This is a genomic window from Actinomyces johnsonii, assembly GCF_006546835.1.
GTDB lineage: Bacteria > Actinomycetota > Actinomycetes > Actinomycetales > Actinomycetaceae > Actinomyces > Actinomyces johnsonii.
The window spans coordinates 57,672-115,342 of record NZ_VICB01000014.1; the positions used below are offsets into that span (position 1 = coordinate 57,672).

Consider the following 57,671-nt stretch of genomic DNA (forward strand, 5'->3'; position numbering starts at 1 on the left):
CTCGTGAGGTTGCCCTACGGGGCGCCCCCGGAAATGAAGGCGAGGAAGCCTAATGGCTCAGAAACGGCGCGGACTTGGACGGGGTCTGGAGGCGCTGATTCCAGACGCGCAGAAGGAGAAGGCATCTGCTTCCCGCCCTTCGGACGTGTTCTTCCCCGAGTCGCGGGAAGCTGAGACCCACAACGGGGGCGAGAAAGTACACGTCGACTCTGCTCCCGAGACTGATGCTGCACAGGAGGGCCGAAATACTCACGATCTGACTGCCGCACTTCTGGCTCCGTCTCAGCGGAAACGTGCCTCCAAGACCCGCTCGACATCATCCAAGACAACGGGGAAGAGCAAGCGGACGACGTCCGTTTCACGTGAAACCGTCGCGGATTCCGCCGGTAGGACGCGTGCTTCCAAGACGAAGGATGAAAAGGCGACATCGGCTGGGACGTCAACGAAGCATGGCCGGTCTACCAGTGCCGTGACGCAGAAGCGTTCGTCGAAGAAGGTATTGGAGGAGACCCAGAGAAGTTCTGAGGCTGCCGAGGAGGCGAAGGCCGACGAGCTGCGACCACAATCAGAGACCGTTGAAGCAGCGCCCGTGGCGACCGAGACGTCAGCGAGCGATGACGTGGATGCGGTTGATAACGCTGGTGGTGAGCCTGCCTCGCAGAGCATGGATACCTCCGAGGATCTTCCTGTTTCACGTGAAACCGCGGAGAAGCAGTCCTCGAGCGAGGAGTCTGAGCCCTCTCCTTCCGAGGCTGTTCGAACCGGCACGGAGCCAGCTGGACCAGAAGCTCGTGTCGACGAGCATGCCACTACTCACGATGATCTCGATGCCGCTGAAAGCGATGGTCCTGATCTCGTTCCGGTACCCGGCGCGCATTTTGCAGAAATTCCGGTCGGTCTGATCCATCCGAACCCTCGCCAGCCTCGACAGGTATTCGATGAGGAGGACATCTCCGAACTTGCCGCCTCCATCGCGGAAGTGGGGCTCCTCCAGCCGATCGTGGTGAGGGAGGTCCACACCGCTGAGGGAGAGGATCCGCGCTACGAGCTCATCATGGGTGAGCGTCGCCTGCGCGCCTCTAAGGAAGCCGGCTTGGACAAGATCCCGGCAGTGGTCCGGGATACCGACGACGTCGATATGCTGCGGGACGCACTGCTGGAGAATCTGCACCGCGTTCAGCTCAATCCTCTTGAAGAGGCTGCGGCCTATCAGCAGCTGCTGGAGGACTTCCAGTGCACCCACGCAGAACTGTCGGAGCGGATTGCACGGTCTCGTTCTCAGATTTCCAACACGCTGCGGCTCATGAAGCTGCCGCCGCTGGTTCAGCGCAGGCTTGCTGCGAATGTCATCTCAGCCGGACACGCCCGCGCTCTCCTTGGCCTTCCGAATGCCGCGGAGATGGAGCGCCTCGCTCAGCGAGTCGTGGCCGAGGGCCTTTCGGTTCGTGCCACGGAGGAGCTCGTTGCTCTTCATGAGGAATCGGATCCGGGCTCGGATCAGCCGAGAGTTCTACGTGCCCGCAGTACTCCTCTCCCCGCGCTTTCGACGCGGCTTTCCGATGCATTTGATACTCGCGTCAAGGTCACCCGTGGGGCGAAGAAAGGGCGCATCACCATCGAGTTCGCTGGTGATGAGGATCTTGCGCGCATCGTCGGTGCCCTGGCGCCGGGAACGTCTCTCGACGAAGAGTAGACCGTACCAGGCTTACGAACACTCGTGGGGTCGAGGCAGTACTGCCTCGACCCCACGTGCTATCGATCAGAGACCAGCCCCGTTGATGCTCCGCTTCATGTCCGTAAGGGGGATGCGCCCGATGTTTCACGTGAAACCGACGAGTGCGCCGGCTCGAGATCTCTGCCCTATAGGAGAGTTCTGAGTTAGACGCAGGGGTCGGCAAGGTCGGTGGGTGAGGGCGGCTGAATCGGTTTGGCCGAGATGGTATGTCGCTGAGACGGAAGCGCGGGTCCCGTAGGGACGATGACATGGGAGCACGCCACCGACCTGACCGTCGCCGTCCTGCAATCCCTGGGGTGGAGGCGAGGCTGGCCCTGCCCTCAGAGTCCACCATCCGCAGGGTCCTGCAGGACCTGGATCCCGCAGACGTAAATGCCGCCTGAGGTCCTGGTTCTGTACGTGTACCGGCACCATCGAAGAAGGAACAGTGGTCGTGGTGGACGGCAAGACCATGGGCGGGGCCCGCCAGGGGCAGGCATCGGCGCCTCATCTCCTGTCCTCCCTGGACCAGGCCACCGGCGCCGTGCTGTCCCAGGAGCGGGTGGAGAATAAGTTCAACCAGAAATCCCCTCCCTACCGGTCCTGCTCGAACCGTTAGACCTCGACAGGGTAGTGGTCACCGCCGATGCAATGCATACCCAGGTGAACACAGCCGAGTAGATCGTCGGTCGGCGTGGTCACTACCTTCTCACGCCTCTGGGCAACCAGAAGACCCTGCACCGCACTTTCACGGCCCTGCCGTGGAAGAACGTCCCGTCCACCTCCTGGGTCGACACCGGACACGGGCGGCGAGTGCGGCGCACCGTTAAGGCCGTCGAGATCCCCGCCTGGGTGGACTTCCCGGGGCTGCTCAGGTGGTTCAGTTCCGACACACGCCAGGACCATCAAGGGCAGGAGGCACGTTGAAGTGGTCTACCGGGTCTGCTCCCTACTCATGTACCACGCCCAACCCGAAGCCATCGTCGCCTGGACTGAGGCGCCAGAGCCGCTATCGCCTCAACCACCGGATCCCTGTCAAGACGCCCCAAACGAGCTATCAGACTACTAACCCGACCAACCACCTCAACCAACTCTGCCAACTCCTAGAGTCAGATGCATCGTGTGCCTGACGACAAGCAGCTGAGGAAGCTTCCCACGTTCTTCGGCTAATCGAGAGAGAGGACCAGGACGCGATTGTTCTGCAGTCGAGTGGGCGACGATGTGTGTTTCACGTGAAACACAGGCGTGTATGGCCATGATCCGACAGCTTCTGAATCAGGTGACTGAACAGAGGAGAATCGGGAATGTGTGGAACGTGGGGCTGACCTGGTGGGACGGATACCAAGTGGCGCTTCATCCCTGAGCTGAGTGTCCGCTGGCTGTCCATCGGCAATGAGATGCTCGCCGCGCGTCGTCGGGAGAAGGACTGGGCAACAGAATCGGTTCCCGAGTGTCTGGGGAACAAAGCCTGTTGATGACGCCGACGGTGCCCACGAGCCTGTCATGTCGTTCGTCATCATGTCACTGTCGAGATGCTGGCACCCTCCCCCGGGGGAGGGAGGAGAATAGATGATCCTTGAGGGTAGAGAAGGTGAGAGCTGGACTGAAGCGATCCTGCTGCAAGGAGGCCGTCCGAATCCGTGACTGAGAACTGCTCGTCGATTGCAGCAGATGTCTGAATCGCTTGTCTTGGGTCTCGTACAATCGCACCTCGCATACCGTTGGTGTGTTCCGTGAGTGTCTGACACAGGACGAGTGCAGTGCTGGTTTCACGTGAAACCGAAGGTACGAAGCGAGAGGTTCTGGATGACGATGGGCATGAGACGTTCCGCAGTTCCGTCTTTCTAACGACGCAGGAGGGCCCCTTGCTATCGGCTTCATCGATGCGGTCAGATCGGCGTCAGAGGCACTGCGCCGCCCCGCAGCTGCACCCGATGAGGGGCCGTCTATCTGTAGACGCTGTTGCGAAGCGGGAACAGTGGCCGGGGGGTACCTGATATCGAAGGAGGACGGGTGATATCCGGAACCAGCTGTTTCACGTGAAACCGAGGGCGCGCATAGAGTGTGGATAGCGCCTGAAATGAAAGGGTGTCCTAGGAGCTTGATACGGCGGCCAACAGTTGCCTGATTCCACGTGGGTAGTGCTTTGATCGATGACTACTCATCTCGAGACTTGACGGCAGGAGGGGGTGAGCCAACGGCACGGTAACTTACCGTTCTGTCTCTCACCCAGGATGATCTGACCGGCAGGGCGAAGCACGAGGTGGAACGTGACACTTCTCCTCCGGCTTCTCTTGAAGTCGATGCGGCAACCGGCGGACGCTCGGTCGAGTGATGCTGTCGAAGGGTGTCATGCGTCTATCGAGGTCTGAAAGGACGCAGATCGGATTCGGTTTCACGTGAAACATGATCGGGTCTGAACTGATCGAGCACGCGTTGTGGGTCGCGTCGTGAATCTCATGAGGGACTAATTCATCGGCGTCGGGTTGGTTTGCATTCACCCTTGCCCTGTCTGGAGACTCACCACCCTTGATTACTGAGGCGATGAGGCAAGATACTGGGAATGCTCGTTCAGCGTCCTAGCGGTGTCTGCGACCGTCGAGCGAGAGCGAACTGCGGGGTAGAGCTTGCGAGCAGTATCTGACGCGGCTCGCGCACGTAGATTTGCTTGTAGCGAGCTCCGGTTTCACGTGAAACACGACTGCTCCTAAACAGGTCGAATAGGACAACTGTGCCGCCGGGTTTGGCGGTACCCAGGATGTGATGGTCGAACGAAGAACTCCGGCAGTGGGCGGTCATCATTGCTGACGATGTGACTCTTCTTCAGGACGATGACGGGTGTCTCTATAACGATGCGTGGGCGCAGGACTGTGTAGGGATGGGGCATGAGAAGAGCACCTTCCCAATCTCCCCATCACCGCACCGCAAAGAGAAGCTGAAGAATCTCGTTACTTCGTTGGTGACGTCTTCAGTGAACGCTGTGGATGCTCCTTGACCAGATGAGAGATCGTGGGAGAGGGGTGGTTTCACGTGAAACAGGATCTGGGAGGCCAGGTGCTTGGTGATCTGAGCTGGCGATACTGATCTGCACATCATCCAAGATGTGGTTGAGACCATCGACCGGGACCCCGCCCCTACTCTGTTGCTGCCTCGCCGAGGAGAGTGGGGAACGAGTCGACCTGTAGATGTGATTGCAGATGATACTGAACGCAATGACGAGGTGACGTCGGCGGAGTAGTCGGCAGTGAAACCCCAGTTCATTGATCTCTGACGAGACGTGCATCCTGAGAAGCCTCGGTGGGGAGCTCGGCCTTGATCAAGGAGAGTGGACCGCTGATCGCCAGTGCTGTCACCCTGATTCGTGTTTCACGTGAAACCTGATGATCTCGTGCAAGCAAGAGGCACAGTTAACTGGTTGGTCTGGAACGAGTCCGTTTCTGCACGGGAAACAAGTAGCTTCCATACGGCTCCTCTTCATATGTTCCCTTCGTACTGGCACACCGGCATATGCAGCGGACGGTCCCGGCTCGAGTCGAAACGAGTACGCACAGGAGACACCATGCCCGGCACAAGAACGCCGCTGCCAAAGTTGGCATCAGGATGGCCCAGCGGGAGAGGCCCGCGTGTTCGCGGGAGCTCGGGTGACGTCGTCTGCTATGCGGTATCTCTGATCCATATGATCTAATCATTGCGGACGGGAAGACTATGTTTCACGTGAAACGGTGATTGTGGTGGCTGCAGCGGCGGGAACAAGATCGACTGTTTCTCGGAATCGGGTGAGTGGCAATCATGCGGCGTTCATCGGCAGCCCCCTCCCCTGAGGAGGAGGACCGGAGAGAACCTGACGAGAACAAGTACGGTCAGAAAGATGCCACAGACATGAAGATGAAGGTACGCCACGTGGATGCAACCTGGCCTTGTACCGTTGTGCTGAACGGCTGGAGCCGGCTAGCAGAGCGAGCTGGCGCTCACGGTGTGCTAGCCGCCCCTTCGGTTCGTCAGGCATTCGTGGGCGATGTATCTGATCCCGATGATCATGACACTGGTGCGACGGTGGAGCAGTGCGTCATTGCGATGTCGATCCGTGGTTTCACGTGGAACATGAGTTGATCGGTGGTTTCACGTGAAACATCACGGGAATCGTTACGAGGCTCCTGGATGTAGCATTCCGCACTCTCGAAGTCTTGCCGGGCGGTCAGTGGTTGGAGCCTTCATCGGCGCGGGCTTCGGGCTATATACATCGCCGGTATGACGGCGGTAGAGGTACGGGACGGTAGCTGCACCGTCGTTCCCTACCGCCCTCTCCTCTCCATACAACAAGCGGCTCCGCTCATTCAGAGCGGAGCCGCTTGTTTCACGTGAAACAAGGCCTAGGGACGGACGAACGGGTTCCTCACGAGCGTGTCATACAGGTCCTCCAAATCGCCCTCCGCTTTCGCAGCGATCGGTAGCAGGGATGTTTCGGTCATTCCTGGAATGACATTGACGTCGATGAACCAGGGCGAGCCCGCTTCGTCGAGAATCAGATCGGTTCGAGAGAGGTTTCCGAGCCCAAGCGTCTTGTGGACGGTGATAGCAGTGTCTTTGACCATGCCGATGGCAGAGTCATCCAGACGTGCGGGAACGAAGTATTCAGAGCGTCCCGGGTTGTATCGGGCATCAAAGTCATACTGGCCATCGGTCACGACCTCAACGGGGGGAAGCGCACGTGGCCCCTCTCCCGTGTCCACGACCGACACAGCAAGCTCCGTGCCGGGGACGTAGCGTTCAATGAGTGCTCGCTCGTCATAGGCGAAGCACGCGACCATGGCCGACCTCAGCTCGTCCGCCGTCGACGCGTAGGACACGCCGAGTCCCGAGCCCCCTTGATGAGGTTTCACCACAACAGGAAGACCCAGGTGACCCGCGACGACGGTCAGCACTTCCTGCGCTCCCAGCTGACTGAAGTAGGAATGTGGAAGAGTCAATGAGTCAGGAGTAATCACTCCTCCGGTGCGAACACTTGCTTTGGCTGTTGGTTTGAAGGACGCTCGCTGACAGCCGTCGGAGTGAGTGCCCACGTACGGCAATCCCAGGGCGATGAGCACGTTCTGCAGTCCACCGTCCTCCCCGGGGCCACCGTGCACCAAGGGCCAGACGACGTCGGGGCCGAAGGTCTTGAGCGACCCGATGGCGCGCGCGTCGATATCCAGGACGAGGACGGTGTGGCCCAGGTGTTTGAGAACCTGGGCGACACGATGGCCCGACCGCAGTGAGATATCGCGCTCGTGGCTCAATCCACCGGCAAGAACAGCGATACGGAGTGGGGACTGATTCATCGTCAACCTCAGATCTGGTCGGGAGCAGGCGCATGAACGCCCTCGGACGGACGGTGGCTGCTGGTCGGACCGAACAGGTCCAACAGCTCAAGATCGCGGGTCACGACGCCGGACAGTCGCCGCACACCCTCGCGGATCTCAACGGGCTCGGGATAGCAGAAGGAAAGCCTCAAATGGTCCTGCCCCGCCCTACCGCCGGCGTAGAAGGCCGTCCCCGAGACGTAGGCGACCAGGCTGGTCACTGCACGTGGCAGCATGTCCTTGGCGTCGAGACCGTTGGGAAGCCCCACCCACACGTAGAAACCACCATCGGGGACGTTCCACCGGCACATCGGCAGGAACTCCTCCAACGCCGCCACCATGGCGTCGCGGCGCCCCCGATACATCGTCCGGAACTCTCGGATCTGCTGCTTCCAATCGAATTGGTCCAGATACATCGAGATCGAGTACTGACCCACCGAGGACGGGCACAGGATCGCGGCCTCCGAGGCCAGCTTCATCTTCTCCCGTACCGCCGGTGGAGCCACCGCCCAGCCCACACGGTAACCGGGAGCGAAGATCTTGGAGAAGGAGCCGAGGTAGACGACGTCGTTGGGCGCGAGGGTCTTGAGGGCCGTGTAGGTCTGACCCTCGAAACCAAGCAGGCCGTAAGGATTGTCTTCCACGATGAGGATATGGTGGCTCCGACAGATTTCGATGACCTGCGAACGGCGCTCTTCCGTGAGCGTCACTCCGGCAGGATTGTGGAAGTTGGGCAGGCAGTAGAAGAACTTGATGCGACGTCCCTCGCGCTCAAGCCGGACGATCGTCTCCTCCAGGGCCTCGGGAATGACTCCGTCTGCGTCAATGGACACCTGCTGCACATCGGCCTGGTAGGTCGAGAAAATCGACAGCGAACCGACGTAAGTGGGGGCTTCGGCCAGGACGACGTCGCCGGGATCAACGAAGAGCTCGGTGATAATATCGACCGCCTGCTGGGACCCGGTGGTGACGATGACATCCTCCGGATAGGCCTCGATCCCTTCCAAAGCCATGACCTCGGTGATCTGCTCCCGCAGCCGCGGCAGTCCCTGGCCGTTGCCGTACTGCAGCGCCCTGCCGCCATCCTTGCGGATCATCTCAGCTGTGGCCTCGGCCAATCGCTCCAGCGGGAGGTCCTTGAGATTCGGCATCCCCCCGGCCAACGACACCACCTCCGGACGCGAGGCGACGGCGAACAGCGAGCGCGTCTCCGACGCGCGCAGACCATGAGCTCGCGCGGCATAGCTGTCCAGCCACGGATCGAGCCGGTTCCCCTTCACCTGGTTGTTGTCCTCACTCACCTGCGGTCCTTCCTTGGTCGCCATGACTGCGTCCGTAAGCCCAAGTCTGCCACGCTGAGCCATCGGGCAGGACACGGTCAGGCCGGGAGTAATCCGCAGTGTTTCACGTGAAACAAGGAGAGCCCGAACCGGCTTGTCATGAGACGACGGCAGCAGATGAGGACGCGCCGTGCATCACCGAAGCGATGCACGGCGCGGTGCCGTCAGGTGCGGCGCCCCAAGGGGATCGACCCCGGTTCAGGAGGTCAGAGCCCGCTCCTCGATGAGAGCGTGCAAGGGGGCCTCCTCATTGTCGATCGTCTCCACCTTCTGAGGCCGAGTGAGCAGGTCTGCGATGATGTCGGGGGTTTCCGGATCCTTCCCGAGTGCCTCGGCCACGGTCTGCGGGAACTTCGCGGCCTTGGCCGTTTCCATGACGAGGGTTGGAAAACCGGGTTCCATGGTGCGCAATGCCACCGTGATGCCGTCGGCCGTGTGCGGGTCGATGAGACGGTCGGAACGTTCCTTGACGGTGCGGATGGCTTCCAGCCGATCGGCGTGCGACGACCTTCCTGCCACGAAACCGAACTCCTCTCCCAGGCGTGAGAGCTGATCGCGCAGATCGAGAGTGCCGGTGGCCTCCAGCTCCGCCCAGCGCTGTACGAAGGCCTCCGGCCCCAGCAGCGCCCAGATGAAGCGCTCCAGGTTGGAGGCCTTCGAGATGTCCATCGATGGGCTGGAGGTGGCCAGCGTGTCCGTCGCCGAGCGCGGTCGATAGACGCCGGTGGTGAAGAACTCCTCGAGGACGTTGTTCTCATTGGTGGCCAGGATGAGTCGGCGGATCGGTACGCCCATGGACCGGGCCAGGAACCCGGCGTAGATGTTGCCGAAGTTGCCCGAGGGGACGCACACGTCCACGCGGTAGCCGGCGCGCGCCCCCTCCTCCACTGCGTCGGTTACTCGTAGCCAGGACCAGACGTAGTAGACGGCCTGCGCGGCGATCCGGCCGATATTGATGGAATTGACGGCCCCGAGGTGGTGAGCCTCTTTGAAATCCGCGTCATTGCTCAGGGCCTTGACCAGCGCCTGACAGTCGTCGAAAACGCCCCGCACTGCGATGTTATGAATGTTGGCATCCTGGAGGGTGTACATCTGGGCCCGCTGCACCGAGCTCATGCGGCCAGCCGGCGAGAGCATGAAGACGCTGACGCCCTCCTGACCCCGGAAGGCGTGCTCGGCCGCCGAACCCGTGTCTCCGGAGGTGGCCCCCAGGATATTGAGGACCCTGCCCTGCTTGGCCAGCACATAGGGAATCGCCTGCCCCAAAAACTGCATGGCCAGGTCCTTGAAGGCCATCGTCGGCCCCTCGGATAGACCCACGAGGACCAAACCGTCGGCGACGTCGCCGAGCGCGGTCACTGGGACGACGGGCTGCGGGAACCGGGGCTCGCCGTAGGCGGCCCGGGTCAGTGCGGCCAGGTCGTCACGTGGAACATCGGTGGCGAACAGTCCGATGATTTCGGTGGCCAGATCTGCGTATCCCAGCGGTCGCCAACTCTCCAACCGATCCGCGGTGAGAGACTCCAGCCGATCCGGGACCGCCAGGCCGCCGTCGGGCGCCAGGCCCGCCAGAAGAACGTCCATGAACCCGGCCGGTGCCATTTGGCCGCGGGTCGAGATGTACTGGGTGTGCTGCATGTGCTGCCTTCTTGCCGTGTCGCGCGCCGTGAAACCGCCGCGATTCCGGAGCGATTCTACGGGGCAGAGACCGCGGACGACAGACGAGCCCCGCCTATGACGAGACACGTCATCAGATCTCTCGTAGACGACGCCGGCCCCGCCCATCGCTCCGAGAAGGATGATTGGACAGGACCGGCGTCGAATCGGCAGACGGCGGCTGGCGGGAGTCCGGCGTCAGGCCAGGACCTTCTCCACCTCCGACTTGAAGGAGGCCTTGGGGCGCGAGCCGCTGAACTGGTGGAAGACCTCGCCGTCGCGCATCACCGCGAAAGTCGGAATGGAACGCACGCCGTAGGAGCGGGCGGTGGCCGGGTTGGCGTCCACGTCCACCTTGACGAACTTGACCTTGTCACCGAAATCGGCGGCGACCTCGTCCACGATCGGTGCCATCTGGCGGCAGGGGCCGCACCATTCGGCCCAGAAGTCGATGACGACGGGGACGTCGGACTTGAGGACTTCCTCCTCGAAGGTGGCGTCGGTGACGGCGAGAGCCTCGGACATGGTTTTCTCCTCGGACGTTGTGGATGGGTGAGTCGGGATAGGCGGAGAGCAGGAGCTTCGACGGCGCCGGCGCCGGTGCCGTCCGTTGAGCTGAGGTGCGCGGCGTCGGGTCAGGCCTGCAGAGTGGTCAGGTAGTGCTCGGCGTCCAGGGCGGCGCGGCAACCGGACCCCGCCGCCGTGATCGCTTGCTGATAGGTGGGGTCAGCGACGTCGCCGCAGGCGAAGACCCCGGGGATGCGGGTGCGCTGCGAGGGGGCTTCGACCTTGATGTAGCCGGCCTCGTCGAGCTCGAGGACATTGGAGACGAGCTCGCTACGCGGAATCTGGCCGATGGCGACGAACAGGCCGGTGGCCTCGAGCTGGCGGCGCTCGCCGGTGACGGTGTCCTCCAGAGTGAGGCCGGTCAGCGAGTCCTCGCCGTGGAGCTCGACGACGCGCGAGTTCCAGGCGAAGGAGATCTTCGGATCCTCCTGGGCGCGCTTGGCCATGACGGCGGATGCTCGCAGCTCGTCGCGGCGGTGGACCACGGTGACGGAGCGGGCGAAGCGGGTCAGGAAGGTCGCCTCCTCCATCGCCGAGTCCCCACCGCCGACGACCACGATGTCCTGGTCTTTGAAGAAGAACCCGTCGCAGGTGGCGCAGTAGGACACGCCGTGACCGGAGAGGCGCTCCTCCCCATCGATGCCCAGGTGTCGGTACTCCGAACCGGTGGAGATGATGACGCTGCGAGTTTCGTAGACGCCGTCGGAGGTGGTGACGCGCTTGATGCCGCCCTCCAGTTCGAGACCGGTGACGTCCTCGTAGCGGACCTCGGCGCCGAAGCGCTCGGCCTGCTCCTGCATCTGGTTCATAAGCTCGGGGCCCATGATTCCCTCGATGAAGCCGGGGTAGTTCTCCACCTCGGTGGTGTTCATCAGGGCGCCGCCCGCGGTCACCGAACCGGCCAGGATGACTGGACGGAGCTGGGCGCGGGCCGCATAGATGGCTGCCGTGTAGCCGGCGGGGCCGGATCCGACAATGACGACGTCGTGAATCATGACTCTCCTGACAGGCGGGCGATGGCCGCGTTACGCGGACACCCAGTGCAACTAGTAATCAATTAAGCTTGTTCCCATGACTAAGCTTATTTGACTGTAACCTCTGTCACGGTGGCTTTGTAGGGGAACTCATCGGCCACATTGTTCTTGGGAAGCTGGGTCACCCGCACGACGATGGTGTCGACCTCTTGGGGCTTGTCGATCGTGAAGGTGGTGTTTCCCGCGGTGAAGGGGCCCTGGGCGAGTAGCGTGCCGCCACCGGCGTTGTTGATGTCCGTGGCGCGGACCTCGACCTGCCCGCCCTCATTGGTGCCTTGGAGGTCGATCTGCGAGACCTTGGCGGAAGACTTGAGCTTGATCTCGATATCGATCGGCTGTGCCAGCTCCGGGTTGCTGGTGTTGTGGGAGAACCAGGGACGACTGGTGTCTCCGTCATTGAGGTACTTCTGGTTGTTGGCAGCCTGGGAGCTCGGGTTGTTGACAACGCTCACGCTGGCGATCTCGGGTGGGACTGCAGGTGCCTCGGTGGCAGGGGCAGACTGCTGCCCGCCACCGCCGGCGTTCTGGGAACTGGTCGAGGGAACGGTATCCGCGGCCGCGCGGTCCTTGTCCGCGAAGGGGATGCCGATTGTCTGATACACGATGTAGCTGGCCGCCCCCAGCGAGACCAGAACGATGAGGACGAGCGTGACCAGGACGCTGCCGGTGGTGCGCTGTTCCCGGCGGGCCGCCTCGGGGTCGATCTCCTCCTCGTCGTCATCCTCGAAGGCCGGGAAGCTACCGGTGAAGGGCTCGGCCGGAACCGGTGCGGGTCCGGGGACGGTCTCGGAGGCGGTCGACAGGACGTTCGGAATCGGGTTCGCGGGTCCGGTGACCTGGACATAGGTGTCGTCGGCCGGATGCTCCTGTGCCGCCGGAGATCCGGAGTGCTGCGGGTCGAATGCGGGTGCGGGTGGTGCGGTCGCGCCCGCACTGACCGAGGAGGTCTCGATGACTGCGGTGGCGTCCGTAGGCGCATCGGCGCCAGCTGGCAGCGACGGCGCCTGGCCGGGCTGAACGGGTGCAGTCGCTGACGGGTTCGCCGTCGGGGCGACCGTGGCCCCCTTGCCGGCACCGCTGCGCCGCAGCCGATCCAGAACCCCGCGTGCCGCGTTGGCGACCCCGGCTCCTGCGGCTCCGGCATTTACAGCGCCGCCAGGAACACCAGCCGACGGCGATGGACGCTGCGAGGCTGCTGGAATCGGCATCGAGCCCGATTCGTGGTAGCCGACCACGGGGTCCCAGGTTCCCAGTGAACGGGCCACCTCGGCTGCGGAGATCGGTGGTTGGCTGCTCCAGGTGCGTTCACACAGCTCGTCCAGGATCGGGTCGATCCCCGGCACGAGCGTGGAGGGCTTGACCGGGACGCCGCCCAGACGGGGTGCGGAAGGGATACCGGGGCGCTTGCCCGGCCACCGGCCGGTCAGGCCGTAGTAGAGGATCTCCACCAGCGCGCGGGCATCGGCGCGGTCGGCGGCCGACGGGTCATGGCCTGCCACCCGGCTCTCCAGGTTCAGCGCGGCGGCCTCGATCCCCAGGCCGCTGACTTTGATCCTGCCATCGGGAAGAACGCGGATGGACTCGGGAGACAGATTGAGGTGGTGCAGGCCCCTACGAGCACCGGCGTCGAGCGCCTGAGCAGTCTCGCCGATGATCGAACGCGCCTGCGCGGGGGGCATGCCCCGGGAGACCAGAGAGGAGAACGTGCGCCCGGTCAGCGGCTCGGTGACGATGACCGAGGGCTCGGCGCGCTCGACGTCGTAGACCAGCTGGAGGCGCTGATCCTCGACCAGCACCGCTCTACTGGCCGACTCCAGGACGTTGTCGCGGTGAAGCGTCGCATCGGTGAGAACCAGGATCGTGACGTCTCGATCCAGGATCGTGTCAACGCCACGGTGCCTGACAATACGCGGCAGCGTGGTGGACAGCGTTCCCAGGAGCCCGTAGCGACCACTGCCGATCGGCGTCGCCTCCGACATGCGTCTCCTTCCTTGAGATGGTTGTCCATCTGAACCGGTTGATCCCATCGTAACCGTCTGAGGGCTCCGAACCGGGGTGATGTGGCTCGTGTGGGCAGAGGCATGGGAAGGGTGGGCGGCGGACTGTCCTGTGGCCACCCGGGAAGGGGGAATGCTGGCGGGCAGTGAGGGCGGGATACTTCCGGGAGTGTTGCCCGGGAAGCGCCCGGGCGTCTGGGAACGGCGGGAAGCCTCGGCCGCGTAGTCGGCGCTCGTGGGTGGCGGTGGGGCCGCTGCCTGCGAGGGCGCCGGTGGTCGGGGCGCGAGCGGGTAGGCCGGCTGCCCGTCCTGGGTGTAGCCCGCAGGTGCCTGTGACGGCCAACCGCCGGCAGGCTGTCGACCCATTTGACCCGGCTGTCCCCAGGGGTGGGTTTGCGCCTGCGAGGGGGGCGGCGGTGCGGGTGTGGCTGCCTGGGCGGAGCTGGAGGTGTAGCCAACAGCACCATATGCGGCCGGACCCGTCGAAAAATCTGACTGGGTGGCAGTGGACCGTGCCGGCGGCGGAGGCGGCGGCGCAGCCTGGGTTGCGGGCATCTGGGCGGTGGCATACGTCGTCGGCTCCGGCGGCGACAACCAGGCCGCGATCGCCAGGACCACTCTCCCGGGCGCACCGGGCAGACGGTGACCGATCGCGGACAGGATCCGTGAGAAGGGCCGGAAGGCGACGGCGATCTCCCCGATCTTCACCACGCGCCCCATAAGCAGGTAGATGATCGACATGACGGCCGCGACGATGGCGATGTGCCCGAAGGCCGCGAGCATCTTGCCCAAGGAGGAGTCCCCATCGACATCGCCCATGAGCAGATTGAGGACGATCCCGGCGGCGACCGCTGGCGCCACCGCCATGACCAGACGCAAATGGGTGGTGATGATCTTACGACCGTCGAGGCTGGGCAGGTGGGAGCGCATCATGGGGATGACCACCGCGCAGCCCCCGATCTGGCTGATCGTGTTGGCCGCTCCCGCCCAGGTCATCCAGTGGTTGGCCGGGGCCATGAGGTAGGCCATGATGCACAGGACTACCGGGATGACGCCGACGACGACGTCGGCCAGGAGTAGCCGCTTGGTGTCGGAATAGGCCAGCATGACCCGCTGGGTCCCGAACCAGACGCCCTGCGGGACGATGCCCAGCGCCAGGGCGATGAGCATGGGGGCGCTGGCCTGGGCTTCGGGCAGGGTGATCGACGGCGTGAAGAGCTGGAGGGCCGGGACGGCCAGGACGCAGATGCCCGCCGTGGCCAGCACGGTGAAGACACCCGCCGAGCGCAGTCCCAGGGAGAGATCCTCACGCACTCCGGCGGCGTCCCCGGCCGCTGCCTTCTCGCTCATACGGGTGAACAGGGCGGTGATGATGGAGGTGACCACCAGGGACTGCGGCAGCATGTAGATGAGATAGCCGTTGAGCCACATGGTGGTCGAGGGCACGATGACGTCTGCGTACTCGGGCTGCTCGGAGGCTGTGACCGCGTAGGAGCCCAGGTTGGAGGTGATCCAGTTGCTCAGGCTGGCCACGCCCACTCCGGCCAGCGCCCACAGGGCCACCTTGACGGTCTTGCCCAGCCCCAGGCCCCGCACCCCGAAGATAATGCGCGGCCGGAATCCGGAGCGCACCAGAGGGATGTAGAGAATCAAGGCCTGAACAGCGATACCCAGGGTGGTTGTCGCCCCGATAAGCGTGATCCGGGAAACGTCCCAGACCTCAGGTCCTTGGCCTGTGGTGTACCGGCCGTAGATATGGAGGTAGGCCAGGATCGAGGCGATCGAGATGATGTTGTTGAGTACCGGGGACCACATATAGGGCCCGAAGCTCGAGCGTGCGTTGAGAACCTGTCCCCATAGCGCGTACAGACCGTAGAAGAAGACCTGCGGCATGAACCAGAACGCGAAGGCGAAGGATAGCGTGCTCCACTGCCCCTGAGCCAAGGAGTTGGCATTGATGGCGAAGATGAGGGGCGCGGCCGCGGTAGCGATGCAGGTGACCACCAGCATGAGCGTGGCCGCAGCGGTCAGGAGCCGGTTGACGACCTCCTCGCCGTTGCGCCGTCGCAGCGCCTGGACGATCTGCGGCACCAGGATCGCGTTAAGGATCCCGCCGATCATCATGTTGTACAGGTAGGTGGGCAGGTTGTTCGCCGTGTTGAAGGCGTCGGCGGCCCCCGAGCCGGTGGCGCCGAGCGCCATCACGATGAGGGCGTTGCGCACCATGCCCAGGATTCGGGAGACCAGGGTCCCCGAGGCCATGATGGCCGAGGATCGCGCCAGCGACGCCTGGCTGCGCCCCCGGGAGGAGGAGCGCCTGGCCCGTGCGTGCTTGATCATGCTCATGCCGTCTCCTGTGCTGCCGGGGTCACCGCGGTGCGGCGGCCTCGTCGTACTGTCCTCACAGTACCGATCACCACGATGGAGACAAGGATGCCGACGATGATGCCGGTGCCCCGGCTCTCCCAGTCAGCGCGGACTCTCATGTGGACGGTGGTGGGCGTGCCCACGGTGGTGCCGTCTGCGGCGAGCACCTGGACCGTCAGGCCCACGTCGCCCGAGCCGACGGCTTGGATCGGCACCGTGACCTTGGCCTGCTGGTGCGCGGGAACGGTCACGGTCGTGGTGCGTGGGACCTGGAGGCGCTTGTTGTCCGAGACCAGGTAGACCTGGACGGTGACCTTCTGGTCCAGGGACGAGGTGATCCGCACCGGCAGCTGGGCCTCGGAGCTGATGAGGTTGATGGTTGATGACGGAACTGCGGCCAGCGAGGATGTGACGCCTGCTCCGGCCGCCTCGGCGGTTGGAATTTGAGCGTCACGGGTGGCGGAGTCGGCCCGCCAGGACGCCGAGGAGACGACGGTCTCCAGATCCGTGTAGTCGCCTAGCAGCGCAGCCGGGTTGGAGAGCACCGAGGACACCGATTGCAGGGTGCTGGCCGTGCCGGCGGCCGCGGCGAGGGTCGCCGCGGGCAGCTCGTCGTTGTCGGTCACCCTGTCCGGCGGCTCGGAGCGCTCGATCCCCGAGGTCCCCTCATCGACGGCCTCGACCTCCGCCCGGGCGTGCTCCTCGAGGGTGCTCAAGGACTGGGGCTGGGCCCAAGAGGTGGAGTGCAGGGCGTCCACGCGCTCTTGCAGAGCGGTGGGGTCCGCGCTGGAGGCCGCTTGACGGGGCATCGCCACGACGATGTCGCGCTCGAGCGCCGGGGCCTGACGGGTCAGGATCGCGCTGTCGCCGCGCAGCAACTGGCGGGTATCGAGCTCCGCGGCCTGAGGAGACTGGGTGGATGGGGCGGCCTGTTGAGCCTGGTCGGCGGTGCCGACCTCGGGTGTCCTACTGGCGAGTGCCTCGGACAGGGACTGCTCGGGGAGCAGGACCGCGCGGTCCCCGAGCGCACCGAGTCCGGAGGGGGTGTAGGTGAGCTCATCGGCCACCGGCAAAGAGGTCGGTGAGGCGATGATGGTGGATGTCGATTGCGGCAGCACGTCGACCGTGGCGGAGTCCGTGATGCTGGAGGCCGGCCAGGCCAGTGAGGCCGGCGCCCCCGCCTTGACGATGGCCGACTCCCGGGTGCGCTGCGTGGCGGTCTCGATGAGACTCGTCTGCTGCAGATGGGCCAGTGCTGCGGTATCGGAGTCGCCCCACGGAAGGGCCACGAGACTGCCCGTGCCGATGGCCCGCACAAGGGCGGCGGAGAGTTGGGTGACGTCGTCGGGGGTCTTGGTCGGCGGCGATGTCGCGGTCGCGCTCGCCGAGGGCGAGGGCGGCGCCGAGGATTTCGGCGACGGACCGGCAGTCGCCGAGGGCTCCGCCGTGGACGGCGATGATGAGTCGCCACCCTGAGGTGTCTGAGGGGCACCCTCGGACGCCGAAGACCGGGAACCGCCGTTACGGGCGGCCTCCTCTAGGCTGGCCGAGGTCACGCCCAGGGCCTCGACGAGCGCAGGGTCGACGGCCACGACGACGTCGTCGCCGGCCATGCCCAGCAGGCCGAGGACCCGGCTGTGGATACGGGTGAGGGCCTCCTTGCGCTCCTGGTTACGCGGACCGGCCAGAACTGCCGTCTCCTGTGCGGAGGCGGTCACCGGGATGAAGGCGGTCAGGCGCACCGGGGCGACGGAGGCGCCGTTGTCCCACACGAGGATGCTGCGGTCCTGGGCAAGGGAGCTGCCTTGGGACTCCAGTTTGACGGCGATGCCGCGCGGCCCCCACTGGTCGGCGCTGGTCAGCGGCAGCTCGTCGGCCGGAACGGTGATGGAGAACTGGGTGACCTCGCCCGGCTGGAGGTCGCGCCCCAATGGGACCGTCAACGGGTCCGACAGCCCCGACTCGTCGGTCCCGTTCAGCCATTTGGTCAGACCCAGGCTCGTCACCTCCGTGGATCGCTGCACTCGCGTCACTAGATCCACCCCGGTGACGACCTGGCCGGTTCCGTTGGTGATGGTGCCGCTCAGCACCAGGTCCTGGTCGCTGTGCAGCACCTCGGGGGTCAGGGCATCGATACTCAAGGTCACCTGGTCGGCGACCACCTTGGTGCGCGGGGTCTGCGAGTCCTCGGCGCTCTGGTCCGAGGGCCCGGTCTTCAGGGTCTTCTCCGCCGGGGCTGACGGTGAGATCGACGGCTTCGTCGGCGCTCCGGGTGCGATGTCGGCAGAGATCCCGGCGGGTCCAGCGCCCGGGGCGCTGGCCGGAGCAGAGTCCGCCCACGCTGCCGGCAGGGCTATCAACGGCCACGCCACCAGGCCTACCACGCCCAGCAGGACGGCAATGGCCACCACCGCCCTGCTCCGCAGCCCGGAGCCCAGTGTGGCGACCACCTTTGCGCACAGATTGGTGGCGCAGGTCATCCGTCCCCCACCAGGATGTCCCAGGCCGCGGCCACGATACGGCGCTCGTTGGGATAGGCCAGACGGTGGGAGACGTCGTCCAGGGCGACCCACTCGACGTCCTCGGCCTCGTGGTCCGGATCGTTCTCCGTGGTCAGGGTCCCGCTGACCGCCTCCAGCAGAAAGTGATGAACCACCTTGTGGACGCGGTGCTCCTGACCGGCGAACCAGTAGTCGATCGTCGCCAGGTGCAGAAGCACCCGGCCGGTGATCCCGGTCTCCTCCATGATCTCGCGGACCGCGGCCTGCTCGGGCGTCTCGGCGCCCTCCAGGTGCCCTTTGGGCAGGCACCACTCCAACCGGCCGCCCCGGTTGCGCCGGGCGATGACCGCCGTGAAGGCCTGCCCGTTCTGAACGTCGACGACCAGGCCTCCGGCACTGGTCTCGTTGACGATCGGCAAAGCGCGCGCACTCGCCCGATGAGCCGGGTTTCCGGCGCGGGGTGTGCGAGTGCGTGGCGAGGGCATAGGGACACTCTAGGGCGTCGAGGCCGCCGGATGTCTCTGGCCGAGTACGTCGTCGCACACAGCCGCACCGCCCGTGGGCGCGGCATGTGTGAAATACGCGAGACGGTCCTCACGACGGCGCCGACGGTGCTGTCGACGACGGCGCGCTGGGCGGGGTTCATGGCAGGCTTGGGCCGATGACTGCGCACCCCGATCCCTCCGATCCCATGGACTCCGCTGAGAACCGCGGCCTGACCCGGCGGGCCCGAGCGGCCCTCGAGGGGCTGCCCCCCGCCCTGGCCGCCCTGGGGCACGCCTTCGTGCGCGCCGGGCATGAGATCGCGCTTGTCGGCGGGCCCGTGAGGGACGCCTTCCTCGGCGTCGCCCCCCACGACCTGGACCTGACCACCTCGGCCCGCCCCGAGCAGACCGAGAGGATCCTGGCCGCCTGGGGCGAAACCACCTGGGACATGGGCCGGGCCTTCGGCACTATCGGTGCGCGCAAGGGCAGCACCATCGTGGAGGTCACCACCTACCGCACGGAGGCCTACGAGGTCGGCTCGCGCAAACCCCGGGTCACCTACGGCGACACCCTCGCCGGGGACCTCACCCGCCGCGACTTCACCGTCAACGCCATGGCACTGCGCCTGCCCGACCTCGAGCTTGTCGACCCCTGCGGCGGCCTGGCCGACCTGACCGCCGGCGTGCTGCGCACCCCCGTCAGCGCCGAGCAGTCCTTCGACGACGACCCCCTGCGCATCATGCGGGCCGCCCGCTTCGCCGCCCAGCTCGGCTTCGACGTCGAGATGGACGTCATGAAGGCCATGGAGGACATGGCCTCCCGCCTGGAGATCGTCTCCGCCGAGCGCGTGCGCGCCGAGCTCGAGCGCCTGCTGGTCAGCCCCCAGCCCCGACGCGGACTGGAGCTGCTGGTCCACACCGGCGTGGCCGACGTCGTCCTGCCCGAACTGAGCGCCCTGCGCGAGACCGTCGACGAGCACAAGCGCCACAAGGACGTCTACGAGCACACCCTGACCGTTCTGGATCAGGCCATCGACCTGGAGACCGGTCCCGACGGGCCCGTCCCCGGACCCGACCTGGTCCTGCGCCTGGCCGCGATCCTCCACGACATCGGCAAGCCCGCCACCCGCCGCTTCCTGCCCGACGGCACCGTCACCTTCCACGGCCACGACCACGTCGGCGCCCGGATGGCGGCCAAGCGCCTGCGGGCGCTGCGCTTCGACAAGCAGACCATCAAGGACGTCTCGCGCCTGGTCGAGCTCCACCTGCGCTTCCACGGGTATGCGGACTCCGCTTGGTCGGACTCGGCCGTGCGCCGCTACGCCACCGACGCCGGCCAGCTCCTGGAACGCCTCCACCGGCTCACCCGTGCCGACGTCACCACCCGCAACCGCCGCAAGGCCGCCATGCTGGACCGCGCCTACGACGACCTCGAAGAGCGCATCGAGGCCCTGCGCGCCGCCGAGGAGCTGGCCGCCATCCGCCCCGACCTCGACGGCGGCCAGATCATGGCCGAGCTCGACGTGCCCCCCGGGCCGATCGTCGGCGAGGCCTACCGCTTCCTCATGGATCTGCGCATGGAGAAGGGGCCGATCGGCGAGGACCTGGCACGGCAGGCGCTGCGCTCCTGGTGGGCGGCCCGTCAGAAGAGCTGAGGGTGAGAGAGTGCTTGAAGTATCAAGAGAACTGCGAGTCGGCGTCGTCGGCATCGGGGCCCGCTGCTACCTGGCCGCGCTCGCGGACTCCTCGCCGATCGGAGCCCGGCTCGTCGCCGCGGCCGACACCGCGCCCGACGCCGCCGTTCGCGCCGAGCGCCTCCTGCCCGAGGGCGTGGCGGTGGTGGCCGACCACCGCGCCCTGCTGGAGTGCGGGATCGACGCCGTCATCCTGACCACCCCCGATGACACGCACGAGGAACTGGCCGGCTTCTTCCTCGAGGCCGGCGTCCCGGTCTACCTGGAGAAGCCCCTGGCCATCACCATCGAGAGCGCCGACCGCATCCTGGCCACCGCCCGGCGCACCGGTACCCGCCTCTACGTGGGTCACAACATGCGCCACATGGAGGTGGTGCGGCTACTGCGCTCCATCATCGACTCCGGGCAGATCGGCGAGCTTAAGGCGATCTGGTGCCGCCACTTCGTGGGCAACGGAGGCGACTACTACTTCCGCGACTGGCACGCCGAGCGCCGCCACGTCACCGGCCTGCTACTGCAGAAGGCCGCCCACGACATCGACGTCATGAGCTGGCTGGCCGCTTCCGAGCCGGCCCGCGTCGTCGGCATGGGCGGACTCATGGTCTACGGCGACGCCGAGCGCCGGGAGCCGGGCACGAGCGCCGGCACCGTCATGCAGGACTGGTTCACCCTCGACCACTGGCCCGCCGACGAGGTCGGCGACCTCAACCCCGTCATCGACGTCGAAGACCACTCCATGCTCATGATGACCATGCGCAACGGGGTCATGACCTCCTACCAGCAGTGCCACTTCACCCCCGACTACTGGCGCAGCTACACGGTCATCGGCACCCGCGGCCGGGCCGAGAACCTCGGCGACAGCGCCGGCGACGTCGTCAAGGTGTGGACCGAGCGCACGGAGCACTACGCCGAGCGCGCCACCGAGGAGTACGTCATCGCCGAGGAGGGCACCGGGCACGATAGCGCCGACCAGCTCGCCATCGACGAGTTCCTGCGCTTCGTGCGCGACGGCGGGGTCACCGATGCCTCACCGGTCTCCGCACGCGAGGCGGTCGCCGCCGGGGTGCTGGCCACCCGGTCCCTGCGCTCGGGATCCGTCCCCTACGACGTGCCCGAGCTCGACGCGGACCTGGCGGCCTATTTCCATCGCGGCCAGCGGGGTCCGGACTCACCGACTTCTTCTTCATAAACGACGCGGCTCCGCGTCATCTTTGAAGAAAATGTCGGTTTGGACGGTCGGCACCACGTACAGTGCGAGCCGGGCGGTGCTGGTGTCTCGACGGGGACCCGACCCGCAGGCGGGACAGGCAGGAGCTGAGGAGAGCGCATGATTCACCACATCACTCTGACCGGGCGCAGTATCGCCCTGGCCTGCGACGGTACGGTGACCACCCAGCACGGGGCCGGCGGCGCCACTGGTGCGGTCTACGTGGAGGCCTCGCACCTGACCCTCTTGCACGACATGCGCGACGGCGAGTTCTACCGCACCGGCCAGAACTCCTGGTCGCCGTCGGGCTGGCGCCGCCTGAGCGAGGCGCCGATGCGCATCGCGAACCAGCAGCGGCGTCGGACCGCGGACGACGACTCCTGGGACGATCCGGCCCGCCACCACTCGGCTTGGATGGCGGTCCTGGAGGACGCCTCCGGGGCGCTGCTCGTGGGCTGCCTGGATGGGCGCACGCCGCGCCTGCGCGCCGACACCGCGGTTCTGGAGGCCTTCACCGAGTCCGGCGATTCGGCCCGCTGGGTGATCCTGCCCGGCCCGGCCACCGCCGTCATGGCCCGCTACGCGCGCGAGCTCGGCGAGACCCTGGACAGCCGGCCGATCACGCCGCAGAGCGTGTGGTGCTCCTGGTACTCCTACTACGAGGGCATCTCGCAGGAGGCGCTCGAGCTCGAGGTCCCGCAGGTCGCCGAGCTGGGCTTCTCCACGCTTCAGATCGACGACGGCTGGCAGGCCGCGGTCGGCGACTGGGAGGCGGGCGAGAGCTTCGGCGACGGCATGGAGGCCGCCGCGACCCGGATCCGCGAGGCCGGTATGCAGCCGGGCCTGTGGGTGGCGCCCTTCATCGCCCTGCCCGGCTCCCGGGCGGTGCGCGACTACCCGGAGATGTTCGTCCACAACGCCGACGGCGGACTGGCCGTGGCCGGCTCCAACTGGGGCGGCGACTACTACGCGCTGGACACCACCCACCCCACCGCCCAGACCTACGTGCGCAAGCTCATCGCCAAGATCGTCCACCGGTGGGGCTTCGACTACCTCAAGCTCGACTTCATCAACGCCGCCGCCGTCCCCGGTTACCGGCACCGGCAGATCGACCGGGAGGAGGCCTATCGCACCGGACTGCGCCTCGTGCGCGACGCCGCCGGGGAGGAGGCCTTCCTCCTGGGGTCCGGGGCGCTCATCATGCCCTCCATCGGGCTGCTCGATGCGGTGCGGGTGGGGCCGGACGTGGCCCCCATGTGGGAGAACTACGCCTCCGACGACTTATCCGACGCCAAGGCCTACAACGCTCTGCACGCCGGCATCAACCGGCTCTGGCTGGGGCGGGTCATCGGGGTCGACCCCGACGTCGTCTTCTTCCGTCACCGCCGCAACCTTCTGGACGACACCCAGATGCAGTGGCTGCGCGACGTCGCCGAGGCCAGCCGCTACCGGTGTCTGTCGGACCGGATGAGCTGGCTCGACGAGGAGGAGAAGGAGGCCGTGCGCGCCTACTTGGCCGCCGAGGACGAGCCCCTGGAGATCCTGGACCGCTACCGCTTCAAGCTGGGCGAGCGCGAGATCGACCTCACCGAGGCCATCGAGGGGGCATCATCGGCGTACCCGCTGTGAGGCGGGACTGAGGCGTAGGAGGATCTCATGGCCCCAGTAGAGCGGCCGGTACGACGGCGATGCCGTCCTCATCCCGGTACGCCAGGCGGCCTGTGGTCACCAGGACCGCGTCCGCGAGCCTCGGCCCGATCTTCTTGCGCAGCCAGCGCAGGTGCTTGGTGTCGTCCGGTTTGGGAGTGGCCCTCGCCTTGATCTCGAAGGCGACGACCTGGCGGTGGGGTCCCTCGAGGATGATGTCGATCTCCTGGAGGCCGCCCTTGGTCCGGAGGTGGAAGACCCGGGCGCTGAGGAACTCGGCGTAGACCTGAAGACTCTGAATCACCAGGGACTCGAACAGCGAGCCGAGTACCCGAGGACGGCGCGGAGTGCCCCGTGGGCTGGTGAGGATAGGGTGGCCGACGCCGAGCACCTCGGAGGGACCGTATCCGAGAAGGCGGGCGGCCAGGGCAGGGTCGCACAGCTGGTGCTTGTCGGCCAGGTTGTTGCGGGAGAACTCGTTCTCGCTGGGGCTCCAGCCTGGAACCGGGTCCAGCAGCCACATCCCGCTGAGATGGTCTCGGTAGGAGCGCGCCGTCGCCAAGCTCATGTCGGTGTTCAGTGGTCTGTTCGCCAGCTCGGCGATGGAGGTGAAGCTCGCCGTCGTGGCCACCGCGCTGGCGTAGGCTGTCAGCCACTCCCTCATGGATCGTGAACGTCGCCTGCCGCCCGTCGCTTCCAGCAGATCATGCCGAAGCGTTTGCTCGATGTATCCGTCCAGCTGGGCCTGGCGCCCTAAAGGTGGCTGCTCCCTGATGGCGGGGAAGCCGGAGCGGCAGATCTCATCGACGTATTGGTCGATCGCGATGCGCGTGTACCCCTCGATCGGGGTCAACTCGGAAGGGTCCTGTGAGCCGAGTGTGCTGTCCAGCAGCTTCCCCACTGAGACTGTTGGGGCCTCGATCGCGCGCTCGGCCAGGCTGAAGGGACGCATCCGCAGAGTGATGATCCGTCCTGCGCCTGTGTGAGTGGGCGCCTGGGACGGCGTGGAGGACCCGGTGAGCAGAAAACGGCCGGGAGAGGGATCGTCGTCGACGGCGCGACGCACCCGGTCCCACAGCTCGGGCATGCGCTGCCACTCGTCGATGACGAGAGGGCTGGGAAGTGCGGTGAAGCGCGATCCGATGGCGGTGAGCTGGGCGCGTTCGTCAGGATCGTCGACGGCGATGAAGGTAGTGCCGTGGGTTCTGGCGGTGCGGGTCTTCCCGACGGCGCGGGCTCCCTCGACGCTGACCGCCGGGACCGACCGCAGCAGCTCCTGGAGGCGCTGGTCCATGAGACGCGGCCGGTAGGTGGTCATGAATTGATCGTAAGGGCCACTTTGTGCTGCCGTACAGCCGAAAGAGTGGGTCTGTGGATAACTCTGAGGCTTCGGCGTGGTGAGGACAGTCGGTTCGGTCGTGTCTTCATTGACTATTTGGTCAAGGATTAATGATCAGTTTAGTCAAGACTGACATCGATCGTTGTGCCCCTCGGGGTCCCGACGCAGTAGCAGGCAGTGACAGAGGGGACTCGCTGAGTGTAAGATGAGTCTCATTGCCGCCGTGTCTCTCAAGAGATATATCGGCTCCACAGTTGGTGGAGGTAGCGGATTATCGATGGTCCGCACGGAAGTACCGGCGGTGCTGCCCCAGGGGACTGGGGGTTGAACTTATCTATGGTAAGACCAACTTCTCAGGAGCGTTGATGTGAATCGCCTCGACTTCACAGACTTCTTCCGCGAGATCACTGGGCACGAACCCAGGGACTACCAGGTGCGCCTGGCCGAGCGACTCGCCTCGGGAGAGCCACCGTCCCACCTCAGCGTGCCGACCGGGATGGGCAAGACCCTCGCAGTTCTCCTCGGATGGCTGTACGCGCTGGCGCAGGACGCCGAGCAGGCGAGCCGACGTCGTCGGAGGCGAGTGGTCCCCTTGAGACTGCATCTCGTTGTCGACCGGCGCGCCGTCGTCGACGACTCCTTCGAGGCGGCGCTGAAGATCAAGGAGGCACTCGGAGAAGGTGCAGGTGATCGCTCGGTGGCGAGACAAGTGGCCGAGGTGCTGCGATCCGCCTTTGCAATCCCTGCTGAGGCGGAGGTACTCGAGGTGCGCCGTCTGCGCGGCGGGCTCGCTGATGCTGATCGGGACCTGACGGAGCACACGCGCTACCCCTCGCGCCCGGCCATCATCGTGGGAACACTCGATATGACCGTGTCCCGTCTGCTGTTCCGCGGCTACCAGCTCTCGCCCTACCGCCGCAGCATCGATGCGGCGCTGACCGGGATGGATGCGTTCTGGGTCCTGGACGAGGCGCACCTCTCCGGGCAGGCCCTGACCACCTTGTCCGTGCTCCGCAGCGAGGAGAACAGGCTCGAGGATCGTTGTGGTGGCAGCGTCCCGGGCCTGCAGATCATGCCGATGACGGCGACACCCATGACGCTTCCCACCCTCCACCGGGAAGCCGACCAGGAACCAACTCCCGGTCTCAGCCTGGACTGGGAGGAGGAGTGCCGCCTGGACCCGCAACTGGCTGCGCGTCGGGCGCATCGTGACAGTGTCCCGGTGGACGTTCATTGTGTGAATGGCAAGGCGGCAGCCGCTCTCACAGAGCAGGCATGTACCCGCATGAAGGAGCTGAGCCAGGGAGAGTCGCTGGTCGTCTTTTGCAACACCTTGGACACCGTCAAGAAGGTAGTTGCCGGGTTGAAGAAGGAGATCCGGAATCTGGGAGATCAGGCTCCTCGCTTGGACGTCATGGTCGGCGGGATGCCTGCTCGTCGCAGCGAGGACGCCGTGAAGAGACTCTCCCCTTATCGGACGGGGGCCGAGGGTCGTCAGGACGCTCAGGCCACCGTCGTCGTGGCCACATCGACTCTGGAGGTTGGTGCCGACCTCGACTTCACCCACCTCCTGACGGAGGGCTGTCAGGCCGGCTCCCTGGTGCAGCGCCTGGGACGAGTCAACCGGGTCGGCGCCCGCTCCGACGGCAGCGTGGCCATCGTTCATTCCACCACGAGTAAGGACCCGATTCACGGCGGTGCTGCTGACGCCGTCGTCGACCTGATCGACGGCGCCACCACCCTCGGTGAGGTCGTGAAGCGGCTCGATGAGGTTGATGGGCGGGAGGAGCTGGTGAATGCGACCCAGGTTCCGGTCGTCATCCCTCCCAATGTCTTCGCCGCCTATCTGCGCACCATGGGGTCCCGCAACGACGCCCCCGTCCATCCGTGGATCCGGCGACTGGCAGACCCTCGACCGGACGCGTTCATTGTCTTCCGCACGAGTGTGGGAGACCTCGCCGGCGTCAGTCCTGAGGCCCTCCAGGAGGACCTGACGCGGTGGCGGCCCGATCTGCGAGCCGAGGCCTGGAGCGTTCCGCTGAGCGATGCTCGGGATGTGTCGAGCCAGGCGCTGAAGAAGCAGGCCCTTGTCATCATTGACCCGACGACTGAGGACGCGCCTCGCATCTTTGAGGCCGGGGTCTCGCTGCCCGATCTGGTTCCCGGTCAGATCATCGTCATGGCGCCGGGTAAGGACAGCAACCCGTACGGGCTGGAAGGCGCCGGCCGTGACTACTCCGGGCAGCACGTGATGCCTGGTGCCACGGCTGAGGAGGTTTCCAAGGAGTTGGTGTCCCTTGCAACGGGGACGGACCAGGGACCGGGCTGGAGGCAGGCCGCCATCCTCACGGACCTGTCTGGGGGCGACGTCCGAACCGACGACCCGTACGCCGACCTCCTGGAAGAGGCGGCCTTGCTCGCAGTGCCACCGGGCTGGCAGATCGACGACGACGTCGTTGGCGCCGACAGTCGTCACCCGTGGCTGCGCCTGCGGCTCGTGGAGGCCGCCACCGAACGTCCCGCGAGCACCGAGGACGACGCCGATGAGCGCACCCTGTGCGGTCACGGAGACCAGGTGGGTGAGCGTGCAGGACAGTGGGCCCGAGCTATCGGTTTGCCGGAGAACCTGGTGGAGGACCTCGTCACGGCCGGACGCCACCATGACGATGGCAAGGCCGATCCCAGGATGCAGGCCGCCCTCGGGGCTGCGGTGGATGAGTGCGGTTTCCTCCTTCTGGAGGATCCGGGGCAGCGGAAGCGTCGAACGCCGCTGAGCAAGTCCCGGCTGCCTCGCAGGTACTGGAACCGCTTCATGCGCATGGCCGGCGTGCCCTCCGGCTGGAGGCACGAAGCGGCCTCAGCGGATCTCCTCGAGGAGCAGCTGGACAGAGGTGAGCAGACGGCGCACGATCCTGACCTGGTGATGCACCTTGTCCTCAGCCACCACGGCCGCTTCCGAGGCCCAGGACCGGTGTGCCTGCCCGAACATGGAACAACTCCACGGCATCAGAACCCGAATGACCCTTCCTGGGCGGAGGCTATAAGCCGTTTCCACCGTCTCAATGATCGCTATGGCCCCTACACCCTGGCGCTGATCGAGACGATCCTGCGTCTGGCCGACTGGGACGTCTCGCAAGAATTGGAGCAGAACCATGAGTAGTGCTGGATGCCGTGACGCTTCTACTGAGTATCGCCTGACTGCATTACCGGGGTATCGGGCCGCCTACGTCCTGGCGACCTGGGGACTGGTGTCCCTTCTTCCGGGGGCGACGCTCCGCTTTGAGGGGGAAGGAGTCCCCGTCGTCGGCTATGGCGGGGACACGGATGAGCTGGTGAACGTGGCCGCTCGTAGCCTGGCGGAGCGAACCTGGAAGCTCGGGGATCATGGTTTACGCGGCATCGCCACGACGACGCCCACGCGATCTGCGGTCAACGTCCTGTCACATGTCGGCTGGCAGGCCGCTGAAAAGACGAGCGACCTCAGCACATCTGGGCCGGTAGCCGTCTTCGATACGTCCGCGACGTCGGCCGACCAGTCGAAGATGACGAGGACGCAGGATCTCCAGGTCCGGTCCTCAGCATTGACCCTGCTCAGCGGCAGGAGCCATACCGCCAAGTCGGTGCAGGACACCTGGGGACTCATGGGCGAGTCACTGATCACTGCGGATGACGCTGTCGCTGCGGGGGCGGCACACCTTGACCGACTTGTGCGCGGCGACCTTACCGTTGCCCGGGCCAAGCCGGGGCTGCGCTTCTCCGCCAGTCAGGCGACCCCGCGTATTACCAGTGGATCCGAGGAGTGCGATGTGTACCCGCTCGTGGATCTCCTGGCCTTCTGCGGGCACCTGCTCCTCCAGCCGCAGCAGCGAGAAATGACGCGAGAACGTGCGGCCAAGGCCCTCACCTGGGTGCTGCATCCGGTTCCCCTCACCATGGAGGCGATCATCGATCTGCATGAGTCCCCGCCGCCCGAACTCCCGTGGAACCGGTGGACGTCCCGCATTCGTGGCACCGGATCCACGTCCAAGGTGACATCGTTCGCGCCCGCCCACCCCGGGGCATGAGAAAGGAAGAGGTGACAACAGCCCATGCCTGATCAGATTGCAGTCCTTCCACTGGCACAGGCGCTACCGGACCTGGGAACACCTGATGCGGTCCATCGCCTCGCCATGTCGTACTTGCCGGATCTCAGAGGCGCTTCGCGATCGATTCGCGCAGACCTCGGTGTTCTGTACCGCCTGGCTCTACCAACCGAGTACGGCGGGCAAAAGGGTTCCCTGGTTATCAGATTCCGGGCCGATCTCGATCTGCCCGGAACACAGGCCATCGAGGCGCCGTCAGGGTTTGCCGTCGGTCAGCGCTTCACTGTTCGAGCGGTGGCTGAGAAACGCCATGCGGACGAGTCGGGAAAGAACCGTGTCCGGGCCGTCCTCGACGAAGAAGCCCACGGGTGGGCCACCGATCTGCTGGAGCGCCATGGTCTGGGGGTCCGTGAGCTGACGGTCTCGCCCAGGTGGTTCGTGGGCCGACGAGGCGGACGCTCCTTCACGCTCCGGGATCTCACCGGCACCATCAGCAATATCAGTGAGGCCGGAGAATCCGCCTACCGTCAGGGAATCGGGAGAGGGAAGGCCTACGGCTACGGAATGCCCTTGGTGCTGTGACTGCGCAGATGTGAACTGCGCTCGGCCAATATGATGATAGATACGTAGATAAGGAGATTGAACGATGACGACGGCTCAGGAATTTCGCTCCACCATCGGTGCCCTCATGGATGATAATGCGGTGGCTGGAATCAGTGTGACCAGTGAATATGAATCATTGGCGGGAATGACGGTGACGCCGCCGGCGGGCACGATCCGCCAAGAGGGGGAGGTTGTCGGTTTCTTTGAAACCTTCGACGGTAAGAAGGCGGCCACGATTGATAGTTGGGGCTCCCAGGCTTCGCGGTGCGAGGCGCTTCTGGCCAGTCGCTTCAGAGGAGGAACCTCTATTCTCGCCGAGGTTCTGGGGTTCCCCATGGTGGTCCTCCTCGATGAGGAAGGAGAGGTGCTGACCACTTCCGTGGAGCTCTCGCACCGGCAGGCCGACGCCACCTGGAGGCTCATACGAGACGAGCTCACCGGCAAGGGTGTTGATTTCGAGGGAATCCAAAACGCCACCCGCTCCCAGCCGGATGCCCTGCTCGTCGGGTTCCCCACGGCGATCCCCTTCGGCTGGTGGCACTCGCAGACGAAGCGATCCCAGAAGGCTGTTGACGAAGCTAACAAGGGAGGGAAGAAAGGTGGAGGCAAGAATGCTCGTGAGCTGAATGCGACGCGGGATGAATTTCTTGGTTATTATGTCATGGATCCTGCGGAGTCGCGTTCCGCCAGACTGTTCACATCGGAGATTGTGGCGACTGGCGTGTCTGAACGACGCCGTATGGCTGGGAAAACGGATCCACTCTTCGCGGCAACCAGTAATAAAACGACGATTCGGGGAGTAAAACTTTCCGCTCTGGGAATTGGGTCATTGCCTCCCCTTGCTGTTGCTGAGGCTCCATCAGATTTAACGTACGACTCTATTGTGGGGAAGGCCTTCTTCTCCCTCGCGGGGTTGAGGACATTCGCCTTCTCTCGCCCGGAGCCTGCACGGGCGCTCGTGGTCAGCCTGACCCTGCTGCTGTACCGACTGCTTCAGGAACGGCTGGACTTGCGCGCAGGGGCGGAGCTGCGTCTGCGCGAACCGGGCCTCGAGGCCAAGGTCGAGAGGCACGGAGCACCCTCCGAGCCCCTCGCACTGCCGGAGGTCGACGAGCTGGTGGACCTCGTGCGTGACCTCGGCCAGGAGATCGGTTGGAACGGCGCCACCACCGTCACGATCACCCACAATTCCCCGCTGGGAAAGATCATCCTGGACGTCGATGGGCGCAAGACTGATGGACGCAGTGATGAGTGATCTGACCATCACGGCCTCGTTCCCCCTCGGGGAGTTCAATGCGCATGATGGGGACGGTCGCGCCGAATGGCCGCCAGCACCAGCGCGGGTACTGGCTGCGATGCTGTCCGCCGCCCATGGCCTCGGAGAGGGCGTCGCCGAGGTCGAGGCTCTCTTTCGATACCCTCCTCCACGGATCACCGCCCCTCCGGCCGGCGAGCGTCAGATCGGTTACCGGCGGTGGGTTCCCGTCAACAATGAGGTGAAGACAGCCAAGAACGGTTCGCCGACCGGGATCATCGACCGAAACGACCGCCTCCTGGAGAAGCAGGCGAAAGATCCCGAGCGCGGCATGATGATCGGTACTGATCCGAGCGACGTCGTGCGTTGGACCTTCGCCGCTGATGATCGGGTCGATCTGGGTGTCCTGCAAAAGGTGGCGCGGTCCGTGGAGTACCTCGGGCGTCCGACCTCGCCCGTGCTGCTCGACGTCGTCGACGGCGCTGATGAGGCGCCACCTCACCATTCCCGTTGGGAACCGGACCCGCTGGGCTGGATTCAGTTGCGCGTGGGAACGGAAGGACTCCTGGCTGCTTTGGATGCGCGAGAAGAGGAACGGCGCCGCAGCACCGTGACGGGAACGCACCCGTATATGAGCGTGCGACCCACCGCTCCCTACCGGCTCGTAGGTGCGCGGCCAGGAGACGGAGCGGCGCCTGATACTCGGGAGTTACTGCGCTCATGCTCGCTCTACCGAATGCCCCATGGTGGGAGAGAAGGTGCAGTTCTGGTTCACGCCGCCGACGCTGCTCTCGTCATGGAGCAACTGCGAGATTCCCTTGAAGGGGCGGGCTGGATGCTGCCACTCATCGGTGGGCTGGGCCGCCGCCACCTGCCCGTCCTGCGGGGGGTGCTCGTGGCCGGGGGGCCTCGGCCTCCCTGCGTGGGACTCGCGGTGAGAACGGGGGTGGTTGAGGCGAGACTTGCCGAGACCAGGACATTGGCTTCCCTGCCGCGAGTTCTGCGGGCCGCCACGGCTCCTTTGTCGCAATGGACCACCGTTGTGCCGACGGCGGAGGATCCTGAAGGCATCATGCGCATGCTGAAGAAATGCGCCTTGGGGCTCGGCTGCGGACTCGTTGAGGTTGAGCGGCACTCCGAGTCGCGAAGCGACGGAGGCATTGATGTGCAGGAGGACAACGGGCGCTGGCACGTCTCGGTCGCCTTCGACGCGGTGGTGCCCGGGCCGGTTGTCTTCGACGGCACGCTCATGGTTCCCCTGGGGGCCACCACCTTGGCGGTGAACCCACGGCGACCCCGAGCCGACTAACATCGCAGGTCAGCCAGTGTCAGCCCCGCGCACGCGGGGGTAGAGGCGGCGTGATTTTCGGGGACCTGGGATTCGGCAAGTCAGCCCCGCGCAGGCGGGGGTAGAGGGTCCTCCCCGGTAACCCAGGTAGTGCGCACCCCGTCAGCCCCGCGTACGCGGGGGTAGAGGCAGGTTGCGCGACCGCGCGGCCTGGGACTCCATGTCAGCCCCGCGCAGGCGGGGGTAGAGGGTCCGGCAGGCGCAGGGTTCGTCTCGACGACGAGTCAGCCCCGCGCAGGCGGGGGTAGAGGGCCCGCGATACGCTCGGCTCCGAGCTCGACCACGTCAGCCCCGCGCACGCGGGGGTCCAGGCACAGACGTGCGGCTTGCGCTGTGCTGGGCCAGGCCCGCTGGCCCAGGATGCCTATTGCACGAGGGTGGGGTTGTACTGGCCAGGGGCGGCCGGGGTTGATCGAGAACGTACTTCTTCCGCGAGAACTGCGTTATCCCGCAGACGACTGGGGGCAGACCCCAGTGGTCTGCGGGAAAAGTACGTTCCCGAAGGGAATCGCAGTTCCCGATGCGGGAGCGCTGATCCCTGCGCCGTCGGAACGGTCGCCCGCCGCCCCGCCGTGCCGGTCTACTTGGTGGGGGTGCGGCCCAGGGTCAGGTAGCCGGGGAGCGTCTGGTCCTGTCCGGCGCTGGAGAACCGCAGTGGCTGGCCCGATTCCAGTGGGTTGACCACGCGCACCAGGATCGTATTCTCACCCGCCGGGTCCTCCGGGAGCTGGCCGGAGAAGGTCTGGGTCTTGCCGACCTCGATCTTGCGCAGATCGCCACTGAGCGTGGTGCGCCCGACCTCCACACCGGTCTGGCTGTTGACGGCCACAGCCTCCACGCTCCAGTTGTAGTAGAAGGGGGCCACCCCGTTGTTGGCGATCTGCACCTCGACCTTGCCGTGGTGCATGCGCCAGCGCGCCACCGACAGGTCGTAGCCGGTCTCGGCGGACATCTGCACGGCCCGCTCGTGCTCGGTGCCGCTCAGCGTCGTCGTGAAGGCCCAGTTGTCCACCAGCCAGCTCGCGTGCGTGGCCTTGATGGAGGCGCTGATGTCCACTGTGCCCCCGTTGGCTCCTGGGGTCATGCAATTGCCCGGGTTGCGCACCGAGCACTCCTGGATGTTCGGGTAGACCTCGCCGCCGATCGGGTAGTGCTGCCAGGCCTGGTCCGCCTTCGCCTTCTTTAGCTGGGGCAGGAAGTTCCAGTCGGCGGCCCCCGTGGTCTCGTAGCCGAAGGAATCGTCGTGGTAGCCGATCCTGCGCTTGGCCGTCTCCGCGGACGGGTAGCGGGCCATCGTCGGCGTCACCTGGAAGGCTTTGTCCCAGGTGTCGATCAGGGTGTTCTGATTCGCCGGCGTTGGCATCCAGTCCTCCCCGGTGGGGTTTTCCTTGGAGACCTTGCCGTTCATCGGATGAGTGTGCCCCTCTCCCCAGAAGCCCACGAGGCCGTGGGTGATGAAAGCCAGGCGCGGATCGCCGTCGTACTGCTGACCCAGGGCCGAAATGAAGCCGGTGAGCATCGACATCATCTCGGGGGAGTTGTAGTCGGGGGCGAGGGACTGGCCCGGCGCGTTGCCGTTGAACGTGTACTCGCGGGTCAGGACCGCATGGGAGGTGAGCAGGTAGGCCGGTATACCGGTGGGGCGACCGGGGTAGTCGACGTAGAAGCGCAGCACCGCCTGGTGTCCGCGCGAGGCGATGGCGTTGAGGTGCGCCTCCAGCGCGGCCCACGAGTACGTGCCCGGCCCGGTGACGACGTCGCTGGCCGGGAGTGTCAGCCACTCCATCGTGTAGGGCGGGGCCGACTCGGGCAGCCCCGGCGAGTAAGAGGCGTCCGACGGCGCAAAGGGCATCATGCCCTTGAGCGGGTTGGCCTGCGGCGTGGCCCCTGCCGAGACCTCGGTCCAGGCCCGGTTGCAGTTGCAGGCCCGGAATCCGGTGGCCAGGGACACGACGGCGACCAGCGCCACGATGAGGGCGCCGAGCCGCGGCCTGCGGCCCCTGCGGAGCCGGTCGAACATCTGACGGCTCAACGGACGCGGGCGACCTGAAGCAGAACCGCGCGATTCCTGCGCGGCCGACGCATCGGAGTAAGACGCTGCTGCCGAGGTAGTGACGTCGTTCTGTGAATCGATCATGAAAACTTGTAGGTAGGGATTTGGGTATGAGGCTAACCCTACCGGTCAGTTAGCCGAGTCTTTCTGTGCTATCGCTGACAACGTGCATGGTTGACAGAAACGGGCCGCTGTGGCAACTCCATCTCTGGACTACGTGAAAAATCTGTGGCGGCTGCCTGTCGGTTCGCCTTGTCTCCGCCATACTCCGACGTCGGTGGGTGCCGTCGGTCGAGAAAAACGCCCCGAGCCGTTCTGGGTCATCACGCGGCCTTGCGGATGCGCGGCGCCCTCCTCGCCAGGCGGGATGAGATTGCCGCCGCGCGCATAAGCGGCAATGATGACTCCGTGCGCGTCTTCAATTTCTCCGCCGGTCCTGCCCAACTCCCCCTGCCCGTCCTCGAGCAGGCCGCCTCCGAGCTCACCAGCTGGGGCGGGTCGGGAATGTCCGTCCTGGAGGTCTCCCACCGTGGAGCCGACTTCGTGGCCTGCGCGGCCGACGCCGAGGCCACCCTGCGCCGCCTCCTGTCCATTCCCGAGAACTATCGTGTCCTCTTCCTCCAGGGAGGGGCCAGCGCCCAGTTCGCCGGCATCCCCCTCAACCTGACCGCCCCCGGCGACACGGTCGCTTACCTCAATACCGGCCAGTGGTCCGCTAAGGCCATCAAGCAGGCCGGTGCCTACGAGCTCGACGTCGTCGTGCCCGCCGATGAGGCCGCCTCCTCCTACACGACCACGCCCGAGCCCGGCTCCTTCACCGTGCCCGAGGGCGCCCGCTACCTGCACTACACGCCCAACGAGACCATCGGCGGCGTCGAGTTCGACTACGTTCCGGACTCCGGCGACGTGCCACTCGTGGCCGACTTCTCCTCTACGATCCTCTCGCGGCCCATCGACGTCAGCCGCTACGGCCTCATCTACGCAGGCGCCCAGAAGAACATGGGACCCTCGGGACTGGCCGTCATCATCGTGCGCGAGGACCTGCTGGGGCGGGCCCGCCCGGTGACCCCCACCGTCCTGGACTACCAGAAGATGGCCGACGCCGACTCCATGCTCAACACGCCCCCCACCTTCGCCATCTACCTGCTGGGGCTCATCGGCCACTGGATCGAGGACGACGGTGGCCTGGAGGCGATGGCCGAGCGCAACCGCGCCAAGGCCGAGCTCCTCTACGGCTTTATCGACTCCTCCGACTTCTACGCCAATCCGGTCCAGAAGCGCTCGCGGTCCTGGATGAACGTGCCCTTCACCCTGGCCGACCCCGCCCTCGACGCCGACTTCCTGGCCGGCGCCCAGGCCGCGGGCCTGACCAACCTCAAGGGCCACCGCTCCGTGGGCGGTATGCGCGCCTCCATCTACAACGCCATGCCGATCGAGGGCGTGCGCGCCCTCATCGACTACATGACCGACTTCGCCGCCCGGGCCTGAACCTGCGCGCCCCGCCGACCTTTGAACCCGGCTCCCCGCCGCAACCGCTCCCTCCATTCGGACCGTTCTGAAGAAAGTACCTCCGTGACCACCAGCAGCGCCGATCACAAGTTCCGCATCCGCACTCTCAACGCCATCTCCGGGGCGGGCCTGTCCCGCCTGCCCGACGAGCTCTACGAGGTCGGCGGCTCCGTAGAGGAGCCCGACGCCCTCCTGGTGCGCTCGGCCAAGCTCCACGACACCCCCATCGAGGACTCGGTCCTGGCCGTGGCCCGTGCCGGTGCCGGCACCAACAACATCCCGGTGGACAAGCTCACTGAGCGCGGTGTTCCCGTGTTCAACACCCCCGGCGCCAACGCCAATGCCGTCAAGGAGCTGGTCCTGGCGGGCCTGTTCATCGCCTCGCGCAACCTCATCCCGGCGGCCCGCTTCGCCCACACCCTCGAGGGCGACGACGTCGAGATCGCCAAGGCCGTCGAGGCCGGCAAGAAGCAGTTCGTCGGCTTCGAGCTGCCCGGCCGCACGCTCGGTGTCATCGGGCTGGGGGCCATCGGCGTGCAGGTGGCCAACGCAGCCCTGGGACTGGGTCTCAACGTCGTCGGCTTCGACCCGGGCATCTCCGTGGAGCACGCATGGCACCTGAGCGCCGAGGTCGAGCGGGCCGACTCCATGGAAGAGGTCTTCCGCCGCGCCGATATCCTCACCGTCCACGTGCCCCTCATCCCCGCCACCCGCGGGCTGGTGAGCACCCAGCGCCTGGCCCTGATGAAGGAAACCGCGGTGCTGCTCAACTTCGCGCGCGCCGAGATCGTCGACACCGACGCCGTCGTGGCCGCCCTGGACGAGGGCATGCTGCGCGGTTACGTGTGCGATTTCCCCTCCACGCAGGTCCACAAGCATCCCAAGTGCATTTCCCTGCCCCACCTGGGGGCCTCCACCAAGGAGGCCGAGCGCAACTGCGCCATGATGGCCGTCGAATCGCTGCGCGGCTTCCTCGAGAACGGCCAGGTGCACAATTCGGTCAACTTCCCCGAGGCCGTCATGGCGCGACAGGAGGACACGCACCGGCTCGTCATCGTCAACCGCAACGTGCCCAACATGGTCGGTCAGGTCTCCACGATCGTGGCCCAGCACGGGCAGAACATCGCCAACCTGCTCAACAAGTCGCGCGGTGAGCTGGCGGTGACGCTGGTCGACGTCGAGGGTGAGATCGAGCCCAAGATCCTTCAGGAGCTGCGCGCGATCGACGGCGTCCTGTCCGCCCGCGGCATCTGACCAGCCTTCCTTCGCGGGCGAAGACAATCCGCACGTGCGGGAACAGAGATTCCGTTCCCGCACGTGCGATATTTTTCCGCCCAGTGGGGGCGTACCGGCCGCGCGGACTGTCCCCGCACGCGCCGCATGCGCCCATGGGCTCGATGAGCCGTCAGAGGTTGTTGATCCAGGCCCGACGGTGTCCGAACAGCGAGAGCGTGGGCTTGTAGAGGAGCACGTACTGGCCCCCGGCCGACACATCAGTGCTGAAGCAGACGTCTCCACTGACTGATCCTCCTGCGATGAGCTTGGAAGCCGACAGGTGATTGCTCGACCCCATGAAGCCGGCGTTGCTGATCGCCCCGGCCGGATCCTGCAGCGTGAAGTCTAGGGCGTTGACGTCCAGGGTGTTCTTGGAGGCGTTGGTGATCGTGACGGTGGAGCAGGCGGTGGGGCCCAGGGTGGCATCGCCCGCGGCCACGGTCGTGGCAGTTACCTGGATGCCGTCGTCGTCGATCATCTCACCGGCATTGCCGACGACGTCGCTTCTCTGCATCCCGGGGAAGCTCAGGCCGGAGTCGCTCTTGCCGGCATCCGCCTTGCCCGCGTCATTGGCCTGAGCCGTCTGCTCCGGGGCCGGTGCGGCGTCCTGACCGGCGCTGTTCTGGGAGAGCGCGGTGGCGGCGGACTGGGCGGCGGGCGAGGTGGCGGCTGCGGAGTGCCCCGAGCCTCCGCCCCCGTTCAGCGCCGAGGCGACGATGCAGACGCCGACGAACGCACCGATACCGGTGAGGATCTTGTGGCGGGCGAACCAGGCCCGCTTCGGCTCGGGAACAGGTCCGAAGGCGGGAGGCATGGGGTAGCCCGGTGCGGGAGCGCCGGCGGGCGAGGGCGGGACTGGACTGGTCATGATGGGTCCTTCGAGATGTGGGAGGAGAGGTGCCAGCCGGGATGCGGCTGCACCGGTACTGGCTTGAGCTGACGGGATCAGCTGACGGGAACAACGATGGCCCCGGCCGTACCCCGCGCACATCGACCGATGAGACGGAGGCGGCTGTCCGAAAGTGCCCTCATCGCACCTGTCCGAAAGGACGACGGTGCCGCGCCTCAGCCGCCCACATCGTGTCCTATCGGGCGATCCTGCATGTCAGTGCCCGGCTCTACAGTGGGCACATGTCAGTCCCCGGCCACCCGCCCGCCCCTACGCCAGGCACTCCGCCCGCTCCGGGCTGGCGTGGCGGCCCCGGCGTCGGCCGGGCGGCTCCCGCCTCTGGGACGCCGATTCCGCAGAGGCGCGCCTCCTACCCTCCCTATCCCACCTACCCGGTGCATTCCGCGTACTCCACACCCCCTGCGTATCCCGGGTACCCTGCCACCACTGCGGGGGCGGTCCCCTACTACCGGCCACCGATGCCGTCGGTTCCCTATGCTCCCGTCGTCCCTGCGAGAACGGTGTCGTCGTTCACGGCATCTCTGTCCCAGTCGCAACGCCGCGCCCTCGAGGTCATCCTCGAGGTTCTGCGCTCCGCGGGCCTGCTCACTCTGTGCTTCATCGACTCCATGTGTGCACTGGGATATCACCTCGGTCACGAGCAGGCCCTCAAGATAAGCAATTCGTTCCTCGATGCCATGGGGTTCCTGATAGGACTGGTTCTCCTTGTGGCGGTCTTTGTACGCCGGCGCTGGCCGGTGGCGATCACGGTCGCCTCGGCGCTCGCGGGCATCGCGATCTACCTGGACACCACGGTGGGGCTCATCACCTTCACCACCGTGGTTCGCCGGGCCCGATCCCTGCGTGATCCCGTGCCCTGGGCAACGGGCGCTCTGCTCGCTGTCGGCGTGCTGGTGTCGCTCTTGCGCGACGCGAGCTACGGCTCCACCGGGAACTCGATGGTCGGCGTACTCACCTCTGCATCCCCTGACCCCAAAGCCGTGACCCATGTGTCGACGCCGCAGGTGCTGTTCCTTGCGGTGGTGGCGATGGTCCTGCCGATCGCCGTCGGGCTGTGGCTGCGCGCGCGGGACGGTGAGAAGGAGGCACGACGCCGGGCCCAGGAGGCCGCCGACGCCTCGGCTCGTGCCGAGCGCACCGCCCAAGAGCAGGTCCGAACCTCGACCCGCCTGGCGGATACGGTCAGCCTGCAGGCCGAGCGCGAGCGGGTGGCCCGCGAGGTGCACGACGGACTCGGCCACCGCCTGTCGCTGCTCGCCCTCCACGCCGCTGCCCTGGAGCAGGGCGTGCTGGCGACGTCGGACCCGCAGGGCGCCTCGGGCTCCGCGGACGAGGACGATCCCCAAGCCGCCGCCCAGCGCGTGCGGGAGGAGGCCCAGGGCGCCATGCGGGACCTGCGCTCCCTGCTGGCCGTCCTGCGCGAACCGGTGGGCGCAGCCGAGCCCGCCCCACATCTGGAGGACCTCAAGGAGGTCGTGGACGGGGTGCTCGCCGCCCGTCAGCCGCTGAGCTCGTCGATCTACCTCGATCGGGCTGCCGAGGCCGACGAAGTGCTCTCCCGCGCCGTCTACCGGATCGTCCAGGAATCACTGACCAACGCCCGCAAGCACTCACCCGGTATGAGCGTCCAGTTGCGCGTGGAGGGCGGGCCGAACACCGGCATCGACATCACCTGCTCCAACCAGCTCCCCTACCGGATGTCGGCGACCGAGCAGGACGGTCAGGATGCAGAAGCCTCTGAGGCCCCCCACAGCGGCGACGCACGCCCGGAGCCGGGCTCCGCAACCGGCGCCCTGCCCGGTGACACCCAGGGCGGCTCCGGTTTGAAGGGCATGGCCCGGCGGGCGGAGATCTGCGGAGGCACGTTCCAGGCGGGCCCGGACGGCCGCGGCAGATTCGTGGTGAGTGCGCATCTACCCTGGCGCTCCGCGGACTCGCGCCAGACCGGCCACTGACCCGTTCCATCCTCGGGAGATATCGGCGGATGCGCTGGGTGGGCGACCTGAAGAAACATCGAGCGCCTGGGCCGTTGGGACGGTGAACGTGTCGGCGCACGCACCTAGGCTGGCCCCGTGCCCGACCCCTCCGCCGCCCCGGCCTCCTCAGTATCCCAGTCCGTCTCCCCCGCTGCCCCCGCGCCGCCGGCGTCCCCGGTCCGCATCATTCTCGTCGACGACGACCCGCTCACCCGCGCCGCCATTAAGCCGCTCCTGCGGCCGCGGGAGGATTACGCCGTGGTCGCCGAGGCCGGTGACGGCCGCCAAGCGATCGAGGCCGTCGGCCGCGTCGAGGCGGATATCGTCCTCATGGACCTCGGCATGCCCGTCATGGACGGGATCGAGGCCACGCGCCAGATCTGCCAGGTGCCGCGTCACCCCCACGTCGTGGCGCTGACCACCTGGGATGTCGACGACGCCGTCGTGCGGGTCATTGAGGCCGGAGCAGTGGGATACCTGCTCAAGTACTCCGCCTCCGAGGAACTCGATGCCGGACTGCGCCGGGTCATGGCGGGCGAGTCGGTCCTGTCACCGGGGGCGCTGGCCGAGCTGCTGCGCTACGTGCGCTCCCAGCCGGCACTCGCGGCACCGGCGCTGGCGGCCTACGATGCCCACGCCGAGGAGCGTCAGCGCGCTGTGGTCCAGGCTCGTCAGGCCGCGGCCGGGCTCAGCCGGCGAGAGCTGGACGTTATCGCGGCGGCCGCTGAGGGGCTGACCACCGAGGAGATCGCCAGCCGGCTGTACATCTCCGCCTCCACCGTCAAGGCCCATCTGCGCAGCGCCCAGGAACGGGTCGGCGCCCGCAACCGGGTGCACCTAGCGGTCCTCGCCGAGCGCGCCGGTCTGCTGGGGTAGGTGTGAGAGTTCAGCCGTGATCGGTTGAATCGAACGAGTACAGCTGGTGCCTCAGACTTTGAAGATTTGAGGCACCAGCCGCATCGTGAGGACCGAGTTGCTCCGTATTAGGGCAGCTACTTGGCGACGTACAGGGTGATTTCCTTGTCCGGACTGATCGGTTGGCCCTGCTGCGGGTTGGAGCTGATGACCGTTCCTGGTGGCAAGGACTGGTCATTGGCCTGCTGCTTCTCGATCTTGACCTTGAATCCTCGGCCCTCAAGGTCGGACTCCACGGTCTTGGAGTCCTTCCCGTTCACTTCCGGCATGATCGAGGCATTGGGATCACTTGACGCTGAAGCGCTCGGCGTTGGCGTGGGCGTTGCTGCCCCGCTGGAGAAGTGCACGGTGACGGTGTCGCCTGCCGAGACGCTGGAGCCCGCAGCCGGGTCGGAGGAGACGGCCTTGCCCTGCTCGACGTCGGAGGAGGTGACATCGTCCCCCTTCTTGAACTTCAGTCCGGCGTCCTCGATGGTCTTCTTGGCGGTGGCCTCGTCCTGGCCGGATACGTCGGGGACGGAGGTCTTACCGGTGGACACGATGAGATCCACCGTGGTTCCGCGCTCGACGGAGGTACCCGATGAAGGACTGGTGTCGATGACCCGATCCTTGGCGATCGAGGCGGAGTCGTCCTGAGTGACATTGCCGGCTTCGAGTCCGGCGTCCTTGAGCGCCTTGCGGGCGTCCTCCTGGGTCTTGCCCTCCAGGTCCGGCACCTTGACCATGGCCGAGCCGGTGGAGAAGTGGACGGTGACGGTGGAGCCCGCCGCGATCTTCGTTCCCTTCTGCGGGTCGGAGGAGACGGCGAGGCCCTCGCTCACGGTATCGTTGGCGACCTCATTCTTGGCGAACTTCAGTCCGGCATCCTCAATGGTCTTCCTGGCCGAGTCCTCGTCCTGACCACTGACGTCGGGAACCTCCACCGCGGCGACTGTCGCGCTCGGCGTCGGGGTCGGCCGAGGGTCGTTGAAGGCTCCGGAGGCCCACCGGCCGGCGATGACGGCCAGGACCGCGAACAGCAGGAAGACGAGGATCCACACCCAGGCGTAGTTCTTGGGCTTGTTCTCGGGCTCCTCATCCCTCGCCGCGGGTGTCGGAGAGGGCTCGGAGGGCACCTGGGCGAAGGCGGAGGTGGGCTGAACCGGCTCCGTGGCTGGCGACGCCATGGCCGAGGAGGTTGGGGACCAGGAATCGGCCGCCGGGGCCGCCACGGACATGCCCCGGGCTGCGGCCTGAAGGTCGGCTCGCATGTGGGCGGCGTCCTGGTAGCGGTCCTCTCGGCTCTTTGCCAGTGACTTGAGAATGACCCGGTCCAGGGACTCGGGGACATCGGCCGCCAGCGAGGAGGGCCGCTTGGGGATCTCCCGCACGTGCTGGTACGCGATGGCCACCGCGGAGTCGCCCTGGAAGGGGGGCTGACCGGTGAGCAGCTCGTAGAGGAGACAGCCTGTGGAGTACAGGTCCGAGCGGGCGTCCACGGACTCACCACGGGCCTGCTCCGGTGAGAGGTACTGGGCGGTACCCACCACTGTGTGGGTCTGGGTCACCGTGGATGCGGAGTCCTCGATGGCCCGTGCGATGCCGAAGTCCATGACCTTCACCGAGCCGGTGGAGGTCAGCATGATGTTTCCGGGCTTGATGTCGCGGTGGACGATGCCCACCCGGTGGGAGTACTCCAGGGCGTCCAGGACTCCGGAGACGATCTCCACCGCCTCCGGGATCGGGACGGCCTCGCCCTCGCTGAGGAGCTCGCGCACGGTGTGCCCCTCGACGTACTCCATGACGATGTAGGGGACGGTCCGGCTGGCGCCGCCGGGCTGAAGGAGCTCCTCCTCGCCGGAGTCGTAGACGGCGACGACGGCGGGGTGGTTGAGTGCCGCCGCAGACTGGGCCTCCCGACGGAAACGGGCCTGGAAGGTGGGGTCGCCGGCGATGTCCGAACGCAGCAGCTTGATGGCCACGACCCGCGACAGGCGGGTGTCGTAGCCGAGGTGCACCTCTGCCATACCACCACGTCCGATGAGATCGCGGATCTCGTAACGGCCCGCGAGGACCTGGGGGAACTGACTGGTCACAGTACCTCCTTGACAGGGATGCTCAGCATCAAGGCTGGCATGACCTGATGCGCATGGGCAAGCGTACCCGTGCTGTGCAGGGTGACGACGGCGAGTACCGGAATGAGGACCCTCAGAGTCAGCAGGTTGAGGCCGAGGAAGGAACGCCCGGAGGCGTGCCGGGCGGTGCGCGACGGCGTCGGCTCCTCGGCCGCGTGACGGCCGGGACGCACTGCGGCCGGCTGCGGCAGCTCGCGTGTCTGCGGGCCGCGGCGGCCGGTGGACTCCCAGCTGAGCGCCTCACGGGGATCCCAGGAGTCTGTGGGCAGGTTCACGACCGCCCGGTCCAGGGCGCGGGCGACCTCGCGAGCCGAGTGCGGCCGGTCGGTCGGCTTCTTGGCGAGCAGCTTGAGGACGATCTCGCGAACCTGCGGCGGAACGGTGTCGGGAAGGGCGGGCACCTCCTCGTTGACGTGGGCGAAGGCGATGTCCACCTGGGTGGCGCCGCTGAAGGGGCGACGCCCCACCAGGGCCTCGTAGGCGATGATGCCCAACCCGTAGAGGTCGCCGGCCGGGGTGGCCATGTTGCCCATGGCCTGCTCGGGGGCGAGGTACTGGGCGGTGCCCATGACCATGCCGGAAGCCGTCAGCGGGCGCTGGTTGATGCCCGTGGAGATGCCGAAGTCGGTGAGCTTGGCCAGGCCCTCGCGGTTGATGAGGATATTGGAGGGCTTGACGTCGCGGTGGACGACGCCGGAGTCGTGAACGACCTGAAGGGCACGGGCCACCTGCGCCAGGACCGGCAGGATCTCGGCCGGGGACAGGGTGCCCTTCTCGGCGATGATGTCGGACAGGGCACGGCCCTGGACGAGCTCCATGATGAGCCAGCCGGTGCCGTCCTTCTCCCCGGAGTCCAGGACGACGGCGAGATTGGGGTGGCGCAGGCCCTGGGAGTTCCTGGCCTCCGCGCGCAGGCGGGACAGGAAGATCTCGTCGCCGGTCAGCTCGGGGCGCAGGATCTTGGCGGCCACGGCCCGGCCCGAGCGCAGGTCAGTGGCGCGCCACACCTGGCCCATGCCTCCCAGGGCGATCTGCTCCACGAGCTCATAGCGCCCCTGAAGCTGGAGCCCGGCAACCGGTTTCACTGGTCCACCGCCGCATCGATGACCTGGGCGGCGATGGGACCGGCCACCTTGCCCCCGGTGGCGTTGTCCTCGGTCTCGGCGTTGCCGTCGAGCACGACGGCCAGTGCGATCTGGGGCTTGTTGATGTCGGTTCCGGCGAAGCCCACGAACCAGGTGGTGGGGCCGGTGTCCGAACCGGTCTCCGCGGTGCCGGTCTTACCGGCCACCTGGACTCCGGCGACCTGGGCGGTGTTGCCCGTGCCATCGGTCACGGCGGTCTGCATGAGGGAGGACAGGGACTTGGCGGTGGCCGGGTCGATCGGGGTGCGGGCCACCTTCTTGGAGGTGGTGTCGACCTCGTTGAGGTCGGGGTCCAGAGTGCGCGAGACCAGATAGGGGGTCATCTGTTCCCCGTTGTTGGCCACGGTGGCCGCCACCATCGCCATCATCATCGGCGTGGCCTGCACCGAGGCCTGACCGATACCGGCCATCGCCGTCTGCGCCTGGGAATCGTTGTCCGGGTAGGTGGATGGAGTGACGGTCAGCGGAATGGAGAGCTTGGAGTCAAAGCCCCAGTTGTGGGCCTCCTCGGCGAGCTCCTCCTCGCCCACGTCCATGGCCAGCTGGGCGAAGGGCGTGTTGCAGGACTCGGCGAAGGCGTGGGAGAAACTCGTCCGCCCGTTGCCGCAGGATTCGCCGCCGTAGTTCTCCAGGGAGTGGCTGGTGCCTGGCAGGGTGATGGTGTCGGGGGCGTCGACCTCCTGATCCGGGGTGATCTTGCCGGTGCGCAGGGCCGCCGCGGTGGTGATGATCTTGAAGGTGGACCCCGGCGGGTAGCGGTTGCCTGCGATGGCCCGGTTGTCCAGCGGTCGGGAGGAGTCCTCGCTGAGGGTTGTGCTGATCTCGGTGACAGCGTTCGCGTCGTGGGAGGCGAACTGATTGGGATCGTAGGAGGGAGAGGAGACCATGGCGAGGATGGCTCCGGTACTGGGGTCCAGAGCGACGACGGCGCCTTCGCGGTTGCCCAGGGCCTCATAGGCCGCCTGCTGGATCTCAGGGTTGATGGTCAGCTCGACCGCGCCGCCCTTCTGCGAGCCGCCGGTCACGAGGGTCTTGATCCGCGAGGAGAACAGGGAGGGGTCGTCCCCGTTGAGCACAGAGTTCGCCTCCCGCTCCAGGCCCGTCATGGAGGCGAAGGCGGGCGAGAAATAGCCGGTGACCGGGGCGTAGAGCGGCCCGTTGGCGTAGACCCGCTGATAGTCCTCGGAGCCCTGGCCGTCGTCGGATTTCTCGGTGCTGACGATAGTGGTCTTGTCGGCGAGGAGGATCGGGCCGCGGTCGGTGCCGAACTCCCGGTTGACGGTGCGGGAGTTGCGTCCGTCGGAGTTGAGGGCGCCGTTGGAAGACAGCGGCTCCCAGATGGCGGGCCGGGCCAGGCCCTGGACACTGGTGACGGACAGGGACAGTGCGGTGAACATGACCAGCACCAGGAAGGCGACTTGCCGGATCTGTCTGTTCATTGCTGCTGCCTCCTGTCGCTGTCATCAGTGAAACCCGGCGCGCGCGATGAGCGCAGCGTCTCCCCGTCCGGTGCCGTGCGCGGTGGAGGAGGCGCCTCCGGGCTGACGGTGACCGTGGGGAAATCGTCGTCGGGCGCAATGTGGTCTTGAGGCGGGTAATAGGGGTCCCTGGGACTCGGGGCCGCCGCCGGGGGCCCGTAGTCTCCTGCGCCGGTCGGTTCGGCGCCGGAGACGTCGTCATAGCCGTCCTGGGGGGCGTTGGCGGGGATTTCGTCGACGGCGGCGCCCTCGGCTGGTTCCTCGGCTCCGGCGTCCTGGACCCGACGGCGCAGGGAGACCGGCAGCTCGGCCGTGTCGATGATTCGTGGAGCGTGGGTGGCCGGACGGCGGGCGGCGTCGGACAGGCGCAGCAGGAGGGCCAGGATGGCCCAGTTAGCGATGAGCGAGGAGCCGCCGTAGGCCAGGAAGGGCAGGGTGAGTCCCGTCAGCGGGATGAGCCTCGTGACGCCGCCGATGACGACGAAGATCTGCAGGGCGATGGCGAAGGACAGGCCGACGGCGAGGAGTTTGCCGAAGCCGTCGCGCAGCAAGACGGCGGTGTGCAGCCCCCTCTGGATGAGGACGAGGTAGAGCATGAGGATCGCAAGCGTTCCGGTCAGGCCCAGCTCTTCGCCCAACGAGGCGAAGATGAAGTCGGAGTTGGCGAAGGTGACCAGAGTCGGTGAGCCCTTGCCCCAGCCTGCTCCCATGAGCCCGCCGGTGGACATGCCGAACATTCCCGTCAGCAGCTGCCAGGAGCCGCCTGCGGCGTTGTACACGGCGTCGTCGGTGGCGTGGAGCCACCCGTTGATGCGCTGTTGGACGTGGTGGAGGTGAGTGGCGGCGAACCAGGCCGCCGGGAGGAACAGCGCGGCGCCAATGAGCAGCCAGGAAGGCCGGTCGGTGGCCACATACAGTACGACGACGAACAGGCCGAAGATCAGGACCGAGGAGCCCAGATCCTTCTGGAGGACCAGGACGCAGATACTCACGCCCCACACGATGAACAGGGGTCCCAGGTGCCGGGCGCGCGGCAGGCTCATCCACAGGAACTTGCGGCCCGCCAGGGCCAGGTTGTCCCGGTTGGCCACCAGGTAGGAGGCGAAGAAGACCGCGAGCAGCACCTTGGACAGCTCGGCCGGCTGGAAGCTCATGGGGCCGATCCGGATCCAGATCCGGGCCCCGTTGATGCTCTGGCCGATGAAGGGCAGGAACGGCAGGATCAGGAAGACCAGGCCGGACCACATGGCCCAGCGGTCCCAGCGCCGCAGGCGCCGGTAGTCGCGCAGCAGGAAGAGCACGGCGCAGAAGAGGATGACGCCCAGCAGCGTCCAGACCAGCTGCTTGGACCCGACGTAGAACTGCCACTGTTCGTTGACCTCATAGGCCAGATCCAGGCGCTGGATCATGGCCAGGCCGATCCCGTTGAGGGCCACCGCCGCCGGCAGGAGGACCGGGTCCGCCCACGGGGCGGTGTAGCGCACCCACAGATGCATGAAGATGGTCAGACCGAGGAAGGCGCCTCCCAGCATGACGGTCTGCGCGGGCGAGGAGCCGGTGCGGTTGAGCGCGGTGAGCACGAAGCCCCCCAGGCCGAGGACCAGGGCGACGCCGAGCAGCGCGGCCTCCGCCCACCGGCCCGAGCGTCTCGCGGTGCCGGCGGGCTGGATCGTCGCAACGCCCGCGGGGGCGCCCAGGGGGCCTGGAGCAGCGGTCATCTCATTCCTCCTGCCCAGCCTGGTCGGGATGAGCCGGTTCGGCGGGCGCCTCCGGAGTGGGAGCGGGCGCTGGCGCCGCAGTGGGGGAGGGCGTGGCGGTGGGGGTCGAGGGATTCTGCCGGGGGGCGGCCTGCTTGAGGTAGGAGCGGACCGTCTTGTCCACATAGGTCTGCGCGTCGCTCATCGACTTCTGGGTGACGGTGGCCTCCAGGCGCTCGCGGATGTTGTCATCGAGCTTCTCCACCGGCAGGTCCGCGTAGGCCTTGACCGAGTGACTCAGCTTGAGGGGACCGATGGACTGGGGAATGCCCTGGTAGATGGCGACTTGGCCGTCGTAGGTGGAGACGTAGTAGCGGGTCTGGGTCCAGCGGTAGAACAGGGCGCTGGCACCGACGATCGTGACGAGCAGAACAAGGCCTCCCACCAGCACGCGGCGTCGGTGGCGGCGCCGGGCCTTCTCCTGGGTGGCGGCCTCGGCGGCAATGGCCTCGTCGACGTCGGAAGAGTCCTTCTTGGACGTGGACTCGGGCTGCTCCTCCAAAGTGGCCATGAGGGCCGCAGCCTTGGCGGCGGGGCTGGCCCCCTCGGTGTCCTTGGTCTCGGTCTCGCCCCCGGTCTTGCGGTGGGCGGCCGCCGCGCGCTCCTGGGCCAGGCGCTCGGTGGCGGCGCTGCCCACCACCTGCGGGACGGTTTGGGGTTCGGGGTCGTCCTTGACGACGTCGAAGACGACGGCGGTGACGTTGTCCGGTCCGCCGGCGCGCAGCGCCAGGTCCACGAGTTGGTCGGCGGCCTGGCCGGGGTCAGCGACGCCGGCCAGGACCTCCCCGATGGTTTCGGCGGTTACCGGGCCGCTCAGGCCGTCGGAGCACAGCAGCCAGCGGTCGCCGGGAACCGCCTCGCGAATCGACTCGTCGAGCTGGACCTCTCCCTCGGTATCGCCCAGGACGCGCAGGAGTACCGAGCGCTGGGGGTGCTGGCGGGCCTGGTCGCGGGTGAGACGCCCGGTCTCGACGAGGTACTCCACGAAGGTGTGGTCGGTGGTGACCTGGGTGAGGGTGCCGTCGCGAAGCATGTAGGCGCGCGAGTCGCCCACGTGGACCATGGCGAGCTTGTTGCCGCTGCGCATGACGCCGATGCAAGTGGTGCCCAGACCGGCGAGGTCGGGATCCTGGGAAGACAGGGTGACGAGCTCGGTGTGAGCGGCCTGGACTGCTTCGCGCATGAGACCCAGCAGCTCACCGGCCTGATGGGAGTCGGCGTCCAGCGGCATGAGGTGCTCGATGGCGACCGCCGAGGCGATGTCTCCACCGGCGGGTCCGCCCATCCCGTCGCACAGCAGGCACAGGTGGGGGCCGGCGTAGCCCGAGTCCTGGTTGGACTGGCGGACCAGGCCGACGTCGGAGCGCGCGGCGAAGCGCAGGGAGATGGTCATGAGCGCAGCTCCAGCGTCGTTTGGCCGATTCTGACAGGAATGTTCATGGGGAGCTCCACGGCGCCGTGCACGGGGCGGCCGTCCATCATAGTTCCGTTGGTAGAGCCGAGATCCTCCAGCCACCAGGCGCCGTCCTTGGGGAAGACGCGGGCGTGGCGCGACGAGGCGTAGGAGTCGTCGAGGACCAGGGTGCACGAGGGTGAGCGGCCGATGATAATCGACGAGGGGCTCAGGGGCACGGTCGAGCCGGCCAGGGGGCCCTCGGTGATGACCAGACGCGTGGCGCTACGCCGTCGGCCCCGTGGGGGAGGACCTGCGGGCTGTTCGGGAGCACCCGCGGAGCGCCGACGTGCAGGGGATGCGGTGGGGGAATCGGCCATGTCGCGTCGCATGACGCGCACGATGAGGTACAGGAAAAACCACAGCAGGACCAGGTAGCCCAGCCGTAGGATCGTGAAGGCGAGTGCGCTCACCCGTTGACTCCGCTGTTCTGGGTGCCGTCCCAGAACAGAATCTGGGTGCGGCCGATGGTGAGGGTATTGCCGTCCACGAGTGTGACGGCGTCGACGCGTTGGCCCTCGACGAAGGTGCCATTGGTGGAGCCGAGGTCGCTGGCGATCGCGTTGCCGTGCGTCAGACGGATTTCTAGGTGACGCCGTGAGACGCCGGAGTCGTCGACGATGATGTCCGCCTCCGAGCCGCGTCCGATAACGGTGACCGGGCCGGTGAGGAGGTAGCGCTGGCCGTTGATGTCGACGATCGGGTGTGCCGGGGAAGCGGTGGCCGAGGCAGCCGGGGCGGCGGCGCCGCGCCGCGTGGAGGACTCGACCTCGATGGCCGGGGCGTTGGGGGTGTTGTTGACGAGGAAGGAGACCTCCACCGGGCCGACGAAGGAGTAGCCCTGGTCGGCGGCGTGGGAGGTGGCGACCTCCTCCATCTGACGCACCATCTCGTCCTGACCCCAGGCCGTGATGCGTTCGATGCTCGGTGGGGTGAGGTGGATGCGGAAGATGTTGGGGACCACTGAACGGTCGCGCGCGAAGGACGCGGCGCGCTTGTCCATGGTCTCGCGGAGCTTCGAGGCGATCTCGATGGGCTCGATGTCGTCCGAGAAGCGGGACATGGCGCGGTTCGTGACGTTCTCGACGCCCTTCTCGAACTTGTCCAGGAATCCCATGGACAGTACCTCCCCCAATGTGGTGTGGCGGCCCCCGGGATGGAGCCGGGAGGCGGGACTGTCCCGCCTCGCTATGGGCCTGCACGGACACGGACCTGCATGCAGGCCGATACCGTTCCCATCGTAACGGTATCGAAGACATTGCAGGGAAGACGGCCCTGCCTGTGTGAGGTAATTGTGTCGTGAGCGGTCTCACGGTCCGATATGGGGTGGAGGATTGGACGACGGCGGGGGTGGAAGGCTAGTCTCATGCTCGCTTCTCGCGCGAGTGGCGGAATTGGTAGACGCGCACGGTTCAGGTCCGTGTGATCTTACGATCATGGGGGTTCGAGTCCCCCCCCGCGCACGTAAGGGATAAGGCCCGGGCCACATGGCCCGGGCCTTTCGCCGTCTCCGTTCTTTTCCGCTCTCCCCGCTCTCGCTCTCCGCAGCGGCGAGCGCCGTCGTTGGGGCTATCGGCTCCTCCGATGCGGCTCAGCCGTCCCGGCGAGGCTCAAGGCGAGGCTCAAGGGGCTCAGGTCGAGGCGGGCCGGGGGTGCCGGCGGCGCAGCAGGTACCAGGCGGCCAGGGCGCCGGCCCAGGCGCCCACGGCGTTCTGTCCGACATTGGCCAGCGAGGGCCGCCGCTCCAGCATCGGCAGGAGGCTCTGGAGCACTTCGGCGCTCAGTCCGATGACGCAGCCCACGAGCGCCCACATCCACCAGGGGATGTCTCGCCAGCCCGCGACGGCGCAGAAGGTGGCCGGTGCCAGCATCACCAGGTTGAGGATGACGTCCTTGCCCTCCGAGCTGAGGAAGGCCGGCCCCAGCGAGTCCTTGAGCTCGGCGACCTCTCGCCCCGAGGGCCATACGACCGCAATGCAGATGATGATCAGGAGGATGACCGCCGCGACGCGGGCGATCCGTTCACGGAAGGTGCCGCGCGGGACCGGGAGCGACGCGGGCCGGTAGGAGGGGGCGTCGTCGGCCGAGGAGGGAGTGGAGGCGACGGAGGTGGTGGGGGCATCGGTGCTGCCGGAGTTGCGAGCGTCGTTGGAGTCGGCGGGTGTCAGGGCTTTGGGGGCGGGCTGCTGGGTGGGCACGCTCACGACGCTACCGCCCGCCCTCCGAGGACCCCGGAAGGCGGGCGGTAACGATCCGAGCACAGGGGTGTGCCTAGGGCTCAGCAGCAGCCGGTCGATATCTCCGTCTCCGCCCGCCTGGCCCGGGCGCGCCAGAACTCGCGCTCGCTCATGGGGCCGTGCCCCGACTCGTGTCCCGACCCATGGGCGCTGTCGGGGCCGTTCGGGCAGTCGGCGTGCTCGCGGGCGTACCGGGCCAGGTAGCGGTCGTAGGCGGATTCTCCGGTCATGTCCCGCCACAGGATGCGTGCCCGAGCCAGGGCCTCACGTGCCCGACGGCGGGTGCCGGCCCGTGCCGCCGGTCTTCCCTCCGACTGCTCTGCCGGCTGCGTCGTCGGACCGGTGCGCGTCATGACTTCTCCGCGTGGGCCTTGTGGGGGATGAGGGCCGGATCCCCGACCTGCTCGTACTCCTGGGAGACCTTTTTCATGAGCGAGGAGGCGATCATTGTCTCGGGCGCGTAGAAGTTGGACTCCTGGTACGGGTCCTCCGACGTCGTCGTGTCCCGGGTCCGGATCGTCTGAATGATGCGGATGAGGGCGCAGACCATGACGAAGGCGACCATGACCAGGAAGACGATCGACAGTGTTCCCTGGATCATTGTGTTGCGCGCGATCGCCCGCTGCTCTTCGATGCCAGCCGGGTCAGTGAGCGTTTCCAGCTTGGCCAGGGCGTTGCGATGCTGCTGGAAGTAACCCACGAGTGGGTCGTGGGAGAAGATCTTCTGCCACGACGCCACGAAGGTGACCGTCGTGTCGAAGACCAGTGGGATGGCCGGGATCCACACCCACTTCGTGTAGCCCTTGCGCACGACCATGACGGTGACCACCAGTAGGGCCACGGCCGCGATGAGCTGGTTGGCGATGCCGAACAGCGGATACAGCGTCTGGATGCCGCCGCGGGGGTCGGTCACGCCCATGAGGAGCAAAGCGCCCCAGGAGGCAACGACGACGGCCGTGGTCCCCCAGGCGCCCACATGCCAGGACGGGTCTTTGAACTTGGGGAAGGCGTTGCCCAGCGCGTCGGAGAGCTGGAAGCGGGCCACGCGGGTGACGGCGTCGACCGCCGAGAGGATGAACAAGGCCTCGAACATGATGGCGAAGTGGTACCAGAAGCCCATCATGGCGCGCCCGCCGCCGATCTGGTGGAGGATGTGGGCGATGCCCACCGACAGAGTGGGAGCGCCTCCGGTGCGCGAGACGACGTTGGGCTCGCCGACGTCGCCAGCCAGACGCTCCAGAGCCTCGGCGCCCGTGTAGGTTTTGGGGTTGCCCTGATCGTCCCAGGAGTCCCACTCGGGGTTGAGCTTGCGGCCCTGGGCGTCGGTGACGCCGAGCTTGGCCACGGCGGCCTCGGCGAGCTTCTCGCAGTGGTGCTCGGGGTCATTGTTGGTGTTGCAGGGCTGGGCGTCGACGATCTCGGGGCCGGCGAGCTTCTCCATGGTCGCCGTCGAGGTGTTCATGGAGAAGTAGATGCCCGGGCTCAGCGAGACCGCGGCCGCCAGCGCCATGATCGCCACGAAGGACTCCATGAGCATGCCGCCGTAGCCGATCATGCGGACCTGGGTCTCCTTCTCCACCATCTTGGGACTGGTGCCCGAGGAGACCATGGCGTGCATGCCGGACAGGGCCCCGCAGGCGATGGTGATGAACAGGAAGGGGAAGAGGGTGCCGGCGAAGACCGGGCCGTCGGTGTTGAAGGCGAACTCGGTGACGGCGGCCATCTCCACCAGGGGGCGCACGATGATGATGCCCAGGGCCAGGATCGTGATGGTGCCGACCTTCATGAAGGTGGACAGGTAGTCGCGCGGGGTGAGCAGGACCCACACGGGCAGGACCGCGGCCAGGAATCCGTAGACGATCATGGCCCACACCAAGGTGGTGGGGGACAGGTGCAGGTAGTGACCGAGGGAGGACTCGGCCACCCAGCGCCCGCCGATGATGACGGCGATGAGCAGGCCGAAGCCGACGAAGGAGACCTGGGTGATCTTGCCGGGCTGGACGAAGCGCAGCCACAGGCCCATGCCGATGGCGATCGGGATCGTCATACCCACCGAGAACACGCCCCAGGGGGAGGCCGCCAGGGCATTGACGCAGACCATGGCCAGCACGGCCAGGACGATCATGAGCATGACGAAGACGACCACGGTGGCCACGATGCCGCCGATCTTGCCGATCTCGTCGGTGGCCATCTGGCCCAGTGAGCGCCCGCCGCGGCGCATCGAGAAGAACAGGACGAGCATGTCCTGGACCGCGCCGGCCACGAGCACGCCGATGATGATCCACAGGGTGCCGGGCAGGTAGCCCATCTGGGCCGCGAGGACGGGGCCGACCAGCGGACCGGCGCCGGCGATGGCCGCAAAGTGGTGACCGTAGAGGACGACGCGGTGAGTGGGGTCGAAGTCGCGCCCGTTGTTGATGCGCTCGGCCGGGGTGGCGTTGGTGTCGTCGGGGCGCATGATGCGCCGCTGGATGTAGAGGGCGTAGAAGCGGTATCCGATCGCGTAGGTGCACACGGCGGTGACCACGAACCAGATGGTGTTGACGTGCTCGCCGCGCACGACCGCCAGCATCCACCAACCCAGAACGCCCAGCGCCGTGATGACCACCCAGGTGGCGATCCGCGCGGGTGTCCAACGATTGTCAGGACGTATGCCGACTGGGATGCCGTCGGCGTTCCGAATGATCCGCTTCTCCTCCTGCTCCGTGTAGGTGGGCAGAGAGGCTTCTTTCTGAGGCATCGGGGTTCCGTTCTCGTCGTCGAGAAAAGGTGTGGCGTCATCGTCTCCGGTGACGGCCCCAGGGTATTCCTCCTGGTTGCGGAAGGGAAGCAATGGCGAGTCCGGCGGCGGCGCGCTCGTCTTCCGCCCCTGGCATCCATCCAATTTATCCCACTTATTGGGTACTCCTTCTGATGGCTACTGTCCGGCGTCGCGCATGACGTCGCCCAAGTCCCGCCGCGGACTGGGCCGTGCGGCGCGCTCGGGGTGGCCCACGCGGAAGGCGAGCAGGCTCTGGCTTGCCGGGACGCCGGTGGCGGCGGCCCAGCGCTGCGAGAACCGGTCCGGCAGGCCCTGAGTGGCATCGCGGGCGATCCGCTCGGTCACCTGATTCATGTGGTGCAGCCCGAGTCCAGCGGCGGTCGCGGCCAGGTGGACGTGCTGGAGCAGGCGGCCGCCGTCGAGGCGGTTGCGGGGATCGTCGACGTCGTCGACCCGGATGATCCCGTAGGTGCGGGCAGTGGCGGTGTGGACCTCGCGCGTGTTTTTGACCCAGAAGTCGTCGGAGGCCTCGCGCGACTGGGCGGGCAGGATCTTGGCCGCCACCAGCATGGTGTTGCTCAGGCCCTGGCAGTCGAGGGTCAGGCCATCGCGGTGGCGGTCGATCTGGGAGCGGTCGTTGCGGAACCAGGCAAAGGAGTCCGCCGACATCCGTGTGTCGTCGGCGATCGCCTGGGTGGCCTCGACGTATAGGTCACCCAGTCTCGCGACGGCCGATGCCTCAGTGACCCAGACGAGCTGAGCGCCGTCCGGGGCGGCCTCGGTGAGCGAGTCGAGGACGGCCTGCTCCAGGGTACTGGCGGTGAAGGGGCCGCGATACGTGTGACGCCGCGGGATCGGCGGCCGGAGTCCTTTGAAGCTGAGTCTGTTGAGTCTGTGCGGTCGGGCTCGGAGCTGTCGAGACCGATGCCTGAAGGGTCGGCAGGGGACATCATGCGTGGCCTCCGTTGTCGGCGTTGGTGGGAAGGTGTAGGGCGCGGCGACCGGCCTCGGTCAGGTGCGGTTCGATGATGGCGCGCCCGTAGCACTGGGAGTCGATGCGGGGGTCGTCGACGATGCTGGCGAAGGGCTGGGCGGTCTCCGAGATGAGCCAGAGCAGGCTCACGAGGTCACGGATGGTGGTGGGTGGGGCCGGTGGGTGCAGGAGCCCGGCGTCGATGATGTGCTCGACGGCGCGGACGAACTCGTCGCGGCGGGTGGTGTAGCCCTGGCGGTAGGCCGTGGCCAGGACCGGGTCGGTGTGGAGAAGGGGGAGGAGGTCGCGTAGGAAGAAGGCGTAGGCCGGGTCCGGCTGCTGCGTCTGGGTGGTGCGGTTCCACAGTGCGCGTAGGGCGTCGACCGGTTCGGACACCTGCTCGGTGGGGATGCGCATGCGCTCGGCCCACTCGTCGAACAGGGCGCGGACGATCTCCGCCTTGGAGCGGAACCAGTAGTACAGATTCCCCGGGCTGATACCGGCCTCGGCGGCGATCTGGTTGGTGGTGACAGGGTCGATGCCGTGCTGGGTGAACAGGTGACGGGCGGCGTCCAGGATCGCGGTGCGACGTCGGGCTGTGCGCTTGGGGCTGCGCGGGGGTCTTGAGGGCTCGGGGGAGGAGGAGTGCATGGGGGCGTCGTCGGGCATGGAAGTACTGTAGCCATCTTTAGAGTAAAAGCTCTAAAAATGGCGGTGGAGTGTCCCGCGGTGTCCATGTGATGCCTGCAGTTCCCATATGGATACCCGACGTGTCACAATGAGAGGGAGCCACCCGGCTGCCACCGGATGACTCCCGAAGGGGCATCAGCCCTTGAGGAGCTGAATCAAGCTGACAAGAGCTCCGACGGCGGCTGCGAGGGCGCTAACCATCTCGCACCACGTCGGGGCTCTGTGCTGTCCGGCATCCTTCGAGGCTGCGTGCCGAGGGCGGTACCTTCTGCACATTCCCTTCACCTCCTCCCGGTGGGTCGACACCCTGCTGAATCAAGCAGGTGACAGGGGCGACTCGCCGTGGAAGGCATCCTTACTATGGCACCTCTCGGCGACACATATCTGTGCCCAGCTGGGACCTGTGCCTGGATCAGTGGGCGGAGCATGCTGGGCGTTCTGGGCGTGCGGCTACCCTGACATCGTGTCCGTGCTCCATCCAGCCCTCGACGTCCTCGCGCAGGCGCCGATCCTCACCGTCTTCCTCGTCATCGGCCTGGGGACCGCCGCCGGGCAGATCCCGCTTGGGCCGATCCGCTTCGGGGCCGCCGGGGCCCTCTTCGTGGGGCTGGCGGTAGGCGCCCTCGACCCCCGCCTGGGCGCGAACCTCACCCTGCTGCGAAGTCTCGGCCTGGCCCTGTTCTGCTACACCGTGGGCCTGGCCGCCGGCAACACCTTCTTCCGCAACCTGCGCAAGCAGCTGCCGCTCATGGCCCTGTGCGTCGTCGCGCTCGTGATCGCCGGCGGGGCGGGCGGCCTCTACTCTCATCTGGCCGGTGTGAGCCCGGCGATGGACTCCGGTGCCTACGCGGGGGCCCTGACCTCACCGGTGCTCGACGCCGCCATCGAGGCGGCCGGCACCCAGGAGCCCGCCGTCGGCTACGCCCTGGCCTACCCCGTGGGCGTGGCCGTCGCCATCCTCATCGTGGCCGGGGTCGTGGGGCGGTCCTGGCCCGGGCGCCACGACCCGCGGCCCGCCAGCGCCGACGGCATCACCGCCACCAGCGTCTACCTGCTCCAGCGGGTGGCTCTCGGCGAGATGGAGGCCTTCAAGGAGGGGCGCATCCGCATCTCCTACCTGGAGCGCGACGGCGAGACCCGAGTCGTCAGCCCCGGTGAGGAGCTGCTGCCTGGGGATAAGGTCGTCATCGTTGGGGCGCCGGCCGCCGTCGAGTCCGCCATGCACGACTTGGGCACCGGGCTCAACAAGTGCCTGGCCAAGGATCGCAGCGTCGTCGACTTCCGGCGCCTGACCGTCTCCTCCACGCGCGTGGCCGGGCGCACCATCGCCGAAGTGGATATGCCCGGGCGCTTCCAGGGCGTCATCACCCGCGTCAAGCGCGGGGACCTCGACCTGCTGGCCAGCGAGGACCTCGTCCTGGAGCTCGGCGACCGCGTGCTGGCGGTCGTCCCCAGCGACGAGCTGGAGAAGGCCGCCGACTGGTTCGGCGATTCCGAGCGCTCCATCGCCCAGATCGACGCCTTCTCCGTGGGCATCGGCATGGCGCTCGGAGTGCTGCTGGGGCTGGTCGCGATCCCGCTGCCCGGTGGCATCACCCTGCGGCTCGGGGTGGCGGCCGGGCCGCTCGTCGTCGGCATGATCCTGGGGTGGGTGGGGCGTACCGGCCCCTTCGTATGGGGGCTGCCGCACGCCGCCAACGCCACCATCCGCCAGCTGGGGCTGTTGTTCTTCCTAGCCGCGATCGGGTTGGCCTCGGGGCAGGACTTCGCAGCATCGGCCTTCTCGACAACGGGGCTCAAGGTGGGGGTGCTCGCCGCGCTCGTCGTGGCGGTCAGTGCGATCGTCCTGCTGGCCGGGGCGCGCTGGGCCGGAGTCTCCGCGCAGCGCGCCGCCGGCGGCCTGGCCGGGCTCGTCGGGCAGCCCGCGATCCTCGCCTTCGCCCTGTCCAAACGCGACGATGAGCGCATCGAGGCCGGCTACGCGACCCTGTTCGCCCTGGCCATCGTCGTCAAGATCGTCATGGTCCAGATCCTCGTGGCGCTGTAGGGGAGGATCCTGGCGGTGCACGGGCGAGCGCTTCTTGGGCCACCGGATCCGGTCCGAGTGAGTCCCGGGTGTCCAAATCGGTGACAAAGAAGCCTGCGGCCCGATCATGCCGTCAATAGAACCGCGGAATCATGCGGTTTCTTTGTGGCGGTGTGCACGTAGAGCCCGCCTTTGTCACCGATTTGGACACGTACGCCTCTGTC

Annotated in this window: 39 protein-coding genes, 1 tRNA gene and 1 CRISPR repeat array (1 of these 41 only partly in view); of the genes, 17 read left to right on the forward strand and 23 right to left on the reverse strand. The window is 66.7% G+C overall.

The genetic code is table 11. The features are described 5' to 3' along the window. From FK256_RS10080 to FK256_RS14440, 3 genes are all read left to right on the forward strand, one after another. Positions 1 to 53: the final stretch of a ParA family protein gene (locus tag FK256_RS10080; protein WP_009232703.1), read on the forward strand. Its footprint begins 850 nt before the window's first position; only the last 53 of its 903 coding nucleotides appear in the window; the start codon falls outside the window, past its left edge; it ends in the stop codon at positions 51 to 53. Continuing rightward, entirely contained in the window at positions 53 to 1,693 is a 1,641-nt protein-coding gene (locus FK256_RS10085) for a ParB/RepB/Spo0J family partition protein (protein ID WP_141424667.1), read from the forward strand. The genes FK256_RS10080 and FK256_RS10085 overlap by 1 nt, the downstream gene beginning before the upstream one ends. Positions 1,694 to 2,168: 475 nt before the next feature. Continuing rightward, positions 2,169 to 2,333, forward strand: coding sequence for a hypothetical protein (locus FK256_RS14440; RefSeq protein ID WP_211343564.1), 165 nt, complete (start codon positions 2,169 to 2,171; stop codon positions 2,331 to 2,333). A 3,751-nt stretch (positions 2,334 to 6,084) separates the two neighbouring features. On the opposite strand, the gene FK256_RS10095 is transcribed toward FK256_RS14440, so the two are convergent. From FK256_RS10095 to FK256_RS10130, 8 genes are all read right to left on the reverse strand, one after another. Beyond that, the gene (locus FK256_RS10095) at positions 6,085 to 7,032 is read right to left on the reverse strand and encodes a D-alanine--D-alanine ligase family protein (protein WP_141424668.1); all 948 of its coding nucleotides are present in this window, start codon (positions 7,030 to 7,032) and stop codon (positions 6,085 to 6,087) included. An 8-nt stretch (positions 7,033 to 7,040) separates the two neighbouring features. Beyond that, complete coding sequence (locus FK256_RS10100; RefSeq protein WP_141424669.1) at positions 7,041 to 8,378, reverse strand: aminotransferase-like domain-containing protein; 1,338 nt, start codon at positions 8,376 to 8,378, stop codon at positions 7,041 to 7,043. Positions 8,379 to 8,591: 213 nt separating this feature from the next. Beyond that, positions 8,592 to 10,031 (reverse strand): threonine synthase, encoded by a 1,440-nt coding sequence (thrC, locus tag FK256_RS10105; protein WP_141424670.1) that lies wholly within the window; start codon positions 10,029 to 10,031, stop codon positions 8,592 to 8,594. A gap of 216 nt (positions 10,032 to 10,247) precedes the next feature. Next, positions 10,248 to 10,574: a thioredoxin gene (trxA, locus tag FK256_RS10110; RefSeq protein ID WP_009232696.1), complete on the reverse strand. Its 327-nt coding sequence runs from the start codon at positions 10,572 to 10,574 to the stop codon at positions 10,248 to 10,250. Between the two features lie 110 nt (positions 10,575 to 10,684). Then, positions 10,685 to 11,611, reverse strand: coding sequence for a thioredoxin-disulfide reductase (gene trxB / locus FK256_RS10115; RefSeq protein ID WP_021605020.1), 927 nt, complete (start codon positions 11,609 to 11,611; stop codon positions 10,685 to 10,687). 86 nt (positions 11,612 to 11,697) lie between these two features. Beyond that, positions 11,698 to 15,993, reverse strand: coding sequence for a lipid II flippase MurJ (locus FK256_RS10120; protein ID WP_141424671.1), 4,296 nt, complete (start codon positions 15,991 to 15,993; stop codon positions 11,698 to 11,700). Then, on the reverse strand, positions 15,990 to 18,494 hold the full coding sequence (locus tag FK256_RS10125) for a DUF6049 family protein (RefSeq protein WP_141424672.1): 2,505 nt from the start codon (positions 18,492 to 18,494) through the stop codon (positions 15,990 to 15,992). Before FK256_RS10125 ends, FK256_RS10120 begins: the two co-directional genes overlap by 4 nt. Then, complete coding sequence (locus FK256_RS10130; protein ID WP_009232692.1) at positions 18,491 to 19,000, reverse strand: NUDIX hydrolase; 510 nt, start codon at positions 18,998 to 19,000, stop codon at positions 18,491 to 18,493. The genes FK256_RS10125 and FK256_RS10130 overlap by 4 nt, the downstream gene beginning before the upstream one ends. A gap of 176 nt (positions 19,001 to 19,176) precedes the next feature. Between FK256_RS10130 and FK256_RS10135 the strand changes: the two genes are divergently transcribed. From FK256_RS10135 to FK256_RS10145, 3 genes are all read left to right on the forward strand, one after another. Next, a complete protein-coding gene (locus tag FK256_RS10135; RefSeq protein ID WP_141424673.1) occupies positions 19,177 to 20,655 on the forward strand; it encodes a CCA tRNA nucleotidyltransferase in 1,479 nt (492 codons plus the stop codon). A 10-nt stretch (positions 20,656 to 20,665) separates the two neighbouring features. Further along, positions 20,666 to 21,883: a Gfo/Idh/MocA family protein gene (locus FK256_RS10140; protein ID WP_141424674.1), complete on the forward strand. Its 1,218-nt coding sequence runs from the start codon at positions 20,666 to 20,668 to the stop codon at positions 21,881 to 21,883. A gap of 138 nt (positions 21,884 to 22,021) precedes the next feature. Beyond that, positions 22,022 to 23,530: a glycoside hydrolase family 36 protein gene (locus FK256_RS10145; RefSeq protein WP_141424675.1), complete on the forward strand. Its 1,509-nt coding sequence runs from the start codon at positions 22,022 to 22,024 to the stop codon at positions 23,528 to 23,530. A gap of 25 nt (positions 23,531 to 23,555) precedes the next feature. Here FK256_RS10145 and FK256_RS10150 read toward each other — a convergent pair whose 3' ends face one another. Next, entirely contained in the window at positions 23,556 to 24,866 is a 1,311-nt protein-coding gene (locus tag FK256_RS10150; protein WP_141424676.1) for an ATP-binding protein, read from the reverse strand. A gap of 388 nt (positions 24,867 to 25,254) precedes the next feature. On the opposite strand from FK256_RS10150, the gene cas3g reads away from it, so the two are divergent. From cas3g to csb2, 5 genes are all read left to right on the forward strand, one after another. Next, positions 25,255 to 28,047: a type I-G CRISPR-associated helicase/endonuclease Cas3g gene (cas3g, locus tag FK256_RS10155; protein WP_141424677.1), complete on the forward strand. Its 2,793-nt coding sequence runs from the start codon at positions 25,255 to 25,257 to the stop codon at positions 28,045 to 28,047. Further along, positions 28,040 to 28,951, forward strand: coding sequence for a hypothetical protein (locus FK256_RS10160; RefSeq protein WP_141424678.1), 912 nt, complete (start codon positions 28,040 to 28,042; stop codon positions 28,949 to 28,951). The genes cas3g and FK256_RS10160 overlap by 8 nt, the downstream gene beginning before the upstream one ends. A gap of 24 nt (positions 28,952 to 28,975) precedes the next feature. Then, positions 28,976 to 29,551 carry a type I-E CRISPR-associated protein Cas6/Cse3/CasE gene (locus FK256_RS10165; RefSeq protein WP_141424679.1) on the forward strand — a complete coding sequence of 192 codons (576 nt, stop codon included), beginning with the start codon at positions 28,976 to 28,978 and terminating at the stop codon, positions 29,549 to 29,551. Between the two features lie 64 nt (positions 29,552 to 29,615). Next, on the forward strand, positions 29,616 to 30,827 hold the full coding sequence (gene cas7g / locus FK256_RS10170; protein ID WP_141424680.1) for a type I-G CRISPR-associated RAMP protein Csb1/Cas7g: 1,212 nt from the start codon (positions 29,616 to 29,618) through the stop codon (positions 30,825 to 30,827). Continuing rightward, positions 30,820 to 32,136, forward strand: a complete 1,317-nt coding sequence (gene csb2, locus FK256_RS10175; RefSeq protein ID WP_244936345.1) for a type I-G CRISPR-associated protein Csb2 — start codon at positions 30,820 to 30,822, stop codon at positions 32,134 to 32,136. The genes cas7g and csb2 overlap by 8 nt, the downstream gene beginning before the upstream one ends. 18 nt (positions 32,137 to 32,154) lie before the next feature. Then, positions 32,155 to 32,488: a CRISPR direct-repeat array (repeat unit 29 nt; unit sequence GTCAGCCCCGCGCAGGCGGGGGTAGAGGG). A 267-nt stretch (positions 32,489 to 32,755) separates the two neighbouring features. Here the strand turns inward: csb2 and FK256_RS10180 are convergent. Beyond that, complete coding sequence (locus tag FK256_RS10180) at positions 32,756 to 34,195, reverse strand: DUF4832 domain-containing protein (protein ID WP_244936347.1); 1,440 nt, start codon at positions 34,193 to 34,195, stop codon at positions 32,756 to 32,758. A gap of 441 nt (positions 34,196 to 34,636) precedes the next feature. Between FK256_RS10180 and serC the strand changes: the two genes are divergently transcribed. Together serC and FK256_RS10190 are read left to right on the forward strand one after the other, a co-directional pair. After that, on the forward strand, positions 34,637 to 35,716 hold the full coding sequence (gene serC / locus FK256_RS10185; RefSeq protein ID WP_141424683.1) for a 3-phosphoserine/phosphohydroxythreonine transaminase: 1,080 nt from the start codon (positions 34,637 to 34,639) through the stop codon (positions 35,714 to 35,716). An 84-nt stretch (positions 35,717 to 35,800) separates the two neighbouring features. Further along, a complete protein-coding gene (locus FK256_RS10190; protein WP_141424684.1) occupies positions 35,801 to 36,991 on the forward strand; it encodes a phosphoglycerate dehydrogenase in 1,191 nt (396 codons plus the stop codon). A 151-nt stretch (positions 36,992 to 37,142) separates the two neighbouring features. Here FK256_RS10190 and FK256_RS10195 read toward each other — a convergent pair whose 3' ends face one another. Beyond that, positions 37,143 to 37,880: a DUF4352 domain-containing protein gene (locus FK256_RS10195; RefSeq protein WP_141424685.1), complete on the reverse strand. Its 738-nt coding sequence runs from the start codon at positions 37,878 to 37,880 to the stop codon at positions 37,143 to 37,145. 263 nt (positions 37,881 to 38,143) lie between these two features. Here FK256_RS10195 and FK256_RS10200 point away from each other — a divergent pair, with 263 nt between their 5' ends. Both FK256_RS10200 and FK256_RS10205 read left to right on the forward strand, forming a co-directional pair. Beyond that, positions 38,144 to 39,877: a sensor histidine kinase gene (locus FK256_RS10200; protein ID WP_244936349.1), complete on the forward strand. Its 1,734-nt coding sequence runs from the start codon at positions 38,144 to 38,146 to the stop codon at positions 39,875 to 39,877. Between the two features lie 117 nt (positions 39,878 to 39,994). After that, positions 39,995 to 40,774, forward strand: a complete 780-nt coding sequence (locus FK256_RS10205; RefSeq protein WP_141424686.1) for a response regulator — start codon at positions 39,995 to 39,997, stop codon at positions 40,772 to 40,774. 116 nt (positions 40,775 to 40,890) lie between these two features. Here FK256_RS10205 and pknB read toward each other — a convergent pair whose 3' ends face one another. Genes pknB through FK256_RS10240 form a run of 7 tightly spaced genes read right to left on the reverse strand, consistent with a single transcriptional unit; the run spans position 40,891 to position 49,877 of the window. Then, a complete protein-coding gene (gene pknB, locus FK256_RS10210) occupies positions 40,891 to 42,888 on the reverse strand; it encodes a Stk1 family PASTA domain-containing Ser/Thr kinase (RefSeq protein ID WP_141424687.1) in 1,998 nt (665 codons plus the stop codon). Then, the gene (locus tag FK256_RS10215; RefSeq protein ID WP_141424688.1) at positions 42,885 to 44,012 is read right to left on the reverse strand and encodes a serine/threonine-protein kinase; all 1,128 of its coding nucleotides are present in this window, start codon (positions 44,010 to 44,012) and stop codon (positions 42,885 to 42,887) included. The genes pknB and FK256_RS10215 overlap by 4 nt, the downstream gene beginning before the upstream one ends. Then, positions 44,009 to 45,511 carry a peptidoglycan D,D-transpeptidase FtsI family protein gene (locus FK256_RS10220; protein ID WP_021605695.1) on the reverse strand — a complete coding sequence of 501 codons (1,503 nt, stop codon included), beginning with the start codon at positions 45,509 to 45,511 and terminating at the stop codon, positions 44,009 to 44,011. The genes FK256_RS10215 and FK256_RS10220 overlap by 4 nt, the downstream gene beginning before the upstream one ends. Then, entirely contained in the window at positions 45,508 to 47,268 is a 1,761-nt protein-coding gene (locus FK256_RS10225) for an FtsW/RodA/SpoVE family cell cycle protein (RefSeq protein WP_141424689.1), read from the reverse strand. The genes FK256_RS10220 and FK256_RS10225 overlap by 4 nt, the downstream gene beginning before the upstream one ends. A 1-nt stretch (position 47,269) precedes the next feature. Next, positions 47,270 to 48,700, reverse strand: coding sequence for a PP2C family protein-serine/threonine phosphatase (locus tag FK256_RS10230; RefSeq protein ID WP_141424690.1), 1,431 nt, complete (start codon positions 48,698 to 48,700; stop codon positions 47,270 to 47,272). Next, the gene (locus tag FK256_RS10235) at positions 48,697 to 49,173 is read right to left on the reverse strand and encodes an FHA domain-containing protein FhaB/FipA (RefSeq protein ID WP_009232664.1); all 477 of its coding nucleotides are present in this window, start codon (positions 49,171 to 49,173) and stop codon (positions 48,697 to 48,699) included. The genes FK256_RS10230 and FK256_RS10235 overlap by 4 nt, the downstream gene beginning before the upstream one ends. After that, positions 49,170 to 49,877, reverse strand: a complete 708-nt coding sequence (locus tag FK256_RS10240; RefSeq protein WP_009232663.1) for an FHA domain-containing protein — start codon at positions 49,875 to 49,877, stop codon at positions 49,170 to 49,172. The genes FK256_RS10235 and FK256_RS10240 overlap by 4 nt, the downstream gene beginning before the upstream one ends. A gap of 262 nt (positions 49,878 to 50,139) precedes the next feature. Between FK256_RS10240 and FK256_RS10245 the strand changes: the two genes are divergently transcribed. Further along, positions 50,140 to 50,223: transfer RNA gene (locus FK256_RS10245), tRNA-Leu, on the forward strand. Positions 50,224 to 50,391: 168 nt separating this feature from the next. On the opposite strand, the gene FK256_RS10250 is transcribed toward FK256_RS10245, so the two are convergent. From FK256_RS10250 to FK256_RS10270, 5 genes are all read right to left on the reverse strand, one after another. Further along, positions 50,392 to 50,958, reverse strand: a complete 567-nt coding sequence (locus tag FK256_RS10250; protein ID WP_244936351.1) for a VanZ family protein — start codon at positions 50,956 to 50,958, stop codon at positions 50,392 to 50,394. Between the two features lie 80 nt (positions 50,959 to 51,038). Continuing rightward, entirely contained in the window at positions 51,039 to 51,350 is a 312-nt protein-coding gene (locus FK256_RS10255; protein WP_141424692.1) for a CstA-like transporter-associated (seleno)protein, read from the reverse strand. Beyond that, positions 51,347 to 53,737 (reverse strand): carbon starvation CstA family protein, encoded by a 2,391-nt coding sequence (locus FK256_RS10260; RefSeq protein ID WP_141424693.1) that lies wholly within the window; start codon positions 53,735 to 53,737, stop codon positions 51,347 to 51,349. The genes FK256_RS10255 and FK256_RS10260 overlap by 4 nt, the downstream gene beginning before the upstream one ends. A gap of 177 nt (positions 53,738 to 53,914) precedes the next feature. Beyond that, complete coding sequence (locus FK256_RS10265) at positions 53,915 to 54,427, reverse strand: nitroreductase family protein (protein ID WP_141424694.1); 513 nt, start codon at positions 54,425 to 54,427, stop codon at positions 53,915 to 53,917. Between the two features lie 280 nt (positions 54,428 to 54,707). Next, positions 54,708 to 55,400, reverse strand: a complete 693-nt coding sequence (locus tag FK256_RS10270; protein ID WP_141424695.1) for a TetR/AcrR family transcriptional regulator — start codon at positions 55,398 to 55,400, stop codon at positions 54,708 to 54,710. A 484-nt stretch (positions 55,401 to 55,884) separates the two neighbouring features. Between FK256_RS10270 and FK256_RS10275 the strand changes: the two genes are divergently transcribed. Next, positions 55,885 to 57,468, forward strand: a complete 1,584-nt coding sequence (locus FK256_RS10275) for an aspartate:alanine exchanger family transporter (protein ID WP_141424696.1) — start codon at positions 55,885 to 55,887, stop codon at positions 57,466 to 57,468. The last annotated feature ends 203 nt before the right edge of the window (positions 57,469 to 57,671 follow it).

Coding starts and splice junctions, on each gene's coding strand:
- FK256_RS10100 (WP_141424669.1), bottom strand. CDS start 8,378: ATGGCGACCAAGGAAGGACCGCAGGTGAGTGAGGACAACAACCAGGTG.
- trxA (WP_009232696.1), bottom strand. CDS start 10,574: ATGTCCGAGGCTCTCGCCGTCACCGACGCCACCTTCGAGGAGGAAGTC.
- FK256_RS10260 (WP_141424693.1), bottom strand. CDS start 53,737: ATGCCTCAGAAAGAAGCCTCTCTGCCCACCTACACGGAGCAGGAGGAG.
- FK256_RS10125 (WP_141424672.1), bottom strand. CDS start 18,494: ATGACCTGCGCCACCAATCTGTGCGCAAAGGTGGTCGCCACACTGGGC.
- FK256_RS10265 (WP_141424694.1), bottom strand. CDS start 54,427: ATGTCGGCGGACTCCTTTGCCTGGTTCCGCAACGACCGCTCCCAGATC.
- FK256_RS10085 (WP_141424667.1), top strand. CDS start 53: ATGGCTCAGAAACGGCGCGGACTTGGACGGGGTCTGGAGGCGCTGATT.
- FK256_RS10135 (WP_141424673.1), top strand. CDS start 19,177: ATGACTGCGCACCCCGATCCCTCCGATCCCATGGACTCCGCTGAGAAC.
- FK256_RS10150 (WP_141424676.1), bottom strand. CDS start 24,866: ATGACCACCTACCGGCCGCGTCTCATGGACCAGCGCCTCCAGGAGCTG.
- FK256_RS10130 (WP_009232692.1), bottom strand. CDS start 19,000: ATGCCCTCGCCACGCACTCGCACACCCCGCGCCGGAAACCCGGCTCAT.
- FK256_RS10240 (WP_009232663.1), bottom strand. CDS start 49,877: ATGGGATTCCTGGACAAGTTCGAGAAGGGCGTCGAGAACGTCACGAAC.
- FK256_RS10200 (WP_244936349.1), top strand. CDS start 38,144: ATGTCAGTCCCCGGCCACCCGCCCGCCCCTACGCCAGGCACTCCGCCC.
- cas7g (WP_141424680.1), top strand. CDS start 29,616: ATGACGACGGCTCAGGAATTTCGCTCCACCATCGGTGCCCTCATGGAT.
- trxB (WP_021605020.1), bottom strand. CDS start 11,611: ATGATTCACGACGTCGTCATTGTCGGATCCGGCCCCGCCGGCTACACG.
- csb2 (WP_244936345.1), top strand. CDS start 30,820: ATGAGTGATCTGACCATCACGGCCTCGTTCCCCCTCGGGGAGTTCAAT.
- FK256_RS10165 (WP_141424679.1), top strand. CDS start 28,976: ATGCCTGATCAGATTGCAGTCCTTCCACTGGCACAGGCGCTACCGGAC.
- FK256_RS10180 (WP_244936347.1), bottom strand. CDS start 34,195: ATGTTCGACCGGCTCCGCAGGGGCCGCAGGCCGCGGCTCGGCGCCCTC.
- thrC (WP_141424670.1), bottom strand. CDS start 10,031: ATGCAGCACACCCAGTACATCTCGACCCGCGGCCAAATGGCACCGGCC.
- FK256_RS10220 (WP_021605695.1), bottom strand. CDS start 45,511: ATGAACAGACAGATCCGGCAAGTCGCCTTCCTGGTGCTGGTCATGTTC.
- FK256_RS10225 (WP_141424689.1), bottom strand. CDS start 47,268: ATGACCGCTGCTCCAGGCCCCCTGGGCGCCCCCGCGGGCGTTGCGACG.
- FK256_RS10195 (WP_141424685.1), bottom strand. CDS start 37,880: ATGACCAGTCCAGTCCCGCCCTCGCCCGCCGGCGCTCCCGCACCGGGC.
- FK256_RS10255 (WP_141424692.1), bottom strand. CDS start 51,350: ATGACGCGCACCGGTCCGACGACGCAGCCGGCAGAGCAGTCGGAGGGA.
- FK256_RS10160 (WP_141424678.1), top strand. CDS start 28,040: ATGAGTAGTGCTGGATGCCGTGACGCTTCTACTGAGTATCGCCTGACT.
- FK256_RS10095 (WP_141424668.1), bottom strand. CDS start 7,032: ATGAATCAGTCCCCACTCCGTATCGCTGTTCTTGCCGGTGGATTGAGC.
- FK256_RS10120 (WP_141424671.1), bottom strand. CDS start 15,993: ATGAGCATGATCAAGCACGCACGGGCCAGGCGCTCCTCCTCCCGGGGG.
- FK256_RS10145 (WP_141424675.1), top strand. CDS start 22,022: ATGATTCACCACATCACTCTGACCGGGCGCAGTATCGCCCTGGCCTGC.
- FK256_RS10270 (WP_141424695.1), bottom strand. CDS start 55,400: ATGCCCGACGACGCCCCCATGCACTCCTCCTCCCCCGAGCCCTCAAGA.
- FK256_RS10230 (WP_141424690.1), bottom strand. CDS start 48,700: ATGACCATCTCCCTGCGCTTCGCCGCGCGCTCCGACGTCGGCCTGGTC.